General features: G+C 59.6%; 41 protein-coding genes and 1 pseudogene (1 of these 42 cut by a window edge). 25 read left to right on the plus strand and 17 right to left on the minus strand.

Annotation, left to right across the window (positions count from 1 at the left end; all coding sequences use genetic code 11):
- Window positions 1-460: the 5' portion of an ABC transporter ATP-binding protein gene (locus ABJ99_RS19515; RefSeq protein ID WP_054087204.1), read on the minus strand. Its footprint begins 224 nt before the window's first position; only the first 460 of its 684 coding nucleotides appear in the window; its start codon is at window positions 458-460; its stop codon lies off the left edge, out of view.
- Window positions 461-470: 10 nt separating this feature from the next.
- Between ABJ99_RS19515 and ABJ99_RS19520 the strand changes: the two genes are divergently transcribed.
- The 3 genes from ABJ99_RS19520 (at window position 471) to ABJ99_RS19530 (ending at window position 2,486) form a co-directional block, all read left to right on the plus strand.
- Window positions 471-1,076, plus strand: coding sequence for an arylesterase (locus tag ABJ99_RS19520; protein WP_054087205.1), 606 nt, complete (start codon window positions 471-473; stop codon window positions 1,074-1,076).
- A gap of 56 nt (window positions 1,077-1,132) precedes the next feature.
- Window positions 1,133-1,414, plus strand: a complete 282-nt coding sequence (locus ABJ99_RS19525) for a hypothetical protein (RefSeq protein WP_054087206.1) — start codon at window positions 1,133-1,135, stop codon at window positions 1,412-1,414.
- A 106-nt stretch (window positions 1,415-1,520) separates the two neighbouring features.
- Window positions 1,521-2,486 carry a L,D-transpeptidase family protein gene (locus ABJ99_RS19530; protein WP_054087207.1) on the plus strand — a complete coding sequence of 322 codons (966 nt, stop codon included), beginning with the start codon at window positions 1,521-1,523 and terminating at the stop codon, window positions 2,484-2,486.
- Between the two features lie 344 nt (window positions 2,487-2,830).
- Here the strand turns inward: ABJ99_RS19530 and oprI are convergent, their stop codons facing one another.
- Window positions 2,831-3,082 (minus strand): outer membrane lipoprotei OprI, encoded by a 252-nt coding sequence (gene oprI / locus ABJ99_RS19535; protein ID WP_002553018.1) that lies wholly within the window; start codon window positions 3,080-3,082, stop codon window positions 2,831-2,833.
- A gap of 471 nt (window positions 3,083-3,553) precedes the next feature.
- Between oprI and ABJ99_RS19540 the strand changes: the two genes are divergently transcribed.
- On the plus strand, window positions 3,554-3,841 hold the full coding sequence (locus ABJ99_RS19540; protein ID WP_007249944.1) for a GNAT family N-acetyltransferase: 288 nt from the start codon (window positions 3,554-3,556) through the stop codon (window positions 3,839-3,841).
- Between the two features lie 80 nt (window positions 3,842-3,921).
- Here the strand turns inward: ABJ99_RS19540 and ABJ99_RS19545 are convergent, their stop codons facing one another.
- Window positions 3,922-4,998 carry a 3-deoxy-7-phosphoheptulonate synthase gene (locus ABJ99_RS19545; protein ID WP_054079410.1) on the minus strand — a complete coding sequence of 359 codons (1,077 nt, stop codon included), beginning with the start codon at window positions 4,996-4,998 and terminating at the stop codon, window positions 3,922-3,924.
- 227 nt (window positions 4,999-5,225) lie between these two features.
- Here ABJ99_RS19545 and ABJ99_RS19550 point away from each other — a divergent pair, with 227 nt between their 5' ends.
- From ABJ99_RS19550 to cysB, 4 genes are all read left to right on the plus strand, one after another.
- Complete coding sequence (locus ABJ99_RS19550; protein WP_054087208.1) at window positions 5,226-6,182, plus strand: putative 2-dehydropantoate 2-reductase; 957 nt, start codon at window positions 5,226-5,228, stop codon at window positions 6,180-6,182.
- A 19-nt stretch (window positions 6,183-6,201) separates the two neighbouring features.
- Window positions 6,202-7,122 (plus strand): 5'-nucleotidase, encoded by a 921-nt coding sequence (locus ABJ99_RS19555; protein WP_054087209.1) that lies wholly within the window; start codon window positions 6,202-6,204, stop codon window positions 7,120-7,122.
- Window positions 7,123-7,196: 74 nt separating this feature from the next.
- Window positions 7,197-7,691 (plus strand): universal stress protein, encoded by a 495-nt coding sequence (locus tag ABJ99_RS19560; RefSeq protein ID WP_054087210.1) that lies wholly within the window; start codon window positions 7,197-7,199, stop codon window positions 7,689-7,691.
- A 146-nt stretch (window positions 7,692-7,837) separates the two neighbouring features.
- Complete coding sequence (gene cysB / locus ABJ99_RS19565; RefSeq protein ID WP_054087211.1) at window positions 7,838-8,812, plus strand: HTH-type transcriptional regulator CysB; 975 nt, start codon at window positions 7,838-7,840, stop codon at window positions 8,810-8,812.
- 137 nt (window positions 8,813-8,949) lie between these two features.
- On the opposite strand, the gene ABJ99_RS19570 is transcribed toward cysB, so the two are convergent.
- Entirely contained in the window at window positions 8,950-9,684 is a 735-nt protein-coding gene (locus tag ABJ99_RS19570) for a phosphoadenylyl-sulfate reductase (protein ID WP_007249938.1), read from the minus strand.
- A gap of 140 nt (window positions 9,685-9,824) precedes the next feature.
- On the opposite strand from ABJ99_RS19570, the gene thrH reads away from it, so the two are divergent.
- On the plus strand, window positions 9,825-10,442 hold the full coding sequence (gene thrH, locus ABJ99_RS19575) for a bifunctional phosphoserine phosphatase/homoserine phosphotransferase ThrH (RefSeq protein WP_054087212.1): 618 nt from the start codon (window positions 9,825-9,827) through the stop codon (window positions 10,440-10,442).
- Window positions 10,443-10,486: 44 nt separating this feature from the next.
- Here thrH and pabB read toward each other — a convergent pair whose 3' ends face one another.
- Genes pabB through rloA form a run of 4 tightly spaced genes read right to left on the minus strand, consistent with a single transcriptional unit; the run spans window position 10,487 to window position 14,976 of the window.
- On the minus strand, window positions 10,487-11,830 hold the full coding sequence (gene pabB, locus ABJ99_RS19580) for an aminodeoxychorismate synthase component I (protein WP_054087213.1): 1,344 nt from the start codon (window positions 11,828-11,830) through the stop codon (window positions 10,487-10,489).
- Window positions 11,830-12,900: an alpha-L-glutamate ligase-like protein gene (locus ABJ99_RS19585; protein WP_054087214.1), complete on the minus strand. Its 1,071-nt coding sequence runs from the start codon at window positions 12,898-12,900 to the stop codon at window positions 11,830-11,832. Before ABJ99_RS19585 ends, pabB begins: the two co-directional genes overlap by 1 nt.
- Window positions 12,897-14,435 carry an osmotic stress tolerance membrane protein RloB gene (rloB, locus tag ABJ99_RS19590; RefSeq protein WP_054087215.1) on the minus strand — a complete coding sequence of 513 codons (1,539 nt, stop codon included), beginning with the start codon at window positions 14,433-14,435 and terminating at the stop codon, window positions 12,897-12,899. Before rloB ends, ABJ99_RS19585 begins: the two co-directional genes overlap by 4 nt.
- Window positions 14,436-14,439: 4 nt before the next feature.
- Complete coding sequence (gene rloA / locus ABJ99_RS19595; RefSeq protein WP_054087216.1) at window positions 14,440-14,976, minus strand: retropepsin-like aspartic peptidase RloA; 537 nt, start codon at window positions 14,974-14,976, stop codon at window positions 14,440-14,442.
- A 300-nt stretch (window positions 14,977-15,276) separates the two neighbouring features.
- Between rloA and ABJ99_RS19600 the strand changes: the two genes are divergently transcribed.
- The 5 genes from ABJ99_RS19600 (at window position 15,277) to prpF (ending at window position 22,203) form a co-directional block, all read left to right on the plus strand.
- Entirely contained in the window at window positions 15,277-15,996 is a 720-nt protein-coding gene (locus ABJ99_RS19600) for a GntR family transcriptional regulator (RefSeq protein WP_054087217.1), read from the plus strand.
- Complete coding sequence (gene prpB, locus ABJ99_RS19605; protein ID WP_054087218.1) at window positions 15,993-16,886, plus strand: methylisocitrate lyase; 894 nt, start codon at window positions 15,993-15,995, stop codon at window positions 16,884-16,886. The genes ABJ99_RS19600 and prpB overlap by 4 nt, the downstream gene beginning before the upstream one ends.
- 267 nt (window positions 16,887-17,153) lie before the next feature.
- The gene (gene prpC / locus ABJ99_RS19610) at window positions 17,154-18,281 is read left to right on the plus strand and encodes a bifunctional 2-methylcitrate synthase/citrate synthase (RefSeq protein ID WP_054087219.1); all 1,128 of its coding nucleotides are present in this window, start codon (window positions 17,154-17,156) and stop codon (window positions 18,279-18,281) included.
- A gap of 67 nt (window positions 18,282-18,348) precedes the next feature.
- Window positions 18,349-20,940, plus strand: a complete 2,592-nt coding sequence (acnD, locus tag ABJ99_RS19615) for a Fe/S-dependent 2-methylisocitrate dehydratase AcnD (protein ID WP_054087220.1) — start codon at window positions 18,349-18,351, stop codon at window positions 20,938-20,940.
- A gap of 72 nt (window positions 20,941-21,012) precedes the next feature.
- Entirely contained in the window at window positions 21,013-22,203 is a 1,191-nt protein-coding gene (gene prpF, locus ABJ99_RS19620; RefSeq protein ID WP_054087221.1) for a 2-methylaconitate cis-trans isomerase PrpF, read from the plus strand.
- 5 nt (window positions 22,204-22,208) lie between these two features.
- Here the strand turns inward: prpF and ppsR are convergent, their stop codons facing one another.
- The gene (gene ppsR / locus ABJ99_RS19625; protein WP_054087222.1) at window positions 22,209-23,027 is read right to left on the minus strand and encodes a posphoenolpyruvate synthetase regulatory kinase/phosphorylase PpsR; all 819 of its coding nucleotides are present in this window, start codon (window positions 23,025-23,027) and stop codon (window positions 22,209-22,211) included.
- Window positions 23,028-23,219: 192 nt separating this feature from the next.
- Between ppsR and ppsA the strand changes: the two genes are divergently transcribed.
- From ppsA to ABJ99_RS19665, 8 genes are all read left to right on the plus strand, one after another.
- Window positions 23,220-25,595 (plus strand): phosphoenolpyruvate synthase, encoded by a 2,376-nt coding sequence (gene ppsA / locus ABJ99_RS19630; RefSeq protein WP_054087223.1) that lies wholly within the window; start codon window positions 23,220-23,222, stop codon window positions 25,593-25,595.
- 174 nt (window positions 25,596-25,769) lie between these two features.
- Window positions 25,770-26,762: an alpha/beta fold hydrolase gene (locus tag ABJ99_RS19635; protein WP_054087246.1), complete on the plus strand. Its 993-nt coding sequence runs from the start codon at window positions 25,770-25,772 to the stop codon at window positions 26,760-26,762.
- A 91-nt stretch (window positions 26,763-26,853) separates the two neighbouring features.
- Window positions 26,854-27,342, plus strand: coding sequence for a ribonuclease E activity regulator RraA (gene rraA, locus ABJ99_RS19640; RefSeq protein ID WP_054087224.1), 489 nt, complete (start codon window positions 26,854-26,856; stop codon window positions 27,340-27,342).
- Window positions 27,343-27,353: 11 nt separating this feature from the next.
- Window positions 27,354-28,349: a zinc transporter ZntB gene (locus ABJ99_RS19645; RefSeq protein WP_054087225.1), complete on the plus strand. Its 996-nt coding sequence runs from the start codon at window positions 27,354-27,356 to the stop codon at window positions 28,347-28,349.
- Window positions 28,350-28,447: 98 nt separating this feature from the next.
- A complete protein-coding gene (locus tag ABJ99_RS19650; RefSeq protein ID WP_054087226.1) occupies window positions 28,448-28,696 on the plus strand; it encodes a hypothetical protein in 249 nt (82 codons plus the stop codon).
- A 2-nt stretch (window positions 28,697-28,698) separates the two neighbouring features.
- Window positions 28,699-29,523 (plus strand): mechanosensitive ion channel family protein, encoded by an 825-nt coding sequence (locus ABJ99_RS19655; RefSeq protein ID WP_054087227.1) that lies wholly within the window; start codon window positions 28,699-28,701, stop codon window positions 29,521-29,523.
- 82 nt (window positions 29,524-29,605) lie between these two features.
- Window positions 29,606-30,196, plus strand: a complete 591-nt coding sequence (sigX, locus tag ABJ99_RS19660) for an RNA polymerase sigma factor SigX (RefSeq protein WP_007249920.1) — start codon at window positions 29,606-29,608, stop codon at window positions 30,194-30,196.
- A gap of 105 nt (window positions 30,197-30,301) precedes the next feature.
- Window positions 30,302-31,336 carry an OmpA family protein gene (locus tag ABJ99_RS19665; RefSeq protein ID WP_054087228.1) on the plus strand — a complete coding sequence of 345 codons (1,035 nt, stop codon included), beginning with the start codon at window positions 30,302-30,304 and terminating at the stop codon, window positions 31,334-31,336.
- Window positions 31,337-31,419: 83 nt separating this feature from the next.
- Here ABJ99_RS19665 and cobA read toward each other — a convergent pair whose 3' ends face one another.
- The 5 genes and pseudogenes from cobA to ABJ99_RS19690 all read right to left on the minus strand — a co-directional run bounded on the left by cobA (window position 31,420) and on the right by ABJ99_RS19690 (window position 39,315).
- Entirely contained in the window at window positions 31,420-32,178 is a 759-nt protein-coding gene (gene cobA / locus ABJ99_RS19670) for a uroporphyrinogen-III C-methyltransferase (RefSeq protein ID WP_054087229.1), read from the minus strand.
- Window positions 32,179-32,191: 13 nt separating this feature from the next.
- Window positions 32,192-34,909, minus strand: a complete 2,718-nt coding sequence (locus ABJ99_RS19675; RefSeq protein WP_054087230.1) for a nitrate reductase — start codon at window positions 34,907-34,909, stop codon at window positions 32,192-32,194.
- An 8-nt stretch (window positions 34,910-34,917) separates the two neighbouring features.
- A pseudogene (locus ABJ99_RS19680) lies at window positions 34,918-36,135 on the minus strand (NAD(P)/FAD-dependent oxidoreductase); the annotation flags it as partial.
- 299 nt (window positions 36,136-36,434) lie between these two features.
- Window positions 36,435-38,096, minus strand: a complete 1,662-nt coding sequence (locus ABJ99_RS19685; RefSeq protein ID WP_054087231.1) for a bifunctional protein-serine/threonine kinase/phosphatase — start codon at window positions 38,094-38,096, stop codon at window positions 36,435-36,437.
- A gap of 7 nt (window positions 38,097-38,103) precedes the next feature.
- Window positions 38,104-39,315: a nitrate/nitrite transporter gene (locus ABJ99_RS19690; protein ID WP_054087232.1), complete on the minus strand. Its 1,212-nt coding sequence runs from the start codon at window positions 39,313-39,315 to the stop codon at window positions 38,104-38,106.
- Between the two features lie 928 nt (window positions 39,316-40,243).
- Here ABJ99_RS19690 and ABJ99_RS19695 point away from each other — a divergent pair.
- Window positions 40,244-41,563, plus strand: a complete 1,320-nt coding sequence (locus ABJ99_RS19695) for a glycoside hydrolase family 68 protein (protein ID WP_054087233.1) — start codon at window positions 40,244-40,246, stop codon at window positions 41,561-41,563.
- Window positions 41,564-41,622: 59 nt separating this feature from the next.
- Here the strand turns inward: ABJ99_RS19695 and ABJ99_RS19700 are convergent, their stop codons facing one another.
- The gene (locus ABJ99_RS19700; protein WP_007249911.1) at window positions 41,623-42,198 is read right to left on the minus strand and encodes an ANTAR domain-containing response regulator; all 576 of its coding nucleotides are present in this window, start codon (window positions 42,196-42,198) and stop codon (window positions 41,623-41,625) included.
- A gap of 14 nt (window positions 42,199-42,212) precedes the next feature.
- Window positions 42,213-43,424 (minus strand): CmpA/NrtA family ABC transporter substrate-binding protein, encoded by a 1,212-nt coding sequence (locus ABJ99_RS19705; protein WP_054087247.1) that lies wholly within the window; start codon window positions 43,422-43,424, stop codon window positions 42,213-42,215.
- Between the two features lie 245 nt (window positions 43,425-43,669).
- On the opposite strand from ABJ99_RS19705, the gene ABJ99_RS19710 reads away from it, so the two are divergent.
- Complete coding sequence (locus ABJ99_RS19710) at window positions 43,670-44,701, plus strand: quinone-dependent dihydroorotate dehydrogenase (RefSeq protein ID WP_054087234.1); 1,032 nt, start codon at window positions 43,670-43,672, stop codon at window positions 44,699-44,701.
- Between the two features lie 145 nt (window positions 44,702-44,846).
- Here ABJ99_RS19710 and rmf read toward each other — a convergent pair whose 3' ends face one another.
- The gene (gene rmf / locus ABJ99_RS27495; protein WP_002553055.1) at window positions 44,847-45,062 is read right to left on the minus strand and encodes a ribosome modulation factor; all 216 of its coding nucleotides are present in this window, start codon (window positions 45,060-45,062) and stop codon (window positions 44,847-44,849) included.
- A 589-nt stretch (window positions 45,063-45,651) separates the two neighbouring features.
- Between rmf and rlmKL the strand changes: the two genes are divergently transcribed.
- The gene (gene rlmKL / locus ABJ99_RS19715) at window positions 45,652-47,904 is read left to right on the plus strand and encodes a bifunctional 23S rRNA (guanine(2069)-N(7))-methyltransferase RlmK/23S rRNA (guanine(2445)-N(2))-methyltransferase RlmL (protein WP_054087235.1); all 2,253 of its coding nucleotides are present in this window, start codon (window positions 45,652-45,654) and stop codon (window positions 47,902-47,904) included.
- Window positions 47,905-48,044: the final 140 nt, after the last annotated feature.

Below are 48,044 nucleotides of genomic sequence, written 5' to 3' on the forward strand. Positions count from 1 at the left end.
TCGCAACCCGCTGCTGCTCGCCACCGGACAATTGCCGTGGCGTATGGGTCAGGCGTTGGCCAAGCCCGACGCGTTGCAGCAGGTTGCGGGCTTTTTCACGGGCGTCCTTGCGGCCTTCCAGCTCCATCGGCAGCATGACGTTTTCCAGCGCGTTCAGGCTGTCGAGCAGCTGGAACGACTGAAAGACAAAACCGACATGCTCGGCGCGGACTCTGGCGCGCTGGTCTTCGTCCAGTTCGCTGAGGTTGCGGCCCGAGAGGATCACCGAGCCGGCACTGGGCAGGTCAAGCCCGGCCAGCAGGCCGAGCAGGGTGGATTTGCCCGAACCGGAGGCGCCGACGATGGCCAGCGTGTCGCCCTTGTTTAGTTCCAGGGAGAGTTCGTGCAGGATAGTCAGGTCACCTTCGGTGCTGGGGACCACTTTGCTGAGGCTTTGGGCACTGAGAATACTTTCACTCATGGAGAATCCGATGCGTGCGTGGTTTTTAAGTGCTGGCCTGGGGTTGTTGCTGCTGTCACAGGGCGCAATGGCGGGCACGGTGTTGATCGTTGGCGATAGTATCAGTGCGGCTTTCGGCCTGGATACCCGCGTGGGGTGGGTGAGCCTGCTGGAACAACGACTGGCGAAGGAAGGATACGACGACAAGGTGGTCAACGCGTCCATCAGCGGCGACACCAGCGCAGGAGGCCAGGCGCGTTTGCCTGCGCTGCTTGCAGAGCATAAGCCCGAGCTGGTTATTCTCGAACTGGGTGGTAACGACGGGCTGCGCGGCCAGCAGCCTGCTCAATTGCAACAAAACCTTTCATCGATGATCGACAGCTCTCGGGCAGCCGGTGCAAAAGTGTTATTGCTGGGTATGCAGATCCCGCCCAACTACGGGCCGCGTTACACCAACGCGTTCAAAGAGGTTTACAGCCGCCTGGCCGAGGAGAAAAAGGTCCCCTTCGTGCCGTTTTTTCTGGAAGGCGTGGGCGGGGTGCCCGAGCTGATGCAAGCTGATGGCCTGCATCCCGCGGCCGGAGCACAGGGCAAGCTGCTGGAAAATGTCTGGCCGAGCCTGAAACCGCTGCTTTGAGGCTTTCCTGTACGGGGGCTTTCGGCTAATGTGGCGCCCCCGATCTGGAGCCCCCCATGCCGCGTCCCGCCTGGTCCTTGTATGCCTATCAAATGCTCGAACCCCATGAACAACTGGATCTGTTCGCCTGCCAGGAAGTGCGGGTGCATCTGATTGCGCGCCAGCTTGAGCTTGGCGGCTCCATCGACCGGACGTTGTGCGGCACGTTGCTGCCTGCCCAGCCGCAAATGTCTGCGGTCGAGCTGCAGGTCATGCGCGATGAGCGTCTGTGTCCGCTGTGCAAAGCCATCATGGATGCGCAGCGCAGGGGGATGAATCCGATCTGGCCTGAACTCTAGCGGTCATGATCGGCTGCAGGCTCACCGCAGATATCACCGATCCCGCGAGCGCAGGTGTACACTTCCAGACTTGTCTCTATCGCCGTTACCCGAAGGATCTTTCCGGATGTTGTCGCGCATTCCAGCCGTTACCCGCTGTCTGTCACTTGCTGCCCTCTGCGCGGCGAGCTCCGTCCATGCACTGGAGTTTCCATTGCCGCCACCCGGTGAGGACATCGTCGGTGAAGTTCAGGTGATCAAGGCCAGGTATGAAGATACCTTCGCCGATCTGGGCACGAAATACGATCTAGGCTACCTGGAAATGATTGCCGCCAACCCGGGTGTAGACCCTTGGTTGCCAGGCGCGGGCAAGGACATTGTGCTGCCGACCCGTTTCATCCTGCCGCCGGGTCCGCGCGAAGGTATCGTCATCAACCTGGCCGAATACCGCATGTATTACTACCCCAAAGGGCAGAATGTGGTGCACACCTATCCGCTGGGTGTCGGTCGTGAAGGCTGGGGCTCGCCCATTGGCGTGACCAAAGTAACCGCCAAGACGCCAAACCCGACCTGGACGCCACCTGCTTCCATCAAGGCCGAGCATGCTGCTGACGGCGATCCGCTGCCCGACGTGGTACCTGCCGGCCCGGACAACCCGCTGGGGCCGTTCAAATTCGGTTTGGGGATGTCCGGCTACCTGATCCACGGCTCGAACAAGAAATTCGGCATCGGCATGCGCACCAGCCATGGCTGCTTCCGCATGTACAACAATAACGTACTGGAACTGGCCGACATGGCCCCGGTCGGTACGACCGTGCGCATCATCAGCGAACCCTACAAATTCGGCATCAGTGGCGGCAAGGTCTACCTTGAAGCGCACACGCCGGTTGATGACCTGGGCAACCCGTCGGTGGTCGACAAGCACACTGCGGTGATCAATGCGCTGCTCAAGCGTGACGACCTGGCCAATAACCTGCGCATGAACTGGGACGTGGTACGTGATGTGGTTGCGGCCGAAGACGGCATGCCGGTGGAGATCGCAGTGCCGGGGGTTGCTTCTGCGAGCGCGGAAGAACCGGTGATTTTTCAGTAGAGCAGCCAATTGCCTTTCGTGCCAGCGCGTGTTGGCAGTCGGTCGGACGCAGAGCGTCCAGAACGGCATGCTACGCAGAGCGTCGCACGATAGTTGATAATCAANGACGCAGAGCGTCACGAAATCTGGTTCGTCTGATGCGCCTTGTAAGCAGGCCTTACTGTCGGTTCCCGACAGATCGCGGACAAGTCCGCTCCAACTCCGACAGATCGCTGACAAGCGAAGCTTCGTCGGGTCCACACGTTCTCCGGGCATAAGCCTATTCAACGAGCAGCCACGTCAAAAAAAGAATAAAAAAAAGCCGACCCGTTGCCGGATCGGCTTTCAACAACCCCGAGGGATTATTACTTGCGGCTAGCTTTGTCCAACATGCGCAGAGCGCGCTCGTTGGCTTCGTCAGCAGTTTGCTGAGCTTTTTGAGCAGCAGCCAGAGCTTCGTCAGCCTTGCGATAGGCTTCGTCGGCACGAGCTTGCGAACGAGCTGCTGCGTCTTCGGTAGCTGTCAGACGAGCTTCGGTTTCTTTGGATACGCTGCTGCAACCGGTAGCCAGAACTGCGGCCAAAGCCAGAGCAGAGAATTTCAGAACGTTGTTCATCGTGTTCACCTTCAAGGAATTTTGTTCAAATTAGTCATCTCTCGAAAATGAGAAAACGACCGGCGTACATAGTACCCATTGTTTGTAGTAAGTAAACGGACCCAGCGCAAGAAGCTGCTAAAAATCCCGACTTTAAAAGTGTTCTGCGTTACTTCTTGTGAGTTCTGTACGAAAACTATCCACTTTTATCGGGCCGCCGACTGAACCCGGGGTTCCTGGTCTTGTCGCGCCCAGCAGGCACAGGCACTTGACGTGCCCGACTGTCGGTCGGCCGATGGACAATTTCATGGGTTTTTACCCTGACTGCGCTTGAGCATATTCAGTATTGGTGCCTACTATCCATACGTGCTGTTTGTCGAGATCGGCAATGCTCTTTCCGGTGATAAACAGATACGGGTGGCGTAGATGTTCCTTCGCCGGAAAAAGATCGGTAAGGTAGGGGTCAAATTCCAAGACCCGCTAGGAGTCGCAATGAGCGAGGCGTTGTCCATCCACCATGATGAAACCGGCCACCATTTCGAAATTATTATCGATGGCCATCGTGCCTACCTGACGTACATGGATCTCGGCAAGCAGACCCTGGACTTTTACCGAACTTTCGTGCCCGACGCCTTGCGCGGTCGCGGAATTGCCGCCGCCCTGACCAAGGAAGCGCTGGATTACGCCGACACCATGGGCTATTCCGTCATTCCGTCCTGCTCTTATGTCGAACGCTACATGGAGCTTCACGACTTGCAGTCACAGGCTGCCAAACTCTGATGGGTCGATAACACCCGCAGCATGAAAACGCCGGGCAGTTGCCCGGCGTTTTCGTTACTGCGCGATGCCCGATCAAGCCGTTACCTGCGCTTGCGCGCCGGCAGCACACCCTTGAGCTTGGCGTGCATGCTGCGCAGGGTTTTTTCCGTGCTTTCCCAGTCGATGCAGGCATCGGTAATCGACACTCCGTACTGCAACTCCGACAGGTCCTTCGGAATCGCCTGACAACCCCAGTTCAAATGGCTCTCGACCATCAAACCGATGATCGACTCGTTACCTTCCAGAATCTGGTTGGCGACGTTTTCCATCACCAGCGGTTGCAGGGCCGGGTCCTTGTTGGAGTTGGCGTGGCTGCAATCGACCATGATGTTCGGGCGAATACCTGCCTTGTTCAGGGCCTGTTCGCAGAGCGCAACGCTGACCGAGTCGTAGTTGGGCTTGCCATTGCCGCCGCGCAACACCACGTGACCATAGGCATTGCCTTTAGTGGTCACGATCGATACGCCGCCTTCCTGATTGATACCCAGGAAACGATGCGGGCTGGAGACCGACTGCAAGGCATTGATCGCAACGGTCAGGCCGCCATCGGTGCCGTTCTTGAAACCGACTGCCGAGGACAGGCCGGAGGCCATTTCGCGGTGGGTCTGGGATTCGGTGGTGCGCGCGCCGATGGCCGACCAGCTGATCAGGTCTTGCAGGTACTGGGGCGAAATCGGGTCCAGCGCTTCGGTCGCGGTGGGCAGGCCCATTTCCGCGAGGTCCAGAAGCAACTGGCGACCGATGTGCAGGCCGTCCTGGATCTTGAACGAGTCGTCCAGATACGGATCGTTGATCAGGCCCTTCCAGCCAACCGTGGTGCGGGGCTTTTCGAAGTAGACGCGCATGACCAGGTACAGGGTGTCGGAGACTTCAGCCGCCAGCGTTTTGAGGCGCTCGGCGTACTCTTTGGCAGCCTTGAGATCATGGATCGAGCAGGGGCCGATCACGATGAACAGGCGGTGGTCGTTGCCATCAAGAATGTTGCGAATCACTTCGCGGCCCTGGCTGACGGTGCGCAGGGCAGCATCGGTCAGCGGGATGTCGCGCTTGAGCTGATCCGGCGTGATCAGTGTCTCGTTGGACGCAACGTTGAGGTCATTAATCGGTAAATCAGCCATCGTGTTACTCATCAGGTCGCGGGTACTGGCCGCCAACGGTCCCCTGTGCGGCGGGGCCCAGCAGGTTTGAGCGCAGCGGGGAGCCGAACCTTAGCGCGTTATCGCGCTGTTCGACAATAAGTAAACGAGTCGACGGCCGTTGTGCGCATCGGTATTTGCAACGCGATGCGCTGCGACGGATAGTGTACGTCGCACCCTGAAACACACAGACAGCCGAGAGAGACGTTATGAGTGTTCATCCAGAGCAGCCGCGAATCGGCATCATCGGTACCGGTGCCATCGGCGGTTTTTACGGCCTGATGCTGGCGCGTGCCGGGTTCGACGTGCATTTTCTGTTGCGCAGCGAGTTCGAAGCGGTAGCAAGCGACGGGTTGCAGATCAGCAGCGCCGTGCATGGCGAACTGCACCTCAAGCCCGTCAAGGCCTATTCCTCAGCCGTCGATATGCCGCCTTGCGACTGGTTGCTGGTCGGTACCAAAAGCACCGGCAATGCTGCATTGGGGCCGATCATCCAGCAAGCAGCCGCGCCAGATGCAAAAGTGCTGCTTTTGCAGAACGGTCTGGCGGTCGAAGACGAGTTGCGTGCGGTACTGCCCGACAGTCTGCATATATTAGGTGGTTTGTGTTTCATCTGCGTGCACCGCGTTGCTCCCGGTAAAGTGGTGCATCAGGCCTTTGGCGCGGTCAGCGTGGGTTATCACAGCGGTCCGGCGGCCGATGACGCCGGACGTCTGGCCATTGTCGAGGCCTGTGCCGAGTTGTTCCGGGCCTCGGACGTCGAAGCACATGCCATGGAAAACCTGCAACAGGCGCGCTGGCGCAAACTGGTCTGGAACGTGCCCTATAACGGGCTGGCCGCGTTGTTGCAGACGGGTACCCGCGAGCTGATGGCCGATCCTGACAGCCGGGCACTGGTCAGGACCTTGATGGATGAGGTGGTGCAAGGCGCCCAAGCCTGTGGCCATGCATTGCCGGCAGGCTTCGCGGAACAGCTGTTTTCGGTGACCGAAAGCATGCCGGACTACAGACCGAGCATGTACCACGATCTGGTCGAGCGCCGCCCGCTCGAGCTGCAAGCCATCTACGCCCGGCCGCTGGCCGCAGCGCTTGCGGCGGGTTGCGACATGCCGCGGGTGCGCACGTTGTATCAGGCACTGGGATTTATCGATCGCAGTCGCCGCTGAATATAAAGAGGAAAGGTTCATGGCGGAAAGTAACGACCACAAGCTGGTGCTGGCTATTTCATCGCGGGCGCTGTTCGATCTGCGCGACAGCCACGCGGTTTACATGGCTGACGGCGTCGAGGCCTATCGCAAGTATCAGATCGAGCATGAGGACGAAGTGCTCGCACAGGGCGATGCGTTCCCGCTGGTGGAAAAACTGCTGAGCCTCAACGCCAGTCTCGGCCAGGCGCGGGTCGAGGTGGTGCTGGTCTCGCGCAACAGTGCCGACACCGGCCTGCGGGTATTCAATTCGATTCAGCATTACGGGCTGGACATCACCCGCGCTGCGTTCGCGGGCGGGCGCAGTCCGTATCCCTATCTCGCGGCCTTTGGCTGTCATCTGTTCCTGTCGACACACGCGGAAGACGTGCGCAGCGCGCTGGATGCCGGATTTGCCGCCGCAACCATTCTGTCGGGCGGAGCGCGACGTGCGGCCAGCGCTGAATTGCGCATCGCCTTCGATGGTGACGCGGTGCTGTTTTCCGATGAATCGGAGCGTGTCTACCAGGCGGGCGGGCTGGCGGCGTTTCAGGCCAGCGAACGCGAGTCTGCCCGCGAACCGCTGCGCGGTGGACCGTTCAAGCCGTTCCTTGCCGCCCTGAATCTGTTACAGCGCGAGTTTCCCGACGCCAGTTGCCCGATCCGTACTGCGCTGGTCACGGCTCGCTCGGCACCCGCCCATGAGCGGGTGATTCGCACGCTGCGCGAATGGGACATCCGCCTGGACGAGTCGCTGTTTCTGGGCGGTTTGCAGAAGTCGGCATTTCTGGAAGCCTTCGCTGCCGATGTGTTTTTCGATGACCAGCCCGGCCATTGCGAAAAGGCTCGTGACGTCGTCGCGACCGGGCATGTTCCGCACGGCATCAGTAACGAAGTCAGGCTGGACACGGGCGAGCGCTGAAGGCCGCCATCGCAGCGGTGAATGCACTGCTAAGCTGATTCAGTCTCCGCCATTCCGGTTGTCCTGGAGGTTGTATGGTTCGATCGATGTTATATGCCACAGACCTCGGTCTTTACGCGCCTTACGTGACGCAGCATGCGCTGGCGCTGGCTCGGACCTTCAACGCCGGACTTTACGTTATCCATGTTGTGGAGCCCATGGGGCTGTTCGCCGAATCGGTGTTGCAGAGCTATCTGGGCAAGGATGCATTGCTTGAACTGCACAGCCAGGGCGTGGGTGCTTTCATGGAGGCAATAGAGCAACGGATGCTTGATGGCTTTCGTGAGGAGCTGGGGGAGGGTCATCAGGACCTTTCTCTCATCCGCACGGTGCGTGTTATTCAGGGGGAGCCCTCCAGCGTGATTCTTGAACAGGCGCAGAAACTGGGTGTGGACTTGCTGGTGGTTGGCAGTCACAGCCGCAGGGTGGAGGAAGGGGGGGCGATTGGCCGTACAGCTGCCAGGGTTTTGCAGCTTTCCGAGGTGCCGATCTACATGGTGCCTATCATGCTGAACAAAGGGCGAAGGTAAGGAAGGTCAATTTGGTGTTTTGTTGAATTCGAGCGTGCGATCACCTCACAAAGGTGATAAAAAGTTCTAGAATTATTCGTCTACCATTAATCCAGTTATATACCGTCGCTGATGCCCATAGGGCTTATCTGCTTTGAGGGATACATATGAAGCTTCAACAACTGCGCTACATTTGGGAAGTGGCGCACCACGACCTCAACGTTTCCGCGACGGCCCAGAGCCTTTACACCTCTCAACCCGGTATCAGCAAACAGATCCGTCTGCTTGAAGACGAACTGGGCGTCGAAGTCTTTGCCCGCAGCGGCAAGCACCTGACGCGTGTGACACCGGCTGGCGAACGGATCATCACGACCGCTGGTGAAATTCTGCGCAAGGTCGAAAGCATCAAGCAGATTGCCCAGGAATTCTCCAACGAGAAGAAGGGCACGCTGTCGATCGCTACCACGCACACCCAGGCCCGTTATGCGTTGCCGCCGGTGATCAGCAACTTCATCAAGCAGTATCCGGATGTGGCGCTGCACATGCATCAGGGCTCGCCGATGCAGATCGCTGAAATGGCGGCTGACGGCACGGTTGATTTCGCCATCGCCACCGAAGCACTCGAGCAGTTCAGCGATCTGGTGATGATGCCGTGCTATCGCTGGAACCGCTGTGTGGTTGTGCCGCAGGGTCACCCGCTGACCAAAGTGCCGAAATTGACTCTGGAGTTGCTGGCGGAATACCCGATTGTAACGTACGTGTTCGGTTTTACCGGCCGCTCCAAACTGGACGAAGCCTTCAGCCACCGCGGCCTGGTGCCCAAGGTCGTGTTTACCGCAGCGGATGCCGACGTGATCAAGACGTACGTCAGGCTGAATCTGGGCGTGGGAATCGTTGCCAGAATGGCGGTCGACGAGGAAGCGGACAGAGATCTGGTGGTGCTTGACGCCAGTGATCTGTTCGAATCCAGCGTAACCAAGATCGCCTTCCGGCGCGGCACCTTCCTGCGCGGTTTCATGTGCGACTTCATCGAGAAATTCGCCCCGCACCTGACCCGCGAAGTCATGGCCAAGGCGATCCAGTGCCATAACAAACAGGAAATGGAAGAACTGTTTGCCAATGTCGAACTGCCGGTGCATTAGGAGCAGCGGCAAGCTTTTAGCTACAAGCTGCAAGTAAAAGCTTGAGAGGCAGCTTTAAGTTTCGAGTTGTAAGCTGCAAGTAGACGCCCGCAGACTCCAGCTTGCAGCTTGCAGCTTGCAGCTTGCAGCTTGCGACCTCAGTCGCGCGCTATCAGGTTGCCGGCGTGCAGGCCGCATTCTTTCTGTGTGGCTTCTTCCCACCACCAGCGGCCTTCGCGTTCGTGTTGGTTTGGCAGGACCGGGCGCGTGCAGGGTTCGCAGCCGATGCTGATGAATCCGCGCTCGTGCAGGCTGTTGTAGGGCAGTTCGAGCATCCGGATGTAACCCCAGATTTCTTCACTGCTCATCTGCGCCAGCGGGTTGAACTTGTACAGCGTGCGTTCGGCGGTCGAAAACGCGGTGTCGATTTCCAGTGCGGCGACGGCGCTGCGGGTGCCGGGGCTCTGGTCGCGGCGCTGACCGGTGGCCCAGGCCTTGACGTCAGACAGTTTGCGACGCAACGGTTCGATCTTGCGAATTCCGCAGCACTCGCCATGACCGTCACGATAGAAGCTGAACAGCCCCTTTTGCTTGACGAAAGGCTCCAGCTTGCTCTGGTCCGGCGAGATGATTTCGATCTCGATCTTATAGTGGTCGCGCACCTGCTCGATGAAACGGTAGGTTTCGGGATGCAGACGACCCGTGTCGAGGCTGAAGACCTTGACGTTCTTGTTCAGTTTCCAGGCCATGTCGACCAGCACGACGTCTTCGGCGCCACTGAACGAGATCCACAGCTCATCACCGAAATGCTCGAAGGCCAGCTTCAGAATGTCCTGCGCAGATTTGTTTGCATAAGTCGTCGCCAGTTCGGCGACATCGAAAGGTTGGCTCATCAGGCGGCTTCCTTGAATCCAGAGGTGGCGCTTAAGCGCTCGTAATGACGGCAATGGTAACAAAATCCACTGTTCAGTGGCCGTTGCCAAAGGCTAGAGTGCCGCATCGTTTGAAGGTGAGTACCCATGAGGAGCGCGCTGTGGAAATTGTCTGTCTTGACCTGGAAGGTGTGCTGGTCCCGGAAATCTGGATCGCCTTCGCCGAAAAAACCGGTATCGAGTCCCTGCGCGCCACCACCCGTGACGTTCACGACTACGACGTGTTGATGAAGCAACGTTTGCGCATTCTCGACGAGCACGGTCTGAAACTGTCGGACATTCAGCAAGTGATCAGCACCCTCAAGCCGCTGGACGGCGCTGCAGAGTTTGTCGACTGGTTGCGCGAGCGCTTCCAGGTGGTGATTCTGTCGGACACGTTTTATGAATTCTCCCAGCCGCTGATGCGTCAACTGGGGTTTCCGACCTTGCTGTGCCATCGGTTGATCACCGATGAAACCGACCGCGTGGTCAGTTACCAATTGCGCCAGAAAGACCCGAAGCGTCAGTCAGTACTGGCTTTCAAGAGCCTCTACTATCGGATCATCGCGGCGGGTGACTCGTACAACGACACCACCATGCTGGGCGAAGCCGACGCGGGCATCCTGTTTCACGCGCCTGACAACGTGATTCGCGAGTTCCCGCAGTTCCCGGCGGTGCATACGTTCGAAGATCTGAAAAAAGAGTTCATCAAGGCCTCGAATCGGGATTTGGCACTTTAGGCGCTGAGCTGCGGTTGCACAGTGCTGCAAACGAGTGACGCAGTTCAAAGCGCCTCAAGCGTCTCCAGCAGCACCCGGACTTTGGTAAAGGTTTCCTGGTATTCAGCCTCGCAGTCCGAGTCGGCGACGATGCCGCCGCCGCCCCAGCAGGAGATTTGTCCGTCCTTGACCAGCAGACTGCGGATGGCAATCGAGCTGTCCATCTCGCCGCGCACATCCAGGTACACCAATGACCCGCAGTACAGGCTGCGGCGGGTCGGTTCCAGCTCGTCGATGATCTGCATGGCGCGGATCTTCGGCGCGCCGGTAATCGAACCGCCCGGAAAACTGCCGGCGATCAGGTCCAGCGCATCGTTGCCCGAGGCGAGTTCGCCGGTCACGCTGCTCACCAGATGGTGCACATTGGGGTAGCTTTCCAGGCTGAACAGTTCCGGCACCCGCACCGAGCCAATCCTGCAACTGCGGCCCAGGTCATTGCGCAGCAAGTCGACGATCATCAGGTTTTCCGCGCGGTCTTTCTCGCTGGCCAGCAGCGCTTCGGCGAATGCCGCGTCCTGCGCGCTGTCGGCGCTGCGCGGCCGGGTGCCTTTGATGGGACGGGTTTCCACCTGCCTTGAACTGACCTTCACGAAGCGCTCCGGGGACAGGCTCAGAATCGCATCGGTTCCCGACAGCGCCAGATACCCGGCAAACGGCGTCGGGCAGGCTGCCCGTAACGCACAATAGGCCGCCCATGGATCGCCAGCACACTGCGCCTGAAAACGTTGCGCGAAGTTGACCTGATAGCAATCGCCCGCCTGTATGTAAGCCTGAATCCGCTCGAAAGCCAGGCGATAGTCAGCCTCGCTGATACTGGCCTGAAACGGCTGGTTCAGCGAAAAAGACGCGCGTTGCTGCGCATGATCAGCCGTGAACAGGTCGATCAGCCGTAGGCGTTCGGCGTCGGCCAGCGCCGGGTGGAAAACCAGCTGGCTGGTTTTTTCCTGATGATCACTGATCAGTGCCCAGGCATAGAGCCCCAGCCGCGCTTCAGGCAGATGCAGGTCATCGCTGGCACGGTCAGGAAATGGCTCCAGACGTCGGCCAAAGTCGTAACTCAGGTAGCCGATCAGGCCGCCGGCAAAGGGCAGCGCACAGTCGGCAGGCAAGTCAGCATGCCCTAGCGATGCCAGGCTGTCGCGCAGGCGCTGAAGACAGGCTGTGCCGCTTTCGCCTTCAGCCGCAGTCAAGCTCTGCAAGGGCCAGGCGCTGAGCAGATCATGCCGTCCGCGCTCGGCAACCGGTCTGCCACTGTCGAGCAGAACCGCGCCCGGCGCCTGACAGATCCGCGAAAAGAACACGGCCGGGTCGGCGCTGTAGGGCAGGGGGTGTATCGAGCAGGTGAGCATTATCGACGTTCAGGTTTTGAGGGCGTTGCCGTGGATTGTGATTTTGGTGCCAAGTCTGTCCTGGAGGCTTGTCGGGCGTCGGCAGAACTCACGCTTTGGGCTATGTGGCCGAACAGTTCCTGGACGAAACTGACTCTTTCTTCGGCAGGCTCGACGCGCCCCTCGCTGGCCAGTTGTTCCAGTCGTGTTTCGACGGCTTGAGTACGAAGGGTCAGGCCATAATCATTGGCGATCTGGATATTCAGGCCGGGGCGGGCGTTGAGTTCCAGAATCAGCGGGCCTTTGTCCTTGTCCAGCACCATGTCCACGCCGATATAACCCAGGCCACACAGCTCGTAACACTCGGCCGCGAGCTTCATGAAACCATCCCAGTTCGGCAACTGCACGCCATTCACCTGCTGATCGGTGTCCGGATGCTTGCTGATGATGCTGTTCAGCCAGGTGCCTTGCAGGGTAATCCCCGTGGCCAGATCGACCCCGACGCCGATGGCGCCCTGATGCAGGTTGGCCTTGCCGCCCGACTGACGGGTCGGCAAGCGCAGCATGGCCATGACCGGGTAGCCCATCAGCACGATGATGCGGATGTCGGGCACGCCTTCGTAACTGATGCTTTTGAAGATAGGGTCTGGCACGACCCGGTATTCGATCAGCGCGCGGTCGCGATGGCCGCCCAGCGAATACAGACCGGTCAGAATGCTTGACACCTGATGCTCGATTTCCGAGTGGCTGATGATCCGGCCGGATACCGTGCGAAAACGCTCCTCGAAGCGGTCGGCAATGACCAGAATGCCGTCGCCGCCTGCGCCTTGAGCGGGCTTGATCACAAAATCGCTACGGCCAGCGATGATCTCGTCAAGGCTGTCGATTTCTTTTTCCGTAGAGATGACGCCATACATCTCCGGTACGTGAATGCCTGCCGCGATCGCCCGCTCCTTGGTGATGATCTTGTCATCGACGATCGGGTACAGGCTGCGCTTGTTGTACTTGAGCACGTAGTCGGCGTTGCGCCGGTTGATGCCCATGATGCCGCGGGCTTCCAGCGCCTTCCAGGTCTTCCACCAGCCGATCACTTGGCTTTTTCCTCTTTGAGGAAGGCCTTGAAGCGAATCAGCTCGGTCAGGCGATAACCACGGTATCTGCCCATCGCCAGCATGAAACCGACCAGCACCAGCAACACGGCTGGGAAAGTGAAGACGAAGTAGGTCAGTTCCGGCACGCTCATGATCAGGTGAGCCAGCGACGCCGCGAACAGCGTGCCGACGGCGACTTTCATGGCGTGGCTGCCACCGCGCTCTTCCCAGGTGATCGACAGGCGTTCGATGGTCATGGTCAGAATCACCATCGGGAACAGAGCCACCGATAGGCCTCGCTCCAGCCCGAGCTTATGGCTGAACAGGCTGATCGCGGCAATCAGCACCACGACGAAGGTCAGCACCACCGAAAGGCGCGGCAGCATCTGCAATTTCAGATGCTCCAGATAAGACCGCAGCGACAGCCCCAGCGCGGTAATCACGGTGAACAGCGCAATACCAAAGCCCAACTGCGTCTCGCGGAATGCCAGGGCGATCAGCACCGGGGTAAAGGTGCCCAGTGTCTGCAGGCCGATCAGGTTGCGCAGGATCAGAATGACCAGTACGCCAATCGGAATCATGACCATGATCATGAAAGTCTGCTGGGTTTGCAGCGGCAAGCCGTACAGCGAATAAGCCAGGAAGTCCGAGTCGGTACTGGCATCGGTGAGTTTGGCCAGGCGCATGGCGTTCATTTCACTGTTGTTCAGGCTGAACGTGACCTGCACTTTCTTGCCGCCCTCGGCAGTGACCAGATTTTCATCGCCGGTCCACCACAGCAGGCGATCCTCCGGCAGACCCGCTTCACCCGTGTCCGGGTTGAAATACAGCCATTCCTTGCCATTGAAGCTGCGCAGCCAGAGTTCCGGGGTCTGCGGCTGCTCGGCCTGCAAACGAATGGTGTGGGCTTTTTCCATTGGCACGTGCGCGATCGACAACAGCAGTTCGGTGATCTGGGCTTTCTTCGCCGCCGAGGTATCGCCCGCCATCAGCAGCTTGACGTTGTCATCGTTGAGGTTGTTGACGCGTTTGATTGCCTCGGTGATGAAGGTCTCGACATCTGCCGAGTGCTGACGAATGGGCGCAAGCAGCGCTTCGGCCGCAATTTTCTCAGGCCCGCCGACGGGCAGGCTGTCGCGGAAGATCGGGCCTTTGACCTTGGGTTTTTCGCCGCTGTAGCGTTTGGTCAGCACTAGCCGGTAATAAAGTGTCTGGTTGCCTTTGGCGCGGCGGGTCGACCAGGTGACGCGACGGTTGCCGTCTGCGCGATTGACGCTGACCCCGTAATTATTCGAGATGAAGCTTTCGTTCAGGCTGATGTAATCGTGGGCCAGCGGCGGCACGAACATCTGGATTTTCACCGAGTCCTTGGGGCTGGCGACGAATTCGACCTTGGCGTCGATATTCCACAGGTCGTCGGTTTCGTCTTCGGTCACCGGAATGCCGAGCGCCAGTATCTGATAGGCCGTGATCGCGATGCCCAGCGTCACCAGAGCAGTGATCAGGATCTTCAGATGGAGTGTAAGAGAGCGCATGAATTTACTCTGCGTTTAGAGCGACGGAAGCGCAGCCGGGCTTCCCTGCCGCGTATTTAAGACTGGGATCGACCAGCGCATCAAAGCGTTTCAAGGCTTCTGAGCCGATCAAAAGCGGGTATTGGAATGCACTTCGGTCAGTCAAGTTCACTTCTATGGTGCGTAAAACTTCACCCATGCAGACAGCCAGGCTGATCACCGGACGTGACGAGTGCGTGTTTTTATCGTCCGGGTCGAGATCGTCGGCGCGTCGTTTGATTTTGCTGACCCGGGCGAGCGGTCGTTCGATAGGGTGAATATGTTTGCTGTCGATGGCCAGATAGAAGCGCACCCAGCGCTCGCCGTTGCGTTTGAAAGGCTTGATGTCGCGGGCGCTCAGCGATGCGGTCTTGGCGCCGGTGTCGAGCTTTGCCGGGACTTCTACGTCGATGTCGATAAGCCTGGCGTATTCATTGAGGCCATACACCGTTTTGCTGGCAGCGAGGGTCACGGCGGGCAGAAACAGCAGGCAGAAGCATGCGGTAAGGGTAGTCAGTCTCATAAATCCTGGCGCGATGAGCAAAAAACCTTGGGAGTCAGGGCGCGAACGGGACGGGCCTGATAAGCGTGAGGCAGGCAGCTCGCAAACGCGGGCTCCCACACGGATCGCACTGTGCGGACGCGTCGCGCAGTCTAGCATGAAGCCCTCTGGGTGCCAGTGATCTGCCGGCGTCTCGGTTCAGATTGATTCAGAACAATGGGTCAACCGTTATCGGATGATTGTCGACAATCATGGGTTTTTCTTTGACTGAATCGCTGTTTATGACTAGATTTGCGTCTATGCAGTTAAAGAGTGTCGACAATGCTAAAGGCAGTCGAGAACGCAACGACAAGCACAGACGATTCGGAAACCCTGTCCGAGAACGTTTTCCGACGTATTCAGTCGGCGATTGTCAAAGGTGAAATCGCCCCGGGCAGCAAGATTTCCGAGCCCGAGCTGGCGCGCACTTACGGCATCAGTCGCGGTCCGTTACGCGAAGCGATCCATCGGCTTGAAGGTCAGCGGCTGGTGGTGCGCGTGCCGCACGTCGGCGCACGTGTGGTCGCGCTCAGCCATGCCGAACTGATCGAGCTTTACGAAATTCGCGAATCGCTGGAAGGCATGGCCTGTCGCCTGGCCGCCGAGCGTATGACCCAGGCTGAAATAGATGAGCTGCGCAGTGTGCTAGATACCCATGAGCGCGACGCGGCTTTTCAGGCGGGCATCGGCTATTACCAGCAAGAAGGCGATTTCGACTTTCATTACCGGATCATTCAGGGCAGCGGAAATCGCACCTTGAGTCAGATGCTCTGCGGCGAGCTTTATCAATTGGTGCGCATGTACCGCATTCAGTTTTCCACCACGCCCAACCGGCCGCGTCAGGCCTTTGCCGAACACCACCGGATTCTCGACGCCATTGCCGAGCGCGACGGCGAACTGGCCGAATTGTTGATGCGCCGCCACATCGGCGCATCCAGACGCAACATCGAGCGCCATTATCAGGCGGCTTCCCAGGCAACTTCCGACCGAGGTCAACAATGAGTTCCAACAACACTACTCCCGGCCAGCGTTTCCGTGATGCCGCCGCCCGCGAACAGCCATTGCAGGTGGTTGGCGCGATCAATGCCAATCACGCGCTGCTCGCCAAACGCGCCGGGTTCAAGGCTATTTACCTCTCGGGTGGCGGGGTGGCGGCGGGTTCGCTGGGGATTCCGGATCTGGGGATCACCGGGCTGGAAGATGTGCTGATCGATGTTCGGCGCATCACCGACGTGTGTGATTTGCCGCTGCTGGTAGATGTCGATACCGGTTTCGGTTCGTTGGCCTTTAACGTGGCGCGTACCGTGCGCTCGATGATCAAAGCGGGCGCTGCGGCGATTCATATTGAAGATCAGGTCGGTGCCAAGCGCTGCGGTCATCGCCCGAACAAGGAAATCGTTTCGCAGCAGGAAATGGTCGACCGCATCAAAGCGGCAGTCGATGCGCGAACCGATGACAGCTTCGTGATCATGGCGCGCACCGATGCGCTGGCGGTCGAAGGCCTGGAATCGGCGCTGGAGCGCGCTGCGGCGTGTATCGAAGCGGGCGCCGACATGGTTTTTCCGGAAGCGATCACCGAACTGGCGATGTACAAGCAGTTCGCCAACCGCGCGGGCGTTCCTATTCTGGCCAATATCACTGAATTTGGCGCCACGCCGCTGTTTACTGTGGATGAGCTGCGCGAGGCCGATGTGTCGCTGGTGCTCTATCCTCTTTCTGCTTTCCGGGCCATGAACAAGGCCGCGGAAAACGTCTACGGCGCGATCCGTCGCGACGGCAGCCAGAAAAACGTGATCGACACCATGCAGACTCGCATGGAGCTATACGACGCCATCGATTACCACACCTTCGAGCAGAAACTGGACGCGTTGTTTGCGCAGAAGAAGGGCTGATGGGCACAGAAAACGGTGGACGTGTGGGAGCGGACCGGGCGACGCTTCGCTTGTCCGCGAAGAGGCCCTACAGCCCACAGAAACAGGGTGTCTGGACTAACGTCTTCGTGAGCAAGCTCACTCCCACAGGATCTGTATTTCGCCATATGCGGCGGTTTTAGCCCCGCTTTTTGGGCTTGTCAGGGCTTGTGTACAACGATGAGCGCTCCGGCGTTGGCACGATAGCCAGACTCAGGCCAACATCAAAAAACAAAATGGGAGAACACCATGGCTGAAGCAAAAATATTGAGTGGTGCCGGGCTTCGCGGGCAAGTGGCCGGGCAGACGGCGCTGTCGACGGTGGGCATGGCCGGTGCCGGGCTGACGTATCGCGGTTATGACGTGCGCGAACTGGCCGCCGAGGCCCGCTTCGAGGAAGTCGCCTACCTGTTGCTGTACGGCGAACTACCAACGCAAAGCCAGTTGTCCGCCTACATGGACAGGCTCAAAAGCCTGCGTGATCTGCCGCAGGCCTTGAAAGAAGTGCTGGAACGCATTCCCGCCGACACTCACCCGATGGACGTCATGCGCACCGGCGCGTCGATGCTCGGCACGCTGGAGCCTGAACTGAGCTTTGATCAGCAGCGCGACGCCACTGACCGCTTGCTCGCCGCCTTCCCCGCGATCATGTGTTACTGGTATCGCTTCAGCCACGACGGCAAGCGCATCGACTGCACTACCAGCGAAGACTCCATCGGCGGGCATTTTCTGCACCTGCTGCTGGACAAGTCCCCCAGCGAATTGCATCGCAAGGTCATGGATGTGTCGCTGATCCTGTACGCCGAGCACGAATTCAACGCGTCGACCTTCACAGCCCGGGTGTGCGCATCGACCCTGTCGGACCTGTTCTCTTGCGTCACGGCAGCCATCGGCACCCTGCGCGGCCCGTTGCACGGCGGCGCCAACGAGGCCGCTATGGAAATGATCCAGCGTTTTGCCTCGGCAGACGAGGCGACCCAAGGCACGCTGGGCATGCTGGAGCGCAAGGAAAAGATCATGGGCTTCGGTCACGCCATCTATAAAGAGTCCGACCCGCGCAATGAGGTCATCAAGGGCTGGTCGAAAAAACTTGCCGATGAAGTCGGCGATACCGTGTTGTTCCCGGTCTCGGAAGCCATCGACAAGGTGATGTGGGATCAGAAAAAGCTGTTTCCCAACGCCGATTTCTACCACGCCTCGGCGTATCACTTCATGGGCATCCCGACCAAGCTGTTCACGCCGATTTTTGTCTGCTCGCGCCTGACCGGCTGGGCCGCGCACGTTTTCGAGCAGCGCGCCAATAACCGCATCATTCGCCCGAGCGCCGAATACATCGGCGTCGAACAGCGCTGCTTCGTGCCCATCGAACAGCGCTGAAAGGGGCAGGGGAGCCGCTGACGAGCTCCCCGTCCGTATTCCGAACACTCCGTGATCGAGTCCCGCAATGAACAGTGAATTCCGCAAACCGCTTCCCGGTACCCGACTGGATTATTTCGACGCCCGTGCGGCTGTCGAGGCGATCAGGTCCGGCGCCTATGCCACGCTGCCGTACACCTCGCGGGTGCTGGCCGAAAACCTCGTGCGCCGTTGCGATCCGGCAACCCTGACGGCGTCGCTGACACAACTCATCGAGCGCAAGCGCGACCTGGACTTTCCGTGGTTTCCGGCGCGGGTCGTGTGCCACGACATTCTCGGCCAGACTGCGCTGGTGGATCTCGCCGGGCTGCGCGACGCGATTGCCTCGCAGGGCGGCGATCCGGCGCTGGTCAACCCGGTGGTGCCGGTGCAACTGATTGTCGATCATTCGCTGGCTGTCGAGGCTGACGGCAACGATCCGCAGGCACTGGCCAAGAACCGGGCCATTGAAGATCGCCGCAACGAGGACCGTTTTCACTTCATTGACTGGACCAAACGCGCGTTCAAGAACGTCGAAGTGATCCCGCCCGGCAATGGCATCATGCACCAGATCAATCTGGAGAAAATGTCGCCGGTGGTGCAGGTGCTCGATGGCGTGGCATTCCCGGACACATTGGTCGGCACCGACAGCCACACCCCGCATGTGGACGCGCTGGGCGTGATCGCCATTGGTGTCGGCGGTCTTGAGGCTGAAAACGTGATGCTCGGACGGGCGTCGTGGATGCGTTTGCCGGACATCATCGGCGTCGAGCTGACCGGCCGCCGCCAGCCGGGTATGACCGCAACCGATGTGGTGCTGGCCCTGACTGAATACCTGCGCCAGCAGAAAGTCGTCGGCGCGTATCTGGAATTCTACGGTGCGGGGGCGTCGAGCCTGACCCTCGGCGACCGGGCGACCATTTCCAACATGGCACCGGAATACGGCGCGACCGCAGCGATGTTCTCCATTGACTCGCAAACCATCGATTATTTGCGCCTGACCGGCCGCGAAGACGAGCAGGTCAAGCTGGTCGAGCTGTACGCCCGGCATACGGGTTTGTGGTCGGAGAGCCTAAGTGAGGTGCATTACGAGCGCGTGCTGAGCTTTGACCTGTCCAGCGTGGTGCGTAACATGGCCGGGCCGTCCAACCCGCATGCGCGGGTGGCGACTGCCGATCTGGCCGCCAAAGGCATTGCCGGGCAGTGGGACGAGGTGCCGGGGCAGATGCCGGATGGCGCAGTGATCATCGCGGCGATCACCAGTTGCACCAACACCAGCAACCCACGCAACGTGATATCGGCAGGTCTGCTGGCGCGTAATGCCAACCGCCTGGGGCTGAACCGCAAACCCTGGGTGAAATCCTCGCTAGCACCCGGCTCGAAAACCGTGGCGTTGTATCTGGATGCTGCGGGGCTGACGTCCGAGCTGGAGCAGCTGGGTTTCGGCGTGGTGGCGTTTGCCTGTACCACTTGCAATGGGATGTCTGGCGCGCTGGATCCGCAGATCCAGCAGGAAATCATCGACCGTGACCTTTACGCCACGGCAGTGCTGTCCGGCAACCGCAACTTCGACGGGCGCATTCATCCTTACGCCAAACAGGCGTTTCTGGCCTCTCCGCCATTGGTGGTGGCTTACGCGATTGCCGGGACCATTCGTTTCGATATCGAGAACGATGTGCTGGGCGTCGCCGACGGCAAGGAAATCCGCCTCAAGGACATCTGGCCCAGCGACGAAGAAATCGACGCTGTGGTGCAGGCGTCGGTCAAGCCTGAGCAATTTCGTCAGGTGTACATTCCGATGTTTGCCATCGACGAACATACCGGGCCGAAGGTCGAGCCGCTGTATGACTGGCGCCCGATGAGTACCTACATTCGTCGCCCGCCGTACTGGGAAGGCGCGCTGGCCGGCGAGCGCACGCTCAAGGGTATGCGCCCGCTGGCGGTGCTGCCGGACAACATCACCACCGATCATTTGTCGCCGTCCAACGCCATCATGCTCGACAGCGCGGCGGGTGAATACCTGGCGAAAATGGGCCTGCCGGAGGAGGATTTCAATTCCTACGCCACCCACCGCGGCGATCACCTGACCGCCCAGCGCGCGACGTTTGCCAACCCGCAGCTGGTCAACGAAATGGCGGTAGTCGATGGCAAGGTGAAAAAAGGTTCGCTGACCCGCCTGGAACCGGACGGTCAGGTCACCCGCATGTGGGAAGCCATCGAAACCTACATGGCGCGCAAGCAGCCGTTGATTATCATTGCCGGTGCTGACTACGGTCAGGGCTCGTCCCGCGACTGGGCGGCCAAAGGCGTCAGGCTGGCGGGTGTCGAAGCGATTGCAGCAGAAGGTTTCGAGCGCATTCACCGGACCAATCTGGTCGGCATGGGCGTATTGCCACTGGAATTCAAGCCGGGCACCAGTCGCCTGACCCTGGGGATTGATGGCAGCGAGACCTTCGACGTGATCGGCCAGCGCACCCCGCGCTCCATGTTGACGCTGGTGATCCGGCGCAAGAATGGCGAACGGATTGAAGTGCCGGTGACCTGCCGTCTGGATACCGCTGAAGAACTCTCTATTTATGAGGCTGGCGGCGTGTTGCAGCGCTTTGCCCAGGATTTTCTGGAGGCTACGACCGTGGCTTGATCGTCATATATAAGTCTCGCGGAAGCGATCGCCGCCTCGGTCCCACAAAGCTTTGAACAGGACAACGAACTCATGGCTCACTCACCACAGATCCGAATCCCCGCCACCTACATGCGCGGGGGCACCAGCAAGGGTGTTTTCTTCAGGCTGACTGACCTGCCGCCAGCCGCGCAAACGCCCGGCCCGGCAAGGGATGCGCTGCTCTTGCGAATCATCGGCAGCCCCGACCCCTACGAAAAGCAGATCGACGGCATGGGCGGGGCGACGTCGAGCACCAGCAAGACGGTGATCGTGTCGCGTAGCAGCAAGCCCGATCACGATGTCGATTACCTGTTCGGTCAGGTGTCCATCGACAAGCCGTTCATCGACTGGAGCGGCAATTGCGGCAATCTGTCGGCGGCCGTGGGCTCGTTCGCCATCACCAGTGCGCTGATCGACGCCAGCCGTGTGCCGCAGAACGGCATCGCCATCGTGCGTATCTGGCAGGCCAACATCGGCAAGACCATCATCGCCCATGTGCCAATCAGCAACGACGAGGTGCAGGAAACCGGCGATTTCGAGCTGGATGGCGTGACCTTCCCGGCAGCGGAGGTGCAACTCGAGTTTCTTGACCCTGCGGCGGATGAAGAGGGCGCCGGTGGCTCGATGTTTCCCACCGGCAACCTGGTGGATGACCTGCACGTGCCCGGTCTCGGCACGTTGAAAGCCACCCTGATCAACGCTGGCATTCCGACCATTTTCATCAACGCCGCTGATATTGGCTACACCGGCACCGAGTTGCAGGGTGATATCAACGCCGATCCGCTCGCCCTTGCCCGGCTGGAGACCATTCGCGCCTACGGTGCGGTGCGCATGGGGCTGATCGGCAGCATTGATGAAGCCGCCACGCGCCAGCACACGCCCAAGGTCGCCTTTGTCGCCGCGCCTGCCGATTACGTTTCCTCCAGTGGCAAGCCTGTCGCCGCGCAGGATATCGACCTGCTGGTGCGCGCCGTATCGATGGGCAAACTGCATCACGCGATGATGGGCACCGCTGCCGTGGCAATTGGCACGGCCGCCGCCATTCCCGGCACGCTGGTCAGTCTGGCCGCCGGTGGCCAGGCGCGCAGCGCGGTGCGCTTTGGTCACCCGTCCGGCACGTTGCGGGTCGGGGCGCAAGCCCTTCAGGACGAGGATGGCTGGAAAGTCACCAAAGCCCTGATGAGTCGCAGCGCCAGAGTCTTGATGGAAGGCTGGGTGCGGGTGCCGCAGCAGGGCGACTGAAGCCTTTATTTGAAGCGCCGCTCCACACCTTTTTCGACCAGCACCTTGGCGGAGATCTCTTCCACAGAAAAATGCGTGGAGTTGATGTTGGGGATGTTTTCGCGGCGGAACAGGCTTTCCACTTCGCGCACCTCGAATTCGCACTGGGCGTAGCTGGAATAGCGGCTGTTGGGCTTGCGCTCGTGACGAATGGCGGTCAGGCGGTCCGGGTCGATGGTCAGGCCGAACAGCTTTTCACGATGCTGCTTGAGCGCAGCAGGCAATTGCAGGCGCTCCATGTCGTCTTCGGTCAGCGGATAGTTGGCCGCACGAATGCCGAATTGCATGGCCATGTACAGGCAGGTCGGGGTTTTGCCGCAACGCGATACGCCGACCAGGATGATATCGGCCTTGTCGTAATAGTGGGTGCGTGCACCGTCGTCGTTGTCCAGCGCGAAATTGACCGCCTCGATGCGCTCCATGTAGTTGGAGTTGTGCCCGATGGAATGCGATTTGCCCACCGAATACGAGGAGTGTGAACTAAGCTCCTGCTCCAGCGGCGCGAGGAAGGTCGAGAAGATGTCGATCATGAAGCCGTTGGACGTCGCCAGAATCTCGCGGATGTCCTGATTGACGATGGTATCGAAGATGATCGGGCGGACATCGTCCTTGTCGGCGGCATTATTGATTTGTTGTACCATCGCCCGCGCTTTCTCGACGCTGTCGATATAGGGCCTGGTGAACTTGTTGAAGGTAATGTTTTCAAATTGTGCCAACAGGCTTTGCCCCAGGGTTTCGGCGGTAATGCCGGTGCCATCGGAGATGAAGAAAGCAGATCGTTTCATTTGTGTCCCTGATCTTAAGCCGTTGACGATTTCTGGATATCATAGGCGTGCTTGTCGACCCTGAGGGCCAGCAGGTACAGCTTTTTTCAAGGTTCAGGCTTTTGCCCGACCCCACACGCCCGAGGCCACTCTACACGCGCCCGGGCGAATGAGCTTTTCCCAACAACAAACACAGTTAGTGGAGAGATCACCTTGGTAGAGTACGTAGTTTCCCTCGATAAGCTCGGCGTCCATGATGTGGAGCATGTGGGGGGCAAAAACTCGTCCCTCGGCGAGATGATCAGCAACCTCGCAGGCGCTGGTGTTTCAGTGCCGGGTGGCTTCGCGACTACGGCCCAGGCTTATCGTGATTTTCTCGAACTCAGCGGCCTGAACGATCAGATCCACGCGGCACTGGACGCCCTTGATGTCGATGACGTCAATGCGCTGGCCCGCACCGGTGCGCAGATCCGTCAGTGGATCATGGAAGCCGAGTTCCCCGAAAAGCTCAACGCCGAGATTCGCACCGCATTTGCCGAATTGTCGGCAGGCAACCCGAACCTCGCCGTGGCCGTGCGTTCGTCCGCCACCGCCGAAGACCTGCCGGATGCCTCGTTTGCCGGTCAGCAGGAAACCTTTCTGAACATTCGCGGTGTCGAGAACGTGATTCGCGCCGCCAAGGAAGTGTTTGCCTCGTTGTTCAACGACCGGGCGATTTCCTACCGTGTGCATCAGGGCTTCGACCACAAGCTGGTGGCGCTGTCGGCTGGCGTGCAGCGCATGGTGCGTTCCGAAACCGGTACGGCGGGGGTGATGTTTACCCTGGATACCGAATCCGGCTTCCGTGATGTGGTGTTCATCACCGGTGCCTACGGCCTGGGCGAGACCGTCGTGCAGGGCGCAGTCAACCCGGACGAGTTCTACGTGCACAAGGACACCCTGGCCGCTGGCCGTCCGGCGATTCTGCGTCGCAACCTGGGCAGCAAGGCGATCAAGATGATCTACGGCGAAGAGGCCAAGGCTGGCAAGTCGGTCAAGGTGATCGACGTAGAGCCTGCTGATCGTGCGCGTTTCTGCCTGACCGACGCCGAAGTGTCCGAGCTGGCGAAGCAGGCGATGATCATCGAGAAGCACTACAAGTGCCCGATGGACATCGAGTGGGCCAAAGACGGTGACGACGGCAAGCTGTACATCGTGCAGGCGCGTCCGGAAACCGTGAAGAGTCGCGCTTCGGCCAACGTCATGGAACGTTACCTGCTCAAAGAGACCGGCAAAGTGCTGGTCGAAGGTCGTGCCATCGGTCAGCGCATCGGTGCCGGTAAAGTGCGGATCATCAAGGACGTGTCCGAAATGGACAAGGTCCAGCCTGGCGACGTACTGGTATCCGACATGACCGACCCGGACTGGGAGCCGGTCATGAAGCGTGCCAGCGCAATCGTCACCAATCGCGGCGGGCGGACTTGCCACGCGGCGATCATTGCCCGCGAGCTGGGCATCCCGGCAGTGGTGGGCTGCGGCAACGCCACGCACACCTTGCAGGACGGGCAGGGCGTGACCGTCTCCTGTGCCGAAGGCGACACCGGTTACATTTTTGAAGGCGAGCTGGGTTTCGACATCAAGACCAACTCGGTCGATGCCATGCCCGACCTGCCGTTCAAGATCATGATGAACGTCGGCAACCCGGACCGGGCCTTCGATTTCGCCCAGTTGCCCAATGCCGGAGTCGGCCTGGCGCGTCTGGAATTCATCATCAACCGCATGATCGGCGTGCACCCCAAGGCGCTGCTCAACTACTCGCTGCTGCCGCCGGAAATCAAGGACAGCGTTGACAAGCGCATTGCCGGTTACGACGATCCGGTCGGCTTCTATGTCGAGAAGCTGGTCGAGGGCATCAGCACCCTGGCCGCCGCGTTCACGCCGAAAAAGGTCATCGTGCGCCTGTCTGACTTCAAGTCCAACGAATACGCCAACCTGATCGGCGGCAAGCTGTACGAGCCTGAAGAAGAAAACCCGATGCTGGGCTTCCGCGGGGCTTCGCGTTACATCAGCGAAAACTTCCGCGACTGCTTCGAACTGGAATGCCGTGCGCTCAAGCGTGTGCGCGAAGAAATGGGCCTGACCAACGTCGAGATCATGGTGCCGTTCGTGCGCACACTGGGTGAAGCGAGTCAGGTTATCGACCTGCTGGCGGCCAACGGCCTGAAACGCGGCGAGAATGGCCTGCGCATCATCATGATGTGTGAATTGCCGTCCAACGCGATTCTGGCGGAAGAGTTCCTTGAGTACTTCGACGGTTTCTCCATCGGCTCCAACGACCTGACCCAACTGACGCTCGGTCTGGACCGCGACTCCGGCGTCATTGCCCACCTGTTCGACGAGCGTAACCCGGCGGTCAAGAAGTTGCTGTCCAATGCCATTCAGGCGTGCAACAAGGCTGGCAAATACATCGGTATCTGCGGCCAGGGGCCTTCCGATCACCCGGATCTGGCGCGCTGGCTGATGGATCAGGGGATCGAGAGCGTGTCGCTCAACCCGGATTCGGTTCTGGAAACCTGGTTCTTCCTGGCCGAGGCGCAGGCGCCGGTCTGATCTGACGCATCCCCCGTGCGGGCCCTGATGTGACGTAAAGAACACCTGAGCCGTCATGTGGATCAGGTGTTTGAACGAGGCGGTTTCTTCGGAAGCCGCTTTTTTTATGCGCGTGTCTTGAGAGTGCCCGAACGCCTTGATCCATTCCGTCTGTCCAGCCAGATAAAGAGTGATATGCAGAGCAGCAGCCAGCTTTTCCCCGTTGCCTTGATCAGTGCCGAACGTTGTGGCGATCTGGTCGAGGACGTCTACCGTCTGAAGCCCGCCAACAGCCCTGACCCGAGCGTCGAGCTGGTGGCGACCCGTCTGGGGCGGGTCGATCAGCCTGACGTGCGAGGTGTGCCCGTGATTCTGCTGCATGGCAGCTTTTCCAACCGGCGCTTCTGGTATTCGCCCAAAGGCGTCGGTCTGGGCGCTTATCTGGCCCGCGCCGGTTTCGACGTGTGGATTCCGGAGATGCGCGGGCACGGCCTGTCGTCACGCAACCAGAACTACCGTGCCAATTGCGTCGCGCAGTACGCTCGGTTCGACCTGCCCGCCATTGCTGCGTTCGTTGTCGAGCAAAGCGCCCAGGTGCCACACTGGATCGGCCATTCACTGGGTGGCACCACGCTGGCTGCGGCGTTGGGCGGCCAGTATCTAGGGGCGGAAACCGTGGCGTCGGTTGCACTGTTCGGCAGTCAGATCAGCCGCACGTACTGGCCGCTGAAAATTCCGCCGTTGCAATGGTTGGCCCGTTTGCTGCTCAGGTCTTTCGAACATATCTCCGGGCCGCGTTTTAAAAGTGGACCGGAAGACGAGCCGATCGGTCTGGTGCTCGAAAGTCTACGCTGGCATGGCTTGTTCGGCCGGTTTGGCGAGCGCGACAATCACTGGTGGGACGGGCTGAAATCGGTGCAAGTGCCGGTTCTTGCGGTTGCAGCGGTGGGCGATCACCAGGACCCGGTGTGGGCCTGTCGCATGCTGTTCGAGCAGATCGGCGGTGACCAGCACAAGCAGTTCCTCTGCCTGGGGCGCGAACACGGCTTCAGCGAAGATTTCAATCATGTGCAGATGTTGATCAGCAAAGCCGCGCAGCAACAGGTCTGGCCGCAGGTGCTTGGCTGGCTCAATGAGCAGTCTGTTCCTGAACAGGTCGCAGAGTTTCGAACGGCAGTGGGCAGTTAGCGGTTAAAGTCGCTATGGTTAGCGTCATTCGGTCGCGTCGGTTGCATTCTGTTCGCGATTTCATGCCTCAGCCCTGACAGGAGTTGACCTCATGCACTACATCACCCCCGATCTGTGCGACGCCTACCCGGAACAGGTGCAAGTCGTCGAGCCTATGTTCAGCAACTTTGGCGGACGCGATTCATTTGGCGGCCAGATCGTTACGCTCAAGTGCTTCGAAGACAATTCGCTGGTCAAGGAGCAGGTCGAGCTGGACGGCAAGGGTAGAGTGCTGGTCGTCGATGGTGGCGGTTCGCTGCGTTGTGCGTTGCTAGGCGACATGCTCGCTGAAAAGGCGGCCAGAAATGGCTGGGAAGGCCTGGTGATCTACGGCTGCGTGCGCGATGTGGACATGCTGGCCCAAACCGATCTTGGCGTTCAGGCGCTGGCCAGTTACCCCAAACGCTCGGAAAAACGCGGCGTGGGGCAGCTTGATCTGCCAGTGACCTTCGGCGGCGTGACCTTCCGCCCCGGCGAGTACCTTTACGCCGACAACAATGGCGTTATTATTTCCCCCTCTCCTCTGACGATGCCGGAATAAGCGAAGTATCCATGTTCGATGAAGCAAACGCGCAGTGGGGGCTGGTTCATGCCCTCGTTCTGGATGGTAACGGCGGGGCGCGTTTCATTGCTCGAACCGAACTGCAGGAACTCCGGTTGCAGCCGCAGGAAAGTCTCTGGCTGCACTGGGATCGCAGTCACCCGCAGACGCATACCTGGCTGCGCACAGCCAGTGGTCTGAGCGAATTTGCCTGCGACCTGTTGCTCGAGGAAAACACCCGGCCGCGGTTGCTGCCATTGCCGGATCAGGAATTGCTGCTGTTCCTGCGCGGGGTGAATCTCAACCCCGGTGCAGAACCGGAAGACATGGTCTCGGTGCGTATTTTTGCCGCCGCACAGCGGGTGATCTCGTTGCGCTTGCGGCCGCTGCGGGCCACCGAAGAGCTGATCGATCTGTTGGCGCAGGGCAAGGGACCAAAGAACGCGGCGGAGCTCATTCTTTATCTGGCTCAGTACCTGACCGACAAGGTTCAGGATCTGGTCGGTGAATTGACGGAATCGGTCGACGAAGAGGAAGAAAAGACCGACGCCGACGAACGGTATAACCCGGAGCACGGCAAACTGTTGCATATTCGCCGTCGCGCTGCGGGCCTGCGCCGTTTTCTCGGGCCGCAGCGGGATATCTATGGCCAGCTTTCGCGTATCAAATTGTCGTGGTTTGCGGATGAAGACGCGGATTACTGGAACGAGCTGAACAACAGCCTGACCCGTTATCTCGAAGAGCTGGAATTGACCCGTGAGCGGGTGGGTCTGCTGCTGGAGTCCGAGGACCGGCGCCTGCGCGAGCACATGAACCGCACGATGTACCGCTTCGGCATCATTACCGGTATCTTCCTGCCGATGAGCTTTCTCACCGGTTTGCTGGGGATCAACGTCGGTGGCATTCCAGGTTCGGACAGCTCGTATGGCTTTCTGGTGGCGTGCTTGCTCATCGTTGCCCTGGCTGCGGGGCAGTGGTGGCTGTTCAGGCGTTTGCGCTGGGTATGAAGAGGTCGGGAGGAGCGCGGACGCGTGGTTTTTTGTCTGGCCTGTGTGACTTGTTGTTTTCGCGTCGCGTCTTTGACTGACATTACGTGAGGTGCCTGATGCACGATCCGTTTGAAGAATCTTTACGCGACATGCTCAATTCTTCATCCTCCAGCCGGGATGACGATGCATGTCTGGGACGTGTCCTGAAGACCGCGAACCGCCAGGTCGGTGCCGGTGTGTTGTTCGGGTTGTTGGGCCGTTGGTCAGAGGCTTTGATGATCGCGGTGAACAACGGTTCGGCGCACGTCTCTCCTGTTTCTCGCCGCACCGTGGCCGGTGCGCGTTCTACCGATAAGGCTGATTGAGCATGGAATTGAATCTCTGGACCCAGAGTCTTCTTGCTGCAATGACTGCATTGTGGACCAAAGTCGCCAACTTCATCCCCAACCTGTTCGGCGCTCTGGTTGTGGTGCTGCTGGGCTTCGTTGTGGCCAAGCTGCTCGACGCGCTGCTGTCCAAATTGCTCGCCAAGCTGGGGCTGGATCGTCTAGTCAGTGGCACCGGATTGACCAAACTGATCGGCCGGGCTGGCGTGAAAGTGCCGGTGTCGACGCTGATCGGCAAGATCGTTTACTGGTTCGTGCTGTTGATATTTCTTGTGTCGGCAGCAGAGTCGCTTGGTTTGCAGCGAGTGTCGGCTACGCTGGACATGTTAGCGCTGTATTTACCGAAAGTATTCGGTGCAGCACTGGTCTTGCTGGTCGGCGTGCTATTGGCGCAGCTGGTCAACGGGCTGGTGCGCGGCGCTGCCGAAGGGGTCGGAATAGATTATTCCGCAGGCTTGGGACGAATTGCTCAGGGGCTGGTCATAATCATCAGCATTTCGGTCGCGATCAGCCAGCTTGAGGTCAAGACCGACCTGCTCAACCACGTTATCGTGATTGCCTTGATTACCGTTGGTCTGACAGTGGCGCTTGCCCTGGGCCTCGGGAGTCGGGAAATCGCCGGGCAGATCATTGCCGGAATTTATGTTCGCGAACTGTTTCAGGTTGGCCAGCACGTACAGATAGGCGAGACGGAAGGGCAGATTGAAGAGATCGGTACGGTCAAGACAACATTGCTGACAGAAGAGGGGGAGCTGGTATCGTTTTCCAATCGCATCCTTCTCGAGCAGAGAGTAAGCAGCCGATAAGTGGCTAACCTGCTAATCTATGCCGCCACGCTGCCGATACAGGCCTTGGCGGACATTGACCTGACTGTCGGCAAGATTTGTTTTGAATAAACCTCAACCGTTTTCGACGCGCTACGATCCACGCGAGCTCTCTGATGAGGAGCTGGTCGCGCGAGCCCATGTTGAGCTGTTCAATGTGACGCGGGCGTATGAAGAATTGATGCGTCGTTATCAGCGAACACTTTTTAACGTCTGTGCACGTTATTTAGGGAACGATCGCGACGCAGACGATGTCTGTCAGGAGGTGATGCTTAAGGTGTTGTACGGGTTGAAAAATTTTGAAGGTAAATCTAAATTTAAAACCTGGCTTTACAGCATCACCTACAACGAGTGCATCACGCAGTACAGGAAGGAACGGCGTAAGCGTCGCTTGATGGACGCATTGAGTCTGGATCCACTTGAGGAAGCGTCGGAAGACAAGACGCCCAAACCTGAAGAGCGGGGCGGACTCGATCGCTGGCTTGTGTATGTGAACCCGATCGATCGGGAGATTCTGGTCCTGCGTTTTGTCGCAGAACTTGAATTCCAGGAGATTGCAGACATCATGCACATGGGCTTGAGCGCAACGAAAATGCGTTACAAGCGGGCTTTAGATAAATTACGAGAGAAATTTGCGGGAATCGCCGAAACTTAATACGGTGCAAATATCTCTTACGAACTGGCAAGGTCTGGTAGACTAGCCGACGAGTTGTCCCCATTGTGTGGGACTGCTTTTAATCATCAGATGGGGATTTAACGGATGAAACTGAAAAACACCTTGGGCTTGGCCATTGGTACTATTGTTGCCGCAACATCGTTCGGCGCTCTGGCTCAAGGCCAAGGCGCAGTCGAAATCGAAGGCTTCGCCAAGAAAGAGTATTACGATAGCGATCGTAATTTCAAAAACGACGGCAACCTGTTCGGCGGCTCCGTTGGCTACTTCCTGACCGACGACGTTGAACTGCGTCTGGGCTACGACGAAGTTCACAACGTCCGTAGCGACAGTGGCAAGAACATCAAGGGCGCGAACACCGCTCTGGACGCTCTGTACCACTTCAACAACCCAGGTGACATGCTGCGTCCGTACCTGTCTGCTGGTTTCTCCGATCAAAGCATCGGTCAAGACGCTCGCAACGGTCGTGACGGTTCGACCTTCGCCAACATCGGCGGCGGCGCCAAGCTGTACTTCACTGACAACTTCTATGCCCGTGCAGGCGTTGAAGCTCAGTACAACATCGACCAAGGCAACACCGAGTGGGCTCCAAGCGTCGGTATCGGCGTAAACTTCGGTGGCGGCAGCAAGAAAGTAGAAGCAGCACCAGCTCCAGTAGCTGAAGTGTGCTCCGACAGCGACAACGACGGCGTGTGCGACAACGTCGACAAGTGCCCAGACACCCCAGCCAACGTAACTGTTGACGCTGATGGCTGCCCGGCAGTTGCTGAAGTGGTTCGTGTTGAGCTGGACGTCAAGTTCGACTTCAACAAGTCGGTCGTCAAGCCTAACAGCTACGGCGACATCAAGAACCTTGCTGACTTCATGCAGCAGTACCCATCCACCAGCACCACTGTTGAAGGTCACACTGACTCCGTCGGTCCTGACGCTTACAACCAAAAACTGTCTGAGCGTCGTGCAAACGCCGTTAAACAGGTTCTGGTTAACCAGTACGGTGTTGGCGCTAGCCGCGTGAACTCGGTTGGTTACGGCGAATCCCGCCCAGTTGCTGACAACGCAACTGAAGCTGGCCGCGCAGTTAACCGTCGCGTAGAAGCACAAGTAGAAGCCCAAGCTAAGTAATTAGCCCGCTTGTACTGAAAAGCCCGGCTCAGGCCGGGCTTTTCTTTGCCTGCGATTTGAGCAGCCATGACGTGCAAAGCGGTTCAGCCCGCTTGCAGCCCTGGTTGGTCGACAAGTGACTGACGCTGCTCGTTGCTGAAAGCAGCGACTGCACCGATGACCAGAATGGCAGGGCTTTTCAGCTCGAACGCAGCCGCATCCTGCTGCATGGCGTTCAGATTGCTCCGGCACTCGCGCTGCCACGGCAGCGAGGCATTTTCAATCATCGCCACCGGCATCTCGCCACTCATTCCTCCCGCCAACAGCTGCTCGCGAATCTCCGCCAGCTTCGCCACGCCCATGTACACCACCAGTGTCGTGCCGCCTTGTGCCAGCGCCTTCCAGTTGAGGCTGCTGTCGTCTTGAGTGTGCGCAGTGACCAGTGTGACGCCTCGGCTGACGCCGCGCAGGGTCAGCGAAATACCGCATTGGGTCGCGCCGGCCAGACCCGCCGTGATGCCGTTTACCAGTTCCACCGCAACCCCATGCGCCTGCAACCACTGCGCCTCTTCGCCGCCACGCCCGAAAATGCACGGATCGCCGCCTTTGAGGCGCACCACGCATTTGCCCTGACGGACATAACGCAGCATCAGACGATGGATAAAAGCCTGCGGCGTCGAGCGGCAGCCTCCGCGTTTGCCGACGGCGATGACGCGCGCAGCCGGGCAATGTTCAAGCACTGCGGGGTTGACCAGATCGTCGATCAATACCACATCGGCTTCACGCAGGGCGCGAACCGCCTTGAGGGTCAACAATTCCGGATCACCTGGGCCCGCGCCCACCAGCCAGACTTTTGCGCTCATGCCGTATTCCTCATTAAGTGACCGCCACGGTGTTGATCAGTCTTTTTATTTCCGGCACACAGGAACCGCACTGGGTCCCGCAACCTAATTGAGTCTTGAGTTGATTCAGGTCCAGGCCGCGTTCGACACCGCTCATGACGGCGCGCTGGCTGACGTTCATGCAGTTGCACAACGTCTTGTCCCGATTCTGCGCCGAAGCTTTGCCCGGTTCGCTGCTTAGCGGCGCCAGTAACCAGCGACGCAGAGACGCATCGAAGTGCTCTGCCTGCCATAGCGCGTGCAGCCAGTGCCGGGCGACGGTTTCACCGGCCAGACGGACAGCGGTAATGCGTCCATCATCAATGCGTACCCGTTTGCCAATCGAGCGCGCGGGGTCGTCGTACGCCATCACCGGACCTCCATCAAGGCCCAGCAGGCGGTCGATGTCGCGCAACAGCTGTGGCTCGGGCGCTTGCGTGCTGGCAGCATTGATGATCAGTGCCGAGCGCTCGCGACCGCTGAGGTTCATGCTCAGGTAATCGAATGCGTCGCACAGCGGGCGCAGTTTTTCCATGCGCTGCTGCACATCGCCCTCGATCAGCGCAAAGAACTGCCAGGGCAAATGAGCTTTTTCGATTCTCACCCCGGAATGCTTGAGCTCGGGTTGTTTGGAGACCGGATCAAACGCGGGCTGGGTCAGGCTGTTCACACCACCCTTGAGGAAACGGTCTCCCCAGTGCATCGGCAAAAATGCCTGGCCGGGCGCGATGCTGTCGTCACTGCTCACCGGTAAGAAAAGCGCGCCACGGCGGCTGATCAAGCGCACCAGATCGCCGCTTTGCAGGTCGTGGCGCTGCATTTCCTGCGGATCGAGGCTCAACACCGCCTCGTTGACATGCCCGAACAGACGGGCTGCGGTGCCGGTGCGGCTCATGCCGTGCCATTGATCACGCAAACGTCCAGTGTTGAGGGTGATTGGGTACTCGGTGTCCCGCAGTTCTCGGGCCGGGACATAGGCTTCGCACAGGAATTGCGCGCGCCCGGAAGCCGTCGGGAATACAGCGTCCGCGTACAGGCGTGGCGTACCCGCTGTCGCACCCACTGGAAACGGCCATTGCTGCGGACCTTGTCGGTCGATGAGCGCGCGGTCGATGCCGGCCATGTCCAGATCGCGTCCGGCCGTAAGGCCCTTGAATTCATCGAACAAGGCCTCAGGGGTCTGGAAATCGAACAGCGCAGGCACTTCTGGCTGCAAGCGCTTTTGCAGCCGCTGAGCGAAATCCACGGTGATTGCCCAGTCTGCGCGTGCTTCACCGGGGGCCGCGATGGCTTTGCGCACATTGGAGATACGTCGCTCCGAGTTGGTCACCGTGCCTTCCTTCTCGCCCCAGCTGGCGGCAGGCAGCAGCAGATCGGCAAAGCGTGCGGTTTCGGTGGTCTTGAAGGCCTCCTGAAGCACCACGAACGGGCAGGTTTCCAGCGCCTGTCTGACGCGGTTCTGATCAGGCAGCGATTGTGCCGGGTTGGTGCAGGCGATCCACAGCGCCTTGATCGTGCCGCGCTGCAATTGCTCGAACAGTTCGATGGCCGACAGGCCGGGGTTGGCCGGCAAGCTGTCGACGCCCCAATAGTCGGCCACTTCGGCACGGTGTTCGGCATTGCCGGCATCGCGATGGCCGGGCAGCAGGTTGGACAGACTGCCGGTTTCGCGTCCGCCCATGGCATTCGGCTGACCGGTGAGCGAGAACGGGCCTGCGCCTGGATGGCCGATCTGGCCGGTGGCAAGGTGCAGATTGATCAGCGCGCTGTTCTTGGCGCTGCCTGCGCTGGATTGATTCAAGCCCATGCACCAGAGCGACAGAAAACTCGGTGACTCGCCAATCCAGCGCGCACAGGTGTGTAACTGTTGCGCAGAAATACCGCAGAGCGTCGCCACGTATTCAGGCGGGTAGTTATCCGCCAGCGCGCACAGTTCTGCGTAGCCCTGAGTGTGGGCGGCGATGAAGTCCGGATCGACTAGCTTGTCGCGTATCAACAGATGCAACAGGCCGTGGAACAGGGCAACGTCGGTTCCTGGCTGGATGTCCAAGTGCAGGTCTGCCAGTTCGCAGGTGTCGGTGCGCCGCGGATCGATGACGATGATTTTCATCTGCGGGCGGCGGCTTTTCGCTTCTTCCAGCCGACGGAACAACACTGGGTGCGCGTAAGCCATGTTGCTGCCGACGATCAGCACGCAGTCGCTCAGCTCGATGTCCTGGTAATTGCACGGCGGTGCGTCTGCGCCCAGGCTGCGTTTGTAACCGGCCACGGCCGACGACATGCACAGCCGCGAGTTGCTGTCGATATTGTTGGTGCCGACCAGCGCCCGCGCCAGCTTGTTGAACGCGTAGTAATCCTCGGTCAGCAACTGGCCGGAGATGTAGAACGCCACGCTGTCCGGGCCGTGCTCGCGAATGCTTTCGGCGAACACATTGGCAGCGTGCTCCAGCGCGGTATCCCAATCGGTGACGCTGCGCGCCAGTCCTTTGCTGAGGCGCAGCTCCGGGTACAACGCACGCGCTTCGACATCGCCGGTCAGGTTCAGGCTTGAGCCCTTGCTGCACAGTTTGCCGAAGTTGGCCGGGTGCGTCGGGTCGCCGCTGACACCCAGAATGCTCTGCCCGTCGTGTTCGATCAGCACGCCGCAACCGACCCCGCAATAACAGCAGGTGGAGGCGGTAACCTGTGTAGGGTTGATGGCCAGGCTGGTCATGCGCAGGCGACCTCGTCAGCGGCCGGTTCGCCGAACATCAACTGGTTGCGGATCGCTGCAATGCCCTGACCGTCGCGGATCTGCTGCAAATACCAGCTGCCGTCTGCGGTATCGCCGTACAGGCAGGCGCCGACCAGCACGTCATTCTTGATCACCAGCTTCTTGTAGACCCCGCTGACCGGGTCGGAAAACGTGATGCTTTCCGTGCCTTCGCCGCCGAGAAAGTCTCCGGCGGAGAACAGGTCGATGCCGGTGACTTTCAGTATGGTCGAGGTGATCGAGCCGGGATAACGGGCAAAACCCAGTTGCGCAAGGTGATTGGCGCAGACCCGTGCCTGTTCGAACAGCGGTGCGACCAGGCCATAGGCGATGCCGCGATGACTGACGCATTCACCGATGGCATAGATGCGCGGGTCGTAGGTCTGCAACGTGTCGTTGACCAGAATGCCACGATTGCAGGGCAGGCCAGCTTCTTCGGCCAGCTCGGTGTTGGGGCGGATGCCGGCGGCCATGACCACCAGATCAGCGTCGATCACTTCGCCGTGTTTGAATTGCACCGCTCGCACGCGCCCGCGGTCATCGCCGAGCAAGGCTTCGGTCTGTTCATTGAGGCGAAAACTCAGGCCGCGCTGTTCCAGTGCTGCTTGCAGCATCAGGCCGCTGGTGTTGTCCAGTTGACGTTCCAGCAGCGTCTGACCGTTATGCACCACTGTGACCTGCATGCCACGCAGGCTCAGGCCATTGGCCGCTTCCAGCCCGAGCAAGCCGCCGCCGATGACCACCGCACGTTTGTGGGTGGTGGCGGTATCGATCATCTGCCGGGTGTGGCCGATGTCGCGGTAACCGATCACGCCATCCAGTGTGTTGCCGGGGATCGGCAGGATGAACGGGCGCGAGCCGGTGGCAATCAGCAAGCGGTCGTAACGCGCCTCGGTGCCGTCATCGGCGATAACCAGGCGTTTGATGCGATCGATCTTCACCACCCGACGGTTGAGCAACAACTGGATACGGTGGGTGTCGTACCAGGCCAGATCGTTGAGCACGATGTCTGCGAAATCCTGCTCGCCTGCCAATACCGGTGACAGCAGAATACGGTTGTAGTTGGGGTGCGGCTCGGCTCCGAAGACCGTGATGTCGTACAGGTCTTCGCTCAGTTTCAGCAACTCTTCGAGTGTGCGCACGCCGGCCATGCCGTTGCCAATCATCACCAGTTTGAGTTTTTTCATCTTGCCTCCGAGTCGCCAGACAGCGGGCTCGACACAGTACGTGCAAACAAAAAAGGCGTCCCGTCAGTTGCCTGACAGGGACGCCTTTGTCCGGTCCCGTTATCTCGGGAGGCGCAGCCTTCATCGTTGAGGGCGGCGCGTTATGAATGATCCGAGACAGGTCATGCAGCGCTTGTGCCAACTCGCAACTGGCCGTGTGGCGGGGGATCACATGGTTTGTCAGGTGTGTTTCTGCACCGGGTTGAGGCGGGTCGCACAGAAGCGGGGCGGTTGCCGGTTGGTGAATTGTGAGTCGTGAATCAATGACGGCCCATGAGCCAGATAACCACGAGCAGGTTGAGCAGCAGTGAGACCAGCGCCACGGTGCGCCAGACCTTCAGCGGTTCGCGTTCCAGTAGCGGCCGGGGCCGTGCAACGACCGGGCGCAGCTCGGCCTGTTCCAGTTCCAGCAGCCATTGCTCGGCGGTTTCATAGCGATGTTGCGGATCGGCTTGCAGTGCCTTGTCGAGGCTTTGGCTTAACCACTGCGGCAAATCGGGTCGGTAGCGGCTGGCGGGGATCGGCGTAGCAAAGCGACGATGTTGAAACGCTTCGATTTCGCCGTAGGGGTAATGGCCGGTCAGCAGGTAATACAGCGTCACACCGACGGCATACAGGTCTTGTTGCGGGGCAGGCTCGGCACCGTTGAAGGCTTCCGGGGCGATGTAGCTTGGTGTGCCGGGCAAGTCGTCGGGATTGACGGCTGACAGGCCGGGGCAAAATGCCAGACCGAAATCCAGCAGACGCAGTTCGCCATCGTCACCCAGCAGCAGGTTTTCCGGTTTGATGTCGCGATGAATGATATTGCGTCGATGCAGCAGACCGCTGGCGCGCAACAGCCGCGTCGCGAGGTCCTGCCATTGTACGAGCGGCAAAGGGCCGGCGGCGGCGAACAGCTCGGCCAGGGTGCGCCCGGAATGTTCGCGCATCACGTAATACAGGTGCTGGCGTTCTGCGAGCGGGTGCAGCTCGGGAAAGAAGCGCCCGGCAACCCGGCGCAAAAACCACTCTTCGAGCAACAGCCCCTGACCGGCCCCGGCTTCGTCATGGCGACTGGCAGGCAGGGTTTTCAGTAGCCAGGGCTGACCCTGTGCGTCGTTGACCCGATAGAGCATCGACTGCCGGGATTGCGCCACGACGCTGCCGACGCTCCAGCCTTCAAACGTCTGGCCGTGCTTGAGCGCAGGCGGCAACGGCCACTGTTGCAACTGTAACAACGCATCGCCCAAGTCATCTTCGCCGAGGCTGTCGACCTGGATCAGCAGCGCGCTGGCGTTGTCCTGACTGCCCGCCAGATGGGCCGCGCCGACCAGGGTTTTCACCGCCGCATCGAGGTCGTCGTGCTCGCCAAGAATCGAGCGAATGCTGGCATCGCCTAGCGTTGTCCAGACACCGTCGCTGACCAGTAACAGCCGCTCGCCCGCGTACAGTTCGCCGTCCAGGTAGTCCATAACCACGTATTGATCGAGGCCCAGCGCGCGCTTGAGCACGTGCTGCATGTCGGCCTGTTCCCAGACGTGATCTTCGCTGATGCGCGTGAGTGTTCCGGTATTCCAGCGATAAACCCGACAGTCACCGACATGCGCGAGGGTGAAGCGTCGACCGCGCAGCACCAGAGCGCTGAGGGTGGTCATCAGGCCGTTGGCCAGCAACCAGCGATTCTGCGCCAGCAGCAGCCGGTCAAGCGACTGGGCCACGCCCCAGGTTTCCGGTGTGGCGTAGTAATCCAGCGCCAGTGCTTGCAGGGTGGACTGAGCCGCCAGTGCACCGTCGGCACAGTGGCTGACGCCGTCGGCAAGGGCGAACAGATAGCCCTTGCTGGCCGCCAGCGCCGCTACCGGCGTGACCAGCCGCAGCGCGTCCTGATTCTCCGCGCGCGGCCCTCTGGCACTGAACTCGGCAAAACGCAGTTGCAGCGTCACCGGCGCCTCAGACCCGCGCCGCCGTCACGGCTGCCGAACCCCAGGTGGTCCTCCAGCGACGCTTGACGTTCAGCAGGCCGAACCAGGCCAGCACGGCCAGCCCCGCGAACAGCCAGAGGCCCAACTGGTAATCGCCGGTGTTCTGCTTGATGGTGCCCAGACCGGCCGCCAGCAAAAAGCCGCCGATACCACCGGCCATGCCGATCAGCCCGGTCATGACGCCGATTTCCTTGCGAAAGCGTTGCGGCACCAACTGGAAGACTGCACCGTTGCCGGCACCCAGACCGAGCATTGCTGCGACGAACAGCGCCAGCGCAGCCCACGAACTGGGCAGATTGAAACCGACCGCCGCGATACCGATGGCCGCCACCGCATACATTACGGTCAACGTGCGAATCCCGCCAAAACGGTCGGCCAGCGCGCCGCCCAGCGGGCGCATCAGGCTGCCGCCGAACACGCAGGCTGCGGTGTAGTAACCGGCAGTGATCGGGCTCAGGCCATACTGGTCGTTGAAATAGCCGGGCAGGGCGCTGGCCAGGCCGATGAAACCGCCGAACGTCACACTGTAGAAAAACATGAACCACCAGCTGTCCTTGTCACCCAGCGCCTTGAGGTAGTCCGCCACGGACTTGGGCTTGCTGCGCTCCGGAGCGTTACGGGCCATCAGACTGAAAGCAATCAGGGTCAGCACCAGCGGGATCAGTGCCAGGCCGAACACATTCCCCCAACCGAAACTGGCGGCCAGGACAGGCGCGATCAACGCGGCCAGCACGGTGCCCGAATTACCTGCACCGGCGATGCCCATCGCTTTGCCCTGATGCTGGGGCGGATACCATTGCGACGCCAGTGGCAACGCCACGGCAAACGATGCACCGGCCATGCCGAGGAACAGGCCCAGCAGCAGGACCTGGCCGTAGGTGTGAATCCCCAGTTGCCAGGCCGCGAATAGCGCACCGATGACGATCACCTGGCCGATGATGCCTGCGGTCTTGGGCGACAACTGGTCGGCCAGCAGCCCCATGAAGAAGCGTAGCACGGCACCTGCCAGAATCGGCGTGGCCACCATCAGGCCGCGCTGCTGTGTAGTCAGTTGCAGGTCGGTGGCGATCTGTACCGCCATCGGGCCAAGCAGGTACCAGACCATGAAGCTCAGGTCGAAGTAGAGAAAGGCCGCGAACAGGGTCGGTTTATGGCCGGCCTTCCAGAAGCTTGTATCCATCGGCACACCTCATCATCTGCTAGGGGTCAGTCGGGCCATGGCCGCGACACGGTTTGTTCCAGACGTTGCGGTGGAGAGTGTCGGGCGACTCCACCGGCCCCATCGCCGGGGCCAAACGCAAAAAACGCCGCCTCTCCGTCCGCTGAAGCGGAAAGAGATGAGCGACGTCTTTGTCGTAATCGGTGGTAGCCGCCGTTGGCTACCGGTGCCATTGCCCAAGCAATAGATGGGCCAAGCCAGCTGCAAGCGGGTTAGCTGTACGCTGCAAGCGGCTTTGGGTGATTGCCAGGCAGCGGAAGCATCCTGAACCATGACCCTGGATCGAGCGGTGGTCTGCCAAGGCGCTGCAAAAAAGGGCGCACTGGCGAGCCAACGCTTTGCCCCCTCCAACATCTTCGTTGAGTTGACATTGAGCCGATACGGCGTCGCTTTATTGAAATATTATTAAAGTTCAATGCGGGATTGTTATTTCATGTGCCACCATTAGTGGTATTAACTGCTGTCACTATGATGCTGTTTCGATGTTGTTCTATGCGGGGCTTAATGTCGACAATCAACAAGTATGAATATTTATTAATTCGCTTATTACGTATGTTGTCGTACGACGGCGCGGTGAATATTTAATTTACTTTGTGTCGTAACTCTGACAGCATCCGTTCTGCCGTCACTGACACGATCCGTCAATTAGAAGGTGATACACCACTTCATCAGCGTGCCTGTACTTCAAGGCTGTCTGTCAATTTCGATAAATGCTTACTTTGCAAAAAGTATTCGGTTATTCGCTCTTTTTTACGGTTTTCTGATGCCTGCGCTGTGCAGGTAATAAGGTGAAGACCGCATTCAAATGCAACTCGGCAATGCAACGTACAGGTCGTGTTGTTTTCCTCTCCGCGCTGCTCCGAAGGGCGCCAATAAAGGATACATCATCATGAGTAATATCAATTACGCACCCACTGTCTGGTCCCGCGCCGATGCGCTGAAGGTCAACGAAAACGACCCGACTACCACGCAGCCGCTGGTCAGTCCGGACTTTCCGGTCATGAGCGATACCGTATTCATCTGGGACACCATGCCGCTGCGCGAGCTGGACGGCACNCCGGACTTTCCGGTCATGAGCGATACCGTATTCATCTGGGACACCATGCCGCTGCGCGAGCTGGACGGCACTGTCGTCTCGGTCAACGGCTGGTCGGTGATCCTGACCCTGACCGCCGACCGTCATCCCGATGATCCTCAGTACCTGGGCGCCAACGGTCGCTATGACATCAAGCGCGACTGGGAAGACCGGCATGGCCGGGCGCGCATGTGCTACTGGTATTCACGTACCGGCAAGGATTGGATCTTCGGTGGCCGGGTGATGGCCGAAGGCGTATCGCCAACAACGCGGGAATGGGCGGGCACACCGATACTCCTGAATGACCAGGGCGATATCGATCTTTATTACACGTGCGTGACGCCAGGTGCGTCAATCGCCAAAGTTCGGGGTCGTATTGTAACGTCGGACAAAGGCGTGGAGTTGAAAGACTTTACCGACGTCAAGATTCTGTTTGACGCTGACGGCACGTACTATCAAACCGAAGCGCAAAACTCGACATGGAACTTTCGGGACCCGAGCCCATTCATTGATCCCAATGATGGCAAGTTGTACATGGTCTTCGAGGGTAATGTTGCGGGCGAGCGCGGTTCGCATACTGTGGGTGTCACCGAACTTGGCCCCGTGCCGCCGGGGCATGAAGACGTGGGCGGTGCCAGATTTCAAGTAGGCTGCATCGGCCTGGCCGTTGCAAAAGACCTCAGTGGTGAAGAATGGGAAATACTTCCGCCGCTGGTCACAGCGGTGGGCGTCAATGATCAGACCGAACGGCCACATTATGTTTTTCAGGACGGCAAATATTACCTGTTCACCATCAGCCACAAGTTTACCTACGCGGATGGCGTGACCGGGCCAGACGGTGTCTACGGTTTTGTCGGCGAGCACCTGTTCGGTCCGTACCGGCCAATGAATGCCTCCGGTCTGGTGCTGGGCAACCCGCCCGAGCAGCCCTTCCAGACGTACTCGCACTGTGTCATGCCGAATGGTCTGGTGACCTCGTTCATCGACAGCGTGCCGACCGAAGGCGAGGATTACCGTATTGGTGGAACTGAAGCGCCGACGGTGAGAATCCTGTTGAAAGGAGACCGCTCGTTCGTGCAGGAGGAATACGACTACGGTTACATCCCTGCCATGAAGGATGTCACGCTGAACTGACAGATCGCCTGTCACTTGTGCATCAAGAACGCCTGCCTGTGCAGGCGTTCTTCGTTGAATCAACCCAGTAGCTCACTCATCGCGATGATCTGCTCGGCCACCTGAATCAGCTTTTGCTGACGACTCATCGCCTGACGCCGCATCAGGGTGTAGGCCTCTTCCTCGTTGCAATCCTTCATCTTCATCAGCAGCCCCTTGGCCAGTTCGATGCGCTTGCGCTCGGCCAGTTGCTGATCGCGGGCATGCAACTGGGCACGCAGCGCCTGATCACTCTCGAAACGGGCCATCGCCACATCCAGAATCGGTTGCAGCCGTTGCGCCTGAATTCCCTCGACGATGTAAGCACTGACGCCGGATTTGATTGCCTGACGCATCACGCCCGGATCGTGCTCGTCGGTAAACATCACGATCGGGCGCGGCTGGTCACGACTGACCAGCACCACCTGTTCCATCACGTCGCGACCGGGCGATTCGGTGTCGATGAGGATCACGTCCGGGCGCACAGCTTCGACGCGGGCGGGCAGGTCGATGGTCAGCCCTGACTCATCGATCACGTCGAATCCGGCTTCAGTCAGGGCAGATTTGAGACGGCCGACTTTTCGGGCTGTGTCATTGATCAGCAGAATACGCAGCATGCTCACGTTCTCCGTCAACGACTGGCAACCGCTGGCGCGGGATCGGCCAGCGAGTGGAGTTTGAAGCTGCGTGCATAACCGGCAGGATCGCTGCCATCCCACACTTTGCCGTCGATCAACTGACTGCTGCGCAGGTTGCCAGCCGGCACGTCGATGCCCAGCGCAGTGGCCGCCTGACGGTACAGCGCCAGTTGCTGGACGCGGCTGGCGACGGTCAGGTAGTCCGGGTCTTCGCGCAACAGGCCCCAACGGCGGAACTGGGTCATGAACCACATGCCATCGGACAGCCATGGGTAATTGACCTGGCCCTGATTGTGGAATCTGACGGGGTGCGGGTCCTGCCAGTGATTGCCCAGGCCGTCACTGTAATGGCCAAGCAGGCGCGGCTCGATGCAGTCCAGCGAGGTGTCCAGATAATCTGCGCCGCTGAGCAATTGCGCCGCGCTGTACAGATTGTGCGGGTTTTGCTCGATGAAGCGGCTGGCTTCCAGCACCGCCATGATCAGCGCCCTTGCAGTATTGGGATTCTGCTCGACGAATTCGCGCGTACACCCGAGCACCTTGCCCGGATGATCCGGCCAGATCGCCTGACTGGTGGCCATTGTGAACCCCAGTTGTTGCTGCACTGCGCTCGCGCCCCATGGCTCACCCACGCAAAAACCGTCGATGCGCCCGGCCCGCAGGTGTTGCGCCATTTGCGTGGGCGGCACCACGACACTGTTCACGTCGTCGAGCGGGTGGATACCCTGGCTGGCGAGCCAGTAATACAGCCACATGGCGTGGTTGCCAGTCGGAAATGTCTGCGCGAAGGTCAGCCTTGTGCCGTTTTGGTGCGCGCGTTGGTCGAGCGCCTCAGGAGTGATCACCCCCGCTTGCTGCAATTCGCGGGACAGATTGATGCACTGGCCGTTCTGATTGAGGCCCATCAGGATCGCCATATCGGTCGCCGGGCCGCCGCCGATCCCCAGTTCCACGGCGTAGATCAGGCCATACAGGCTGTGCGCCGCGTGTAACTGCCCGCTGACCAGCCTGTCGCGCAGCCCGGCCCATGAGGTCTGGCGCTTGAGGTTGAGGCTCAGCCCGTAAGGCTGGGTAAAGCCCTGCGTCGCGGCGACGACCAGCGGGGCGCAGTCGGTCAACGCCATGAAGCCGATGTCGAGGCTGTTCATTTCCGGCGCGTCGCTGCCGGTTACCCAGTCCAGGGCATTGCTGGTTCGTTCAGTCATACCGCGCACTTCATAAAAGGCCCATCCAAAAAAAAGCGTCGCCCGACCCGATGCCAGTGCAAGGGGCTGAAGCGACGCCATTGTCGATGCACCGCTCCTTCGTCGCAGCGAGTGCCTGCCAACGGTTCAAGCAAGGCATATGCCAGCGTCACATGACAAGAAGTTTATCGCGCACCTCGCCTGTGCCGCCCGCACACGTCTATAATCGCCACCCTGAATTCAGCTGCTCACGAGCCCATTCCGCCATGTATAACCTGGCCCGCCAGTTACTGTTCAAACTATCCCCGGAAACCTCGCACGACTTGTCGCTGGACCTGATCGGTGCAGGCGGGCGGCTGGGGCTCAACGGCTTGCTGAGCAAGTCACCGGCGAATCTGCCGGTCAGCGTCATGGGCCTGGAGTTTCCGAACCCGGTGGGCCTGGCCGCCGGTCTGGACAAGAACGGCGCAGCCATCGACGGTTTTGCGCAGTTAGGTTTCGGCTTCGTCGAGATCGGCACAGTGACGCCGCGTCCGCAGCCGGGCAATCCCAAGCCGCGAGTCTTTCGCCTGCCGCATGCCGAGGCGATCATCAACCGCATGGGTTTCAACAACCTGGGTGTCGACAATCTGGTGTCGAGGGTTCAGGCTGCCAGGTACCGTGGCATTCTGGGCATCAATATCGGCAAGAACTTCGACACGCCGGTCGAGCGTGCGGTGGATGATTACCTGATCTGCCTGGACAAGGTTTACGCGCACGCCAGCTACGTCACCATCAACATCAGTTCACCCAACACCGCGGGTTTGCGCAGTCTGCAATTTGGCGATTCGCTCAAACAGTTGCTCGAAGCCCTGAGCCTGCGCCAGCAGGAACTCACGCAAGTGCACGGCAAGCGCGTGCCGCTGGCGATCAAGATCGCTCCGGACATGACCGATGAAGAAACCGTGCTGGTCGCGGCTGCGCTGATCGAGTCGGGGATGGATGCGGTGATTGCCACCAACACCACGCTCAGCCGTCAGGGCGTCGATGGCTTGCCGCATGCCGATCAGGCCGGTGGTCTGTCGGGCGCGCCGGTTCGGGAAAAAAGCACGCATATCGTCAAGGTGCTGGCCGGCGAACTGGCCGGTCGCATGCCGATCATCGCGGCGGGCGGCATCACCGAAGGCCGGCATGCGGCCGAGAAAATCGCTGCCGGTGCCAGTCTGGTGCAGATTTATTCGGGCTTCATCTACAAGGGCCCGGCGCTGATTCGCCAGTCGGTCGACGCCATTGCGGCCATGCCCCGCACTGCGGGCTGAATCACAGGGCAAAAAAAGGGGCTCTGCGAAAGAGCCCCTGGGCGTTGGCCCGCCGCCCGGGTCGGGCGTGCATGGTGCAGGTGTGAATCAGTCAATCATGTTGATGGCCCCGACAAGGGCCTGACAGTCTTTGATGTGAATCGCCTCATCCGACCGCGTGAAGTTCGTTGAGTCTGTGGATGCCCGCAGTGCCGGTCATACCGTCCCAGTTGTCGCCGCGTCCTTCGCGCCAGCCATTGATCCATGCCTGGCGTACTGACGGTAGAGTAAAAGGGCAAAGCTCACGGGATTTACCATGAACGCCGTATTGATATCCGCGTAAAAATGCTCTTTCCAACGGATCACGCTTAAGTCTTCTCATAGGGTAATGCCCTCGTCTGTTGACTGTAATATCCCTGAGACCCCGTGATGAGGTCGGGCAGAATCTTCTGCCGTTGGTGCCCGCTGCCGGCGTGGCGGGCCTTGATGCCATCACCGTTGCAGTGATGACCTGAGTTGATTTCTAACCAAACCGCAGGTCGCTGGGAATGATCGTTTTGTCATAAGCGCGTCACATTATGCTCTGTCGAGCAATAAGCATCGGGGTGTCTCATCCGTGAGTTTTCACACAGCCCTTTTGAAACGCGGTTTTGCGGGCGAATTGAGATCGCTTATCAACCTCAGGTAGTGGCTGTTTGCCTTGCCTGCGTAAGCGACGAAGGGTCATCAATAGTTCTATAAAATGTGACTTTTCGAGTCGGGCTTTATTAGCGGCGTCTCTATTGCCGTCATTGCGGACCTCGATATCTGGTTTAATGTGCACCTTCACTGCCGCATTGATAGGCCATGACAGGGTCATGCGGTGGACCGGCACTCACGTGCCACGCAGGCGTTCTCCACGAAAGACGCCGGTTCAAATCTGGCAGGGCAATGCGTTGCCCGCCGCTGACGGCTCAGGCCCTGGAATACACATGTCGGATCGCTACGAACTTTTCCTCACTTGCCCCAAAGGCCTTGAAGGGCTGCTTGCCGAGGAAGCCACCGCGCTTGGCCTGCAAGAAACCCGCGAGCACACTTCGGCCATTCGCGGCTTGGCCGACATGGAGACCGCTTATCGGCTTTGCCTGTGGTCGCGTCTGGCCAACCGCGTGCTGCTGGTGCTCAAGCGGTTCCCGATGAAGGACGCCGAAGATCTTTACCACGGCGTACTCGATGTCGAGTGGCACGACCACCTCGAACCGGAAGGCACCATCGCGGTGGAGTTCAGCGGGCATGGCTCGGGCATTGACAACACCCACTTTGGTGCATTGAAGGTCAAGGACGCGATCGTCGACAAGTTGCGCACGCCCGAAGGCGAGCGCCCGTCGGTGGACAAGATCAACCCGGACCTGCGTGTCCACCTGCGCCTGGATCGCGGCGAAGCGATTCTGTCGCTGGACCTTTCCGGTCACAGCCTGCACCAGCGCGGCTATCGTCTGCAGCAGGGCGCAGCGCCACTCAAGGAAAACCTGGCCGCCGCGATCCTGATCAGGGCCGGCTGGCCGCGCATTGCTGCCGAAGGCGGCGCGCTGGCTGACCCGATGTGCGGTGTCGGCACATTCCTGGTCGAGGCTGGCCTGATCGCCGCCGACATCGCGCCCAATATCAAGCGCGAGCGTTGGGGCTTCTCTGCCTGGCTCGGTCACGTGCCGGCGCTGTGGCGCAAGCTGCACGACGAGGCACTGGCGCGTGCCGAGGCCGGCCTGGCGAAAACCCCTTCGTGGATTCGCGGTTACGAAGCCGATCCGCGTCTGATCCAGCCGGGCCGCAACAACATCGAGCGCGCTGGCCTGAGCGACTGGATCAAGGTCTATCAGGGCGAAGTCGCGACCTTCGAGCCGCGTCCGGATCAGAACCAGAAAGGTCTGGTGATCTGCAACCCTCCGTATGGCGAGCGTCTGGGTGATGAAGCCAGCTTGCTGTACCTCTACCAGAATCTGGGTGAGCGTCTGCGTCAGGCGTGTCTCAACTGGGAAGCGGCCGTGTTCACCGGCGCGCCTGATCTGGGCAAGCGCATGGGCATTCGCAGCCACAAACAGTATTCGTTCTGGAACGGCGCCTTGCCGTGCAAGTTGTTGCTGATCAAGGTCACGCCTGATCAGTTCGTCACCGGCGAGCGCCGGACTCCGGAGCAGCGTCAGGTTGAGCGTGAGAACCCGGTCGAAGCCGAGGTGGTTGAGCGTAAACTCAACAAGAACGGCAACCCGATCAAGCCGGAACCTATGGTGGTCGAGCAGGCGCGCTTGAGCGAAGGCGGGCAGATGTTTGCCAACCGCCTGCAAAAGAACCTCAAGCTGATGGGCAAGTGGGTGCGCCGTGAAGGCATCGACTGCTACCGCGTCTACGATGCCGACATGCCCGAGTATTCGCTGGCGATCGACCTGTACCACGACTGGGTGCATGTTCAGGAATACGCCGCGCCCAAGACCATCGACCCGGAAAAAGCCTCGGCCCGACTGTTCGACGCGCTGGCAGCCATTCCGCAGGCGCTGAACATCGACAAGAGTCGTGTGGTGATCAAGCGTCGCGAGCGCCAGAGCGGCACCAAACAGTACGAGCGTCAGAGTGCGCAGGGGCAGTTTCTGGAAGTCAGCGAAGGCGGCGTCAAGTTGCTGGTCAACCTGACGGATTACCTGGACACCGGCCTGTTTCTCGATCACCGCCCGATGCGCATGCGTATCCAGCGCGAGGCCGCAGGCAAGCGCTTCCTGAACCTGTTTGCCTACACAGCAACGGCCAGCGTGCATGCGGCCAAGGGCGGTGCGCGCAGCACCACCAGCGTCGACCTGTCACGCACGTATCTGGACTGGGCGCGGCGCAACCTGTCGCTCAACGGCTTTTCCGACAAGAACCGTCTGGAGCAGGGCGACGTGATGGCCTGGCTGCAGGCCAATCGCGACGAGTACGAGCTGATCTTCATCGATCCACCGACGTTCTCCAACTCCAAGCGCATGGAAGGTATTTTTGATGTGCAGCGTGATCAGGTCGAACTGATCGATCTGGCAATGGCTCGTCTGGCCCCGGGCGGTGTGTTGTATTTCTCCAATAACTTCCGCAAGTTCGTGCTCGATGAGAACCTCAGCCAGCGCTATGCGGTCGAAGACATCACTGTGCAGACCATCGACCCGGATTTTGCCCGCAACGGCAAGATTCACCGCGCCTGGAAAATCATGGCGCGCGCTTGATCCGGAAAGACCGGGCGGTGAACTGATTTGTCGTGCCTTTGTACAAGTTTGTTCATCGTCCACTAGTTGTAGCGGCTTGCAATCGAAAACGACCGTGCTCGCAATCAACACACTTTTCGGCTCAGATTAACTGCGACTGA

The sequence above is a fragment of the Pseudomonas syringae pv. cilantro genome (assembly GCF_001293775.1).
Lineage (GTDB): Bacteria > Pseudomonadota > Gammaproteobacteria > Pseudomonadales > Pseudomonadaceae > Aquipseudomonas > Aquipseudomonas syringae_P.

Coding starts and splice junctions, on each gene's coding strand:
- ABJ99_RS19540 (WP_007249944.1), top strand. CDS start 3,554: ATGAGCGAGGCGTTGTCCATCCACCATGATGAAACCGGCCACCATTTC.
- ppsR (WP_054087222.1), bottom strand. CDS start 23,027: ATGAAACGATCTGCTTTCTTCATCTCCGATGGCACCGGCATTACCGCC.
- ABJ99_RS19665 (WP_054087228.1), top strand. CDS start 30,302: ATGAAACTGAAAAACACCTTGGGCTTGGCCATTGGTACTATTGTTGCC.
- prpB (WP_054087218.1), top strand. CDS start 15,993: ATGAGTTCCAACAACACTACTCCCGGCCAGCGTTTCCGTGATGCCGCC.
- rraA (WP_054087224.1), top strand. CDS start 26,854: ATGCACTACATCACCCCCGATCTGTGCGACGCCTACCCGGAACAGGTG.
- ABJ99_RS19525 (WP_054087206.1), top strand. CDS start 1,133: ATGCCGCGTCCCGCCTGGTCCTTGTATGCCTATCAAATGCTCGAACCC.
- ABJ99_RS19555 (WP_054087209.1), top strand. CDS start 6,202: ATGGCGGAAAGTAACGACCACAAGCTGGTGCTGGCTATTTCATCGCGG.
- ABJ99_RS19635 (WP_054087246.1), top strand. CDS start 25,770: ATGCAGAGCAGCAGCCAGCTTTTCCCCGTTGCCTTGATCAGTGCCGAA.
- prpF (WP_054087221.1), top strand. CDS start 21,013: ATGGCTCACTCACCACAGATCCGAATCCCCGCCACCTACATGCGCGGG.
- ABJ99_RS19690 (WP_054087232.1), bottom strand. CDS start 39,315: ATGGATACAAGCTTCTGGAAGGCCGGCCATAAACCGACCCTGTTCGCG.
- ABJ99_RS19655 (WP_054087227.1), top strand. CDS start 28,699: ATGGAATTGAATCTCTGGACCCAGAGTCTTCTTGCTGCAATGACTGCA.
- ABJ99_RS19700 (WP_007249911.1), bottom strand. CDS start 42,198: ATGCTGCGTATTCTGCTGATCAATGACACAGCCCGAAAAGTCGGCCGT.
- ABJ99_RS19705 (WP_054087247.1), bottom strand. CDS start 43,424: ATGACTGAACGAACCAGCAATGCCCTGGACTGGGTAACCGGCAGCGAC.
- cysB (WP_054087211.1), top strand. CDS start 7,838: ATGAAGCTTCAACAACTGCGCTACATTTGGGAAGTGGCGCACCACGAC.
- ABJ99_RS19530 (WP_054087207.1), top strand. CDS start 1,521: ATGTTGTCGCGCATTCCAGCCGTTACCCGCTGTCTGTCACTTGCTGCC.
- rlmKL (WP_054087235.1), top strand. CDS start 45,652: ATGTCGGATCGCTACGAACTTTTCCTCACTTGCCCCAAAGGCCTTGAA.
- oprI (WP_002553018.1), bottom strand. CDS start 3,082: ATGAACAACGTTCTGAAATTCTCTGCTCTGGCTTTGGCCGCAGTTCTG.
- ABJ99_RS19570 (WP_007249938.1), bottom strand. CDS start 9,684: ATGAGCCAACCTTTCGATGTCGCCGAACTGGCGACGACTTATGCAAAC.
- acnD (WP_054087220.1), top strand. CDS start 18,349: ATGAACAGTGAATTCCGCAAACCGCTTCCCGGTACCCGACTGGATTAT.
- rmf (WP_002553055.1), bottom strand. CDS start 45,062: ATGAGAAGACTTAAGCGTGATCCGTTGGAAAGAGCATTTTTACGCGGA.
- ABJ99_RS19675 (WP_054087230.1), bottom strand. CDS start 34,909: ATGACCAGCCTGGCCATCAACCCTACACAGGTTACCGCCTCCACCTGC.
- ABJ99_RS19550 (WP_054087208.1), top strand. CDS start 5,226: ATGAGTGTTCATCCAGAGCAGCCGCGAATCGGCATCATCGGTACCGGT.
- rloB (WP_054087215.1), bottom strand. CDS start 14,435: ATGCGCTCTCTTACACTCCATCTGAAGATCCTGATCACTGCTCTGGTG.
- cobA (WP_054087229.1), bottom strand. CDS start 32,178: ATGAGCGCAAAAGTCTGGCTGGTGGGCGCGGGCCCAGGTGATCCGGAA.
- ABJ99_RS19645 (WP_054087225.1), top strand. CDS start 27,354: ATGTTCGATGAAGCAAACGCGCAGTGGGGGCTGGTTCATGCCCTCGTT.
- ABJ99_RS19545 (WP_054079410.1), bottom strand. CDS start 4,998: ATGGCTGATTTACCGATTAATGACCTCAACGTTGCGTCCAACGAGACA.
- rloA (WP_054087216.1), bottom strand. CDS start 14,976: ATGAGACTGACTACCCTTACCGCATGCTTCTGCCTGCTGTTTCTGCCC.
- pabB (WP_054087213.1), bottom strand. CDS start 11,830: ATGCTCACCTGCTCGATACACCCCCTGCCCTACAGCGCCGACCCGGCC.
- ABJ99_RS19710 (WP_054087234.1), top strand. CDS start 43,670: ATGTATAACCTGGCCCGCCAGTTACTGTTCAAACTATCCCCGGAAACC.
- ABJ99_RS19650 (WP_054087226.1), top strand. CDS start 28,448: ATGCACGATCCGTTTGAAGAATCTTTACGCGACATGCTCAATTCTTCA.
- ABJ99_RS19520 (WP_054087205.1), top strand. CDS start 471: ATGCGTGCGTGGTTTTTAAGTGCTGGCCTGGGGTTGTTGCTGCTGTCA.
- ABJ99_RS19560 (WP_054087210.1), top strand. CDS start 7,197: ATGGTTCGATCGATGTTATATGCCACAGACCTCGGTCTTTACGCGCCT.
- prpC (WP_054087219.1), top strand. CDS start 17,154: ATGGCTGAAGCAAAAATATTGAGTGGTGCCGGGCTTCGCGGGCAAGTG.
- ABJ99_RS19600 (WP_054087217.1), top strand. CDS start 15,277: ATGCTAAAGGCAGTCGAGAACGCAACGACAAGCACAGACGATTCGGAA.